The 57,671-nt window shown below is 43.1% G+C and carries 46 protein-coding genes, 1 tRNA gene, 1 pseudogene and 1 riboswitch (1 of these 49 running past the window's edge); of the genes and pseudogenes, 20 read left to right on the top strand and 28 right to left on the bottom strand.

Going from position 1 to position 57,671, the window contains the following annotated elements:
• The 3 genes from QL898_RS10240 to QL898_RS10230 form a co-directional block, all read right to left on the bottom strand.
• Positions 1–1,973, bottom strand: partial view of a bifunctional TVP38/TMEM64 family protein/FAD-dependent oxidoreductase gene (locus tag QL898_RS10240; RefSeq protein ID WP_290176716.1) — the 5' portion only. It extends 76 nt beyond the left edge of the window; the window shows 1,973 of its 2,049 coding nt (coding positions 1–1,973); it begins with the start codon at positions 1,971–1,973; the stop codon falls past the left edge of the window.
• A gap of 334 nt (positions 1,974–2,307) precedes the next feature.
• The gene (locus QL898_RS10235) at positions 2,308–2,712 is read right to left on the bottom strand and encodes a hypothetical protein (RefSeq protein ID WP_290176715.1); all 405 of its coding nucleotides are present in this window, start codon (positions 2,710–2,712) and stop codon (positions 2,308–2,310) included.
• A 455-nt stretch (positions 2,713–3,167) separates the two neighbouring features.
• Positions 3,168–3,701 (bottom strand): DUF2058 domain-containing protein, encoded by a 534-nt coding sequence (locus tag QL898_RS10230; protein WP_290176714.1) that lies wholly within the window; start codon positions 3,699–3,701, stop codon positions 3,168–3,170.
• 377 nt (positions 3,702–4,078) lie between these two features.
• Here QL898_RS10230 and QL898_RS10225 point away from each other — a divergent pair, with 377 nt between their 5' ends.
• Complete coding sequence (locus tag QL898_RS10225; protein WP_290176713.1) at positions 4,079–4,942, top strand: universal stress protein; 864 nt, start codon at positions 4,079–4,081, stop codon at positions 4,940–4,942.
• Between the two features lie 92 nt (positions 4,943–5,034).
• A complete protein-coding gene (locus QL898_RS10220) occupies positions 5,035–5,718 on the top strand; it encodes a cupin domain-containing protein (RefSeq protein ID WP_290176712.1) in 684 nt (227 codons plus the stop codon).
• Positions 5,719–5,873: 155 nt separating this feature from the next.
• Here the strand turns inward: QL898_RS10220 and QL898_RS10215 are convergent, their stop codons facing one another.
• The 6 genes from QL898_RS10215 to QL898_RS10190 all read right to left on the bottom strand — a co-directional run bounded on the left by QL898_RS10215 (position 5,874) and on the right by QL898_RS10190 (position 11,059).
• Positions 5,874–6,842: an acyltransferase gene (locus QL898_RS10215; protein ID WP_290176711.1), complete on the bottom strand. Its 969-nt coding sequence runs from the start codon at positions 6,840–6,842 to the stop codon at positions 5,874–5,876.
• A gap of 531 nt (positions 6,843–7,373) precedes the next feature.
• On the bottom strand, positions 7,374–7,916 hold the full coding sequence (locus QL898_RS10210; RefSeq protein ID WP_290176710.1) for a redoxin domain-containing protein: 543 nt from the start codon (positions 7,914–7,916) through the stop codon (positions 7,374–7,376).
• A 183-nt stretch (positions 7,917–8,099) separates the two neighbouring features.
• Positions 8,100–8,987, bottom strand: a complete 888-nt coding sequence (yghU, locus tag QL898_RS10205; RefSeq protein ID WP_290176709.1) for a glutathione-dependent disulfide-bond oxidoreductase — start codon at positions 8,985–8,987, stop codon at positions 8,100–8,102.
• A 70-nt stretch (positions 8,988–9,057) separates the two neighbouring features.
• On the bottom strand, positions 9,058–9,711 hold the full coding sequence (locus QL898_RS10200; RefSeq protein ID WP_290176708.1) for a DsbA family oxidoreductase: 654 nt from the start codon (positions 9,709–9,711) through the stop codon (positions 9,058–9,060).
• Between the two features lie 110 nt (positions 9,712–9,821).
• Positions 9,822–10,376: a carboxymuconolactone decarboxylase family protein gene (locus QL898_RS10195; protein WP_201548648.1), complete on the bottom strand. Its 555-nt coding sequence runs from the start codon at positions 10,374–10,376 to the stop codon at positions 9,822–9,824.
• Between the two features lie 392 nt (positions 10,377–10,768).
• Positions 10,769–11,059, bottom strand: a complete 291-nt coding sequence (locus QL898_RS10190) for a putative quinol monooxygenase (RefSeq protein ID WP_290176707.1) — start codon at positions 11,057–11,059, stop codon at positions 10,769–10,771.
• Between the two features lie 287 nt (positions 11,060–11,346).
• On the opposite strand from QL898_RS10190, the gene QL898_RS10185 reads away from it, so the two are divergent.
• The gene (locus tag QL898_RS10185) at positions 11,347–12,027 is read left to right on the top strand and encodes a glutathione S-transferase family protein (protein WP_290176706.1); all 681 of its coding nucleotides are present in this window, start codon (positions 11,347–11,349) and stop codon (positions 12,025–12,027) included.
• Positions 12,028–12,149: 122 nt separating this feature from the next.
• Positions 12,150–12,734, top strand: a complete 585-nt coding sequence (locus tag QL898_RS10180) for a TetR/AcrR family transcriptional regulator (protein WP_290176705.1) — start codon at positions 12,150–12,152, stop codon at positions 12,732–12,734.
• Between the two features lie 126 nt (positions 12,735–12,860).
• Here the strand turns inward: QL898_RS10180 and QL898_RS10175 are convergent, their stop codons facing one another.
• On the bottom strand, positions 12,861–13,778 hold the full coding sequence (locus QL898_RS10175) for a haloalkane dehalogenase (RefSeq protein ID WP_290176704.1): 918 nt from the start codon (positions 13,776–13,778) through the stop codon (positions 12,861–12,863).
• A 262-nt stretch (positions 13,779–14,040) separates the two neighbouring features.
• Complete coding sequence (locus QL898_RS10170; protein ID WP_290176703.1) at positions 14,041–15,384, bottom strand: SIP domain-containing protein; 1,344 nt, start codon at positions 15,382–15,384, stop codon at positions 14,041–14,043.
• A gap of 193 nt (positions 15,385–15,577) precedes the next feature.
• Here QL898_RS10170 and QL898_RS10165 point away from each other — a divergent pair, with 193 nt between their 5' ends.
• The 7 genes and pseudogenes from QL898_RS10165 (at position 15,578) to QL898_RS10130 (ending at position 25,000) form a co-directional block, all read left to right on the top strand.
• Positions 15,578–16,342: an ABC transporter ATP-binding protein gene (locus tag QL898_RS10165; RefSeq protein WP_201579874.1), complete on the top strand. Its 765-nt coding sequence runs from the start codon at positions 15,578–15,580 to the stop codon at positions 16,340–16,342.
• 50 nt (positions 16,343–16,392) lie between these two features.
• Complete coding sequence (locus tag QL898_RS10160) at positions 16,393–17,367, top strand: ABC transporter substrate-binding protein (RefSeq protein ID WP_290176702.1); 975 nt, start codon at positions 16,393–16,395, stop codon at positions 17,365–17,367.
• Complete coding sequence (gene fhuB / locus QL898_RS10155; RefSeq protein WP_290176701.1) at positions 17,364–19,571, top strand: Fe(3+)-hydroxamate ABC transporter permease FhuB; 2,208 nt, start codon at positions 17,364–17,366, stop codon at positions 19,569–19,571. Before QL898_RS10160 ends, fhuB begins: the two co-directional genes overlap by 4 nt.
• Before the next feature lie 201 nt (positions 19,572–19,772).
• Positions 19,773–21,026, top strand: a pseudogene (locus QL898_RS13840) (MFS transporter).
• Between the two features lie 173 nt (positions 21,027–21,199).
• On the top strand, positions 21,200–21,349 hold the full coding sequence (locus QL898_RS10140) for a hypothetical protein (protein ID WP_201548634.1): 150 nt from the start codon (positions 21,200–21,202) through the stop codon (positions 21,347–21,349).
• A gap of 317 nt (positions 21,350–21,666) precedes the next feature.
• Positions 21,667–24,057, top strand: a complete 2,391-nt coding sequence (locus tag QL898_RS10135; protein WP_201548632.1) for a TonB-dependent receptor — start codon at positions 21,667–21,669, stop codon at positions 24,055–24,057.
• A gap of 192 nt (positions 24,058–24,249) precedes the next feature.
• A riboswitch (yybP-ykoY riboswitch) is annotated at positions 24,250–24,417 on the top strand.
• A gap of 7 nt (positions 24,418–24,424) precedes the next feature.
• Positions 24,425–25,000 (top strand): manganese efflux pump MntP family protein, encoded by a 576-nt coding sequence (locus tag QL898_RS10130; protein WP_290176698.1) that lies wholly within the window; start codon positions 24,425–24,427, stop codon positions 24,998–25,000.
• A gap of 340 nt (positions 25,001–25,340) precedes the next feature.
• On the opposite strand, the gene QL898_RS10125 is transcribed toward QL898_RS10130, so the two are convergent.
• From QL898_RS10125 to QL898_RS10095, 7 genes are all read right to left on the bottom strand, one after another.
• Positions 25,341–25,417, bottom strand: a tRNA-Ile gene (locus tag QL898_RS10125).
• Positions 25,418–25,512: 95 nt separating this feature from the next.
• A complete protein-coding gene (locus QL898_RS10120; protein ID WP_290176697.1) occupies positions 25,513–26,325 on the bottom strand; it encodes a pteridine reductase in 813 nt (270 codons plus the stop codon).
• 37 nt (positions 26,326–26,362) lie between these two features.
• On the bottom strand, positions 26,363–27,544 hold the full coding sequence (locus QL898_RS10115) for a tRNA nucleotidyltransferase (RefSeq protein WP_201548630.1): 1,182 nt from the start codon (positions 27,542–27,544) through the stop codon (positions 26,363–26,365).
• A gap of 278 nt (positions 27,545–27,822) precedes the next feature.
• On the bottom strand, positions 27,823–30,141 hold the full coding sequence (locus tag QL898_RS10110; RefSeq protein WP_290176696.1) for an NADP-dependent malic enzyme: 2,319 nt from the start codon (positions 30,139–30,141) through the stop codon (positions 27,823–27,825).
• Between the two features lie 366 nt (positions 30,142–30,507).
• Positions 30,508–31,974, bottom strand: a complete 1,467-nt coding sequence (locus QL898_RS10105) for a protein adenylyltransferase SelO family protein (RefSeq protein ID WP_290176695.1) — start codon at positions 31,972–31,974, stop codon at positions 30,508–30,510.
• A 335-nt stretch (positions 31,975–32,309) separates the two neighbouring features.
• Positions 32,310–33,488, bottom strand: coding sequence for a fatty acid desaturase (locus QL898_RS10100; protein WP_290176738.1), 1,179 nt, complete (start codon positions 33,486–33,488; stop codon positions 32,310–32,312).
• Between the two features lie 471 nt (positions 33,489–33,959).
• The gene (locus QL898_RS10095) at positions 33,960–34,688 is read right to left on the bottom strand and encodes a glycerophosphodiester phosphodiesterase (protein WP_290176694.1); all 729 of its coding nucleotides are present in this window, start codon (positions 34,686–34,688) and stop codon (positions 33,960–33,962) included.
• Between the two features lie 330 nt (positions 34,689–35,018).
• Between QL898_RS10095 and QL898_RS10090 the strand changes: the two genes are divergently transcribed.
• Positions 35,019–35,957, top strand: coding sequence for a hypothetical protein (locus QL898_RS10090; RefSeq protein ID WP_290176693.1), 939 nt, complete (start codon positions 35,019–35,021; stop codon positions 35,955–35,957).
• A 131-nt stretch (positions 35,958–36,088) separates the two neighbouring features.
• Here QL898_RS10090 and QL898_RS10085 read toward each other — a convergent pair whose 3' ends face one another.
• Entirely contained in the window at positions 36,089–36,685 is a 597-nt protein-coding gene (locus QL898_RS10085) for a cob(I)yrinic acid a,c-diamide adenosyltransferase (RefSeq protein ID WP_102091468.1), read from the bottom strand.
• Positions 36,686–36,916: 231 nt separating this feature from the next.
• Here QL898_RS10085 and cysS point away from each other — a divergent pair, with 231 nt between their 5' ends.
• The 5 genes from cysS to pdxH all read left to right on the top strand — a co-directional run bounded on the left by cysS (position 36,917) and on the right by pdxH (position 44,621).
• Positions 36,917–38,377 carry a cysteine--tRNA ligase gene (gene cysS, locus QL898_RS10080; protein ID WP_290176737.1) on the top strand — a complete coding sequence of 487 codons (1,461 nt, stop codon included), beginning with the start codon at positions 36,917–36,919 and terminating at the stop codon, positions 38,375–38,377.
• A 153-nt stretch (positions 38,378–38,530) separates the two neighbouring features.
• Positions 38,531–40,516, top strand: coding sequence for a mechanosensitive ion channel family protein (locus QL898_RS10075; RefSeq protein ID WP_290176692.1), 1,986 nt, complete (start codon positions 38,531–38,533; stop codon positions 40,514–40,516).
• A 277-nt stretch (positions 40,517–40,793) separates the two neighbouring features.
• Entirely contained in the window at positions 40,794–42,266 is a 1,473-nt protein-coding gene (gene guaB / locus QL898_RS10070) for an IMP dehydrogenase (RefSeq protein ID WP_102094506.1), read from the top strand.
• 210 nt (positions 42,267–42,476) lie between these two features.
• Complete coding sequence (glmM, locus tag QL898_RS10065) at positions 42,477–43,844, top strand: phosphoglucosamine mutase (protein ID WP_290176691.1); 1,368 nt, start codon at positions 42,477–42,479, stop codon at positions 43,842–43,844.
• A 105-nt stretch (positions 43,845–43,949) separates the two neighbouring features.
• On the top strand, positions 43,950–44,621 hold the full coding sequence (pdxH, locus tag QL898_RS10060; protein WP_290176736.1) for a pyridoxamine 5'-phosphate oxidase: 672 nt from the start codon (positions 43,950–43,952) through the stop codon (positions 44,619–44,621).
• Between the two features lie 142 nt (positions 44,622–44,763).
• On the opposite strand, the gene QL898_RS10055 is transcribed toward pdxH, so the two are convergent.
• From QL898_RS10055 to QL898_RS10025, 7 genes are all read right to left on the bottom strand, one after another.
• Positions 44,764–46,026, bottom strand: a complete 1,263-nt coding sequence (locus QL898_RS10055) for an HlyD family secretion protein (protein ID WP_290176690.1) — start codon at positions 46,024–46,026, stop codon at positions 44,764–44,766.
• Positions 46,027–46,111: 85 nt separating this feature from the next.
• Entirely contained in the window at positions 46,112–47,800 is a 1,689-nt protein-coding gene (locus QL898_RS10050; protein ID WP_290176689.1) for an MFS transporter, read from the bottom strand.
• A 402-nt stretch (positions 47,801–48,202) separates the two neighbouring features.
• A complete protein-coding gene (locus tag QL898_RS10045; protein ID WP_160021176.1) occupies positions 48,203–48,832 on the bottom strand; it encodes a glutathione S-transferase in 630 nt (209 codons plus the stop codon).
• 30 nt (positions 48,833–48,862) lie between these two features.
• On the bottom strand, positions 48,863–49,540 hold the full coding sequence (locus QL898_RS10040) for a type 1 glutamine amidotransferase domain-containing protein (protein ID WP_290176688.1): 678 nt from the start codon (positions 49,538–49,540) through the stop codon (positions 48,863–48,865).
• A 239-nt stretch (positions 49,541–49,779) separates the two neighbouring features.
• Positions 49,780–50,829 (bottom strand): NADP-dependent oxidoreductase, encoded by a 1,050-nt coding sequence (locus QL898_RS10035; protein ID WP_290176687.1) that lies wholly within the window; start codon positions 50,827–50,829, stop codon positions 49,780–49,782.
• 164 nt (positions 50,830–50,993) lie between these two features.
• On the bottom strand, positions 50,994–52,208 hold the full coding sequence (locus QL898_RS10030; RefSeq protein WP_290176686.1) for an iron-containing alcohol dehydrogenase: 1,215 nt from the start codon (positions 52,206–52,208) through the stop codon (positions 50,994–50,996).
• 367 nt (positions 52,209–52,575) lie between these two features.
• Complete coding sequence (locus QL898_RS10025) at positions 52,576–53,175, bottom strand: TetR/AcrR family transcriptional regulator (RefSeq protein ID WP_057760518.1); 600 nt, start codon at positions 53,173–53,175, stop codon at positions 52,576–52,578.
• Between the two features lie 428 nt (positions 53,176–53,603).
• Between QL898_RS10025 and QL898_RS10020 the strand changes: the two genes are divergently transcribed.
• Positions 53,604–55,082 (top strand): aldehyde dehydrogenase family protein, encoded by a 1,479-nt coding sequence (locus QL898_RS10020; RefSeq protein WP_290176685.1) that lies wholly within the window; start codon positions 53,604–53,606, stop codon positions 55,080–55,082.
• A gap of 114 nt (positions 55,083–55,196) precedes the next feature.
• Here QL898_RS10020 and QL898_RS10015 read toward each other — a convergent pair whose 3' ends face one another.
• Complete coding sequence (locus QL898_RS10015) at positions 55,197–55,445, bottom strand: hypothetical protein (protein WP_057760515.1); 249 nt, start codon at positions 55,443–55,445, stop codon at positions 55,197–55,199.
• 198 nt (positions 55,446–55,643) lie between these two features.
• Here QL898_RS10015 and QL898_RS10010 point away from each other — a divergent pair, with 198 nt between their 5' ends.
• Together QL898_RS10010 and QL898_RS10005 are read left to right on the top strand one after the other, a co-directional pair.
• Entirely contained in the window at positions 55,644–57,026 is a 1,383-nt protein-coding gene (locus QL898_RS10010) for a DASH family cryptochrome (RefSeq protein ID WP_290176684.1), read from the top strand.
• A 69-nt stretch (positions 57,027–57,095) separates the two neighbouring features.
• Positions 57,096–57,533, top strand: a complete 438-nt coding sequence (locus tag QL898_RS10005; protein ID WP_290176683.1) for a DUF3429 domain-containing protein — start codon at positions 57,096–57,098, stop codon at positions 57,531–57,533.
• Positions 57,534–57,556: 23 nt separating this feature from the next.
• Here the strand turns inward: QL898_RS10005 and QL898_RS10000 are convergent.
• Positions 57,557–57,671: transposase (locus tag QL898_RS10000; protein ID WP_201547709.1), on the bottom strand; the 115-nt coding region annotated here is incomplete at its 5' end.

The following is a 57,671-nucleotide window of genomic DNA, read 5'->3' as shown; positions in this document are numbered from 1 at the left end:
CCAGCGGCGTATTTGTTGCCTTCAGCCCAAGTAGGGTAGCTATGAATGGTGCCCAATATTTTATTGAGACCCAGACCGTGTTTCATTGCTAATACAAACTCAGCGATTAGGTCGCCTGCATGTTCAGACACTACCGTAACACCCAATATTTTGTCCTTACCTTTTGGCGTAATGACTTTGATAAAGCCTTTAGCTGCGCTATCTGTAATGGCACGATCCAGCTCTTCAAACTCAAAACGAGTAATCTCGTAATCGATGCCTTTATCAATGGCTTCTTGCTCGTTAATACCGATACGAGCGACTTCTGGGTCGATAAACGTCACCCAAGGAATGACACGATAATCTACTTTAAACTTCTTCAGGTTGCCAAATAAACCATTCACTGCGGCGTACCAACCCTGATGGGCAGCGACATGAGTAAACTGGTATGGACCAACGATATCGCCTGCAGCAAAAATATTGGGATATAACGTCTCTAAATATTCGTTGGTTACGATCGTACGATTGGTTTCGATACCCAGCGCCTCTAAACCATAACCTTCAAGGCGTGCGCTACGACCAACGGCACAAAGAAGCTCATCATACTCGATATCGATTTCTGTTTCATTGTGTTTGACGATAATGTATTTTTTACCATCACGCATCTCGCAGCGCATTGCTTGATGTGAGGTCAAGATATTGACACCGCTATCAGTGAGCGACTGGTGAGCAAAGGTAGACACTTCGAGGTCTTCTTTACCCATAATGCGATCGCTCATCTCAATTTGCGTCACATTAGAACCCAGTCGAGCAAAGCTTTGCGCAAGCTCGCTACCGATTGGTCCACCGCCCAGTACTACTAGCTTTTTCGGGGCTTCTTCTAGCTCAGCAAACTTCGTCCATAGCGTGTCACTGGTTACGTAGCCTGTTTCTTCTATACCTGGCAGAGATGGTACAAATGGACGAGCGCCCGTGGCAATGACGATGGTGTGCGCTGTTAGGGTCTGCATGCCGCCGTCATTTAGCTGAATTTCTACTGTCCACGGGTCAACTAATTTGGCATAGCCTTTGACCACATCGACGCCCAGATTGGTATAACGTTCAACGCTGTCGTGCGGTGCGATATCAGCCACTACTTGCTGTACGCGTGCCATGACTTTTTTGAACGAAAACTGCGGTACGGTGTTCTCTAGACCGTAGTTCTCCCCATGACGAATTTGGTCAGCGATTTTTGCGCTCTTAATGATGGCTTTACTTGGTACGCAGCCATAATTTAGACAATCGCCGCCCATTTCACCTGCTTCAATTAGTGTGACTTTTGCTTTGACTGCGGCGGCAATGTAGCTTGTGACCAATCCGCCTGCGCCTGCGCCAATCACAATCATATTGCGATCGAACTTTTTAGGTTTGGTGTGGTTTTTATAAACACGGCGTTTTTTAAACATGTTCAACACTCCTTTTGCTATTAATGGGAAGAAACCTAATAACGCAAACGAGACAATTAAGTTGAAAGATAAAATACCCGATAAGCTGTCTATCTGTGCCAGCTGTGTCCCTGCATTGACGAAGACAAACGTTCCAGCCAGCATACCGATTTGACTGACCCAGTAGTAAGTCCATGTTTTAATAGACGTCACACCCATCAATAGGTTAATCAAAAAGAATGGAAATATGGGTACCAGACGTAAGGTAAATAAATAAAATCCACCTTCTTTTTCGACGCCTGCATCAATAGCTGCCAACCGCTCAGGAAAGCGTTGTTTGATAGTGTCACGCAGTAGATATCGCGATGCCAAGAAGGCAATGGTAGCACCAATACTCGATGCAAATGAGGCAACGAGTAAGCCCTGAACCAATCCAAATAGTGCACCCGCGGCTAGCGTCAAAATCGCAGCGCCTGGTAAGGAGAGGGCAGTGACGACGACATATAGTAAGAAAAACCCACCGATAATCAACAGCGGTGACTGCGCTTTGTATTCATTAAATTGCGCCATCGACCCTTTTAAGCCATCAAGCGTCAATAATTGATTTAGGTCAAAATGAAAAAAGCTTGCCGCTAATATCAATATTAATAGTATTAAAAATATTCTTTTAATCATGAAAAATCCGGCCAAATAAGGGAGCGAAGGCTAAAATCGTAGTTATTGCTTAAACTGTAGAATACTCATCCCTGAGCAATCCTGTTTAAGTAATGGTGGCGATCAAATCGAATTGTCTGAATCGCTTAACTACGATAAAAAAATGCAGTCGGCAGTCTTGATAGTATATACATTATGTCTTGCTGTCTGATGTTTATACTACTGTAGCAATAAGCACTGCCGCTGGCATTTATACTGGAGACGTATTTTTACCCAATGTTAGGGTGTCATAGTCTCTCATTAAAAACAGCGCTAAACAGGCTGCCAGCATTGGCCATGCAGCAAAAAATAACAAGTTATCAAAAGGCGTTAAATAAAGACCAAAGGATGCAAACGTAGAGGCGGCGTGTAGTAATAAAATGATGCCATATGTCCATTTTTTGAATAAACCCATGACAAACGAGAAGATCAGTATGATTTGTAAGCTACCAATAACGTATACGATACTGGTGCCTAAGCCTTCTAATGCATAAAATTTAGAAAATACATTGGCGGTGTGGTCAGGATTGACAAATTTGTCGAGCGTCCAAAAGAAGAACACAATGAAAACACCAAGGCGAAGGAATAATAGTGAGAGTGGTAAATGTTTTGGCATAAATAATCTCTTGTTGAGAAAAACTGAAAGTGAATTGAAACAAGCTAAGCAAATAAAACGGGCACGATGGCACCGAACTATCAGGTAACAAACACAGGTAAAATATGAACAATGTTGAGTGATTACTCAAAAATAAACAAAGTATTACCACAAAATGTACTAAAAACGCATTGTAGTGGTTATTGAATAACTGTTCAAGTTGATTATATCCATGTTCTGGCAATTAGAGCGCTAGGTTACTTTCTTTAACCAAACCAGCAATGTTAGGTTAAAGAAGCCCGATTTGTGTACGTTTGATTGAATCTATCGACACATTTAACGTTTATTTTGCGCTATAAAAATTTGCCTAACTTGTATAAATGTAAAAAGCCCTTTATAGAACATAAATTCTATAAAGGGCTTTTGAGGGTATGCTTATAACACTATAGTAAAGGCAACAGCAGTAGAATAATTCCTTACCACATCAAGTCATCTGGAATCACATAAGCGGCATATGGATCGTCTTCTGCCAATGCTTCCTCAGCAGTATCATTTGACACAACCATAAAGCCTTCCATTTTTGAATCAATACGATCAGCTAATGGACGAGGCAATAGTGCGTAGCCTTCTTCCAAGCGTGCGATGACTACGTGACCGGCCACGATTTGATCGTAGAGTTTCTGAGTGATAGCGATTTTCTTTACCTTGGACTCATCGACAAACTGATAGCTGACCTCACCTTCTGTCTCAGTAATTTGATGCTGCTTAATCATTTGCACGATGTTGGCTTTTAACGCTTTCTCTTCCAAGACGCGCTGCTTTTCTTGATTAAGCTTTTGATCCTTTTCTAGCTTTTGGGCTTGCGCCTCTGCCAACGCTTTTTTTGCTTCGACGCTTTCTGAGTCACCAGTACGCTTGGCATGTTGCGTTTGCTTGCTGATCTTCTTGGCCTTTTTGCTATCAACCAATCCAGCCTTTAATAATTGAGCCTGTAGGGCATTTTTTGCCATAATCCAATCACCTAAATAACGATACCGAAATCATAAATGCTAAAAAATACATTGTAGCAAACTTTGCTAGCGCATGTGGTCAGACGATGATAAGACTTTATATATAGCTAGGTATCAGTCTGCGGTGAGCCATGCATGATGCTGTCAGTAACAAATTACAATTATTGCAAAAGGGTTGCACACATCGCTGGATGAAGCCGTGTAAATTGGTTATTATCAAATGAAGAGGTAAATTTACTTAATAAGATAATTTTTGAAAGCTAACTCTTATAGGGTAAATGAAACATACCCCAGTCAGAGTATATAAGCCAAAGAGCATAGCTTGGTCAGAACCAACAAGCTGTATAGGATTAAATAATTAAATTTAAGGACAGATTATGACAACATCACAGCACATTTTGGCCTGTATTGACGGCTCGGCAGTGACTGAATCGGTTTGTGACTATGCAGCGTGGTATGCCAGTAAACTAAACGTACCTGTTGGATTATTGCATGTCAGTGACATACCAGCATCGACCAGACGAGATTTATCAGGTGCTATAGGCATAAATAGTCGTCAGTTTTTGTTAGAAGAGTTGTCCCAGTTGGATGAGCAAAGAGCAAAAGTCGTCAACAGCTATAGTAATGCGTTGGTACAAGATGCAAAAAGCCACATTCAAAGCAGTTTCGCTGATGTCAATGTTCGCGTTTATCAACGCCACGGTAAGTTGCTTCCTAGTATTGAGCATTTTAAAGAAGAAAATCGTGCGATTGTGATGGGACGACGCGGAGAAGATCATAAGAACAGTCGGATCAATATTGGTAGTCAGATTGAGACGGTCGCTCGTGGCTCAGATATTCCTATATTGATTTGCTCGGAGAAATTTGAAGAGCCAAACTCTTATATGATTGCCTTTGATGGTAGTAAAACCTCTATTAAAGCAGCACGAATGGTGTCAAAAAGTCCACTATTAAAAGGTTTAAAAGGTCACATCGTGATGGTAGGCAATCATAACGATGCCGCCAAGCAAAGTATGAGCGCCGCCGCTGCACAGTTAGAAGATGCTGGGTTTGTCGTTGAAGCACATCATTTATCTGCTTCTGATGCGGTAGATGGGTTGTTAAAGTTTCAGGTAGAGAACAATGTCGACATTATGGTGGTGGGTGCGTACGGACATTCGAAATGGCAGCAATTGTTTCTCGGTAGTACAACGACAGAAATTATCGCTAGCACGTTATCGCCGGTCATTCTAGTGCGGTAATAACGTCATATATTTGTGTTTATCGTCTAGGGCGTGTCCTCAGTTTTATATTGTGGGTACGCCCTAATCATTTAATACCTTTGGAATATTTTATGCTTATCAATGCGGATTTTTCACAACGCGCTTCACTGACTCCTGAAGCACATCAATGGATTAAGTCACCACAAAACGGTGTAGAGCGTGTGATGCTTGATCGTGTGGGCGCGGAGAAGGCTCGTGCTACCAGTCTTGTACGTTACGCGCCAAACTCTTACTTTCCGCACCATCTGCATCCAGGCGGCGAAGAGATTTTAGTACTATCAGGCACTTTTTCTGCAGATGACACTCATTATCCAGCAGGTTGGTATCTACGTAATCCACCGTCTTCAGGTCATCGGCCTTATAGTGACGAAGGTGCTGTTATTTTCGTCAAGTTACGGCAAATGTCGTCTGACGAAACGCAGCACGTGGCTATCGACACTTATAATGATGCTAATTGGCAGCAACAAGGCAACCGTACTGTCTGCCCGCTTTTTTCCGATGGGGTAGAACACGTTAGTCTACAGCGTATCGATGCAGGCGAGTTGCTATTCACTAAGGCAGTCCATGACGGTGCAGAAATATTAGTTGTAGCAGGCGAGCTAATAGAGGGTGGACAGGTATATCAGCAAAATAGTTGGATACGCCTACCGATAGATACAAATGTACAAATAAAAGCAGGGATGGAGGGCGCAACAATATATCTAAAAACTGGCCATCTTAACCATGTCATCGGTTTAGACATTGAAGAGGCTTGAATGACTTCGTTATTAATAGCTAGTTATTAAAACATACATCATCAAAAACTTTGGCACGTCAACTTTTCAGTCATGAGGTGCCAAATTATCTGTATTAGAACTTACTACACTATGAGAAACTCTTATCTATATATGAGTATCTTTAGGTAAAAGTATCAAAGATCACTTGTTTTGATAGCATCTTTGTTCTCAAAGTCAGCCAACATTTCTGTGATAAGCTGATCCTTTTGATGCCATATTTGCTCTACCCAATCAAACATCTGTGCTTTTATCGCTTCATCTGTTTCATAGCCGCCGTTTTTGATCGCCGTAAACAGATCTTCGGGTATCTCAATATGTCGCACATCGACGCCTAGACGTTTGATGTTACCTTTCCATAGATCACTATAAGTAGGCACACCGTCAGGGTAGACAATCGTCATGTCCAAAATCCCATCGATCTCTTCCCCTAAGGCACTCATAGCCAGTGATAACCCGCCAGCGCGTGGCTTAAGTAAATGTGTATATGGGGATTCTTGCTTATCATGTTTGCTAGGAGTGAAGCGAGTCCCTTCTAGATAGTTCAATAGCGTAAAGGGCTTGTCCTTGAGCAATGCACATGCTCGTTTCGCTTCTTCGATATCCTTACCCTTTAGAGCAGGGTTTTTAGCGATGGCTTCTTTAGAATGACGACGCATCATAGGAAAGTCGAGAAAGTAGAAAGCTTGACCAATGACAGGGATGTATATGAGCTCAAACTTGGTAAAAAAACGCGTTAATGGCAAACGTTTTTCGCTGATATATTGCACGATACTGGTATCAACCCATGACTGATGATTGCTCACCAGTAGATACTTACCGTTGGTATGCACATCATCAGGTAAGTTAATGCGCCAGTCTTTGCGCGGTAATACGTTATCGATCAATGCATTGTTACTATTGATCCAATAGTTCGTCACATCGATAACGGCTTTGTCAGCGATGGCAGCACCGGTGATAGCCTTGGTAGCACCCATTACCCATACAGGTAGCCCAGCTAACATACTATTAAAAGTAATAACGCTGGTTGCCGTCGTCAGTGAGGCAGCTTTGCCCAGTTTTGGAGCGCGTTCATGTAGTTTTTGAACGATTGATTTCAATCGCATATCGAATCCTTTTACTCATGCCTATGATGAGATATTGATAATGTTGCTGCATGATTTTAGCAGAAATCAATCTCAGTGTACGAGTGTTAACAACAAATAATAAACAGCATTGGTGAATTAGAACGTACAATTATATCAAGATTTTGCCAAAGCGAAATACGAACCAGACCATAAACACAGTCTGTTTTATTTATAAAAACTAACCGATAAAAAATGAAATACAGATTAATTAAAAGGGTAAGTGTCTATGATGATATTTCGAGCTCAAATATAGCCCTTATATGCTGGCTAGTCTATGAGTTTCGTCTATAACCTCTTTTTATAGATTCACAGTGCTACTCACACATTAGTACTGAGCAAATACTAATGAAGTTAGATATGAAGCGACTGCGTTTGATAGCAATTAAGTTATCAATAAACAAAAAAAGGGTGTATCAAGAATTATCTCGATACGCCCTCTATAATTTAACCCGTTAGATATCGATCAGCTAAATAATCGAGTGAATCAACACTCTATATTTACTATATCAATTAGCCGTGCATACCACGGATAGGGTAGTTGTTTTCTGGGTTTCTAACAAAAGCCAAACCGTTTGCCAAGGCTTCAAGATCTGGTCTAGAGAACGGTGCGTTTGAGATATCAACGATATGTACTTTTCCTTCAGCATTGATAACGAACACAGCAGGCTCAGCGAAAGGATGATCAGTTTCTTTTTCTGAACGTGGGTCAGATATATATAGAGCTAGCGTGTTCATCTGCTCGATAGTCAGACCATAAGCCATAGGGAAACTGACATCTATCTGATCTAGATGGCCTTCTAACTGTTCTTTGCTGTTTGCAGATACTGCAATGATATCGACACCGACGTCATAGAAAGACTGTTTTACTGTCTCTAAGGTATTTAGATATTTTGTGCAGATTGGGCAATGCTTACCACGGTATACAACAACCAGTTTCCAGTCATGACCGTTTTCAGGTTTGCCTAATGAAGTCATTTCACCGTTTAATACTTGTACTTCCATTTCAGGAAACGTAGTACCGGCTTGAATTTTTTGAGCATAATCTGTTGACATAGTTCTTATCCTTTTTAATAGTATTTTTATGGTTGGTATTTAACAGCCTTACATTAGCAGTCTTAAGTGCAAAAGTATGGGATGTTTACAGTAGTCCCAAGTAGTAACAGGAAAAGTTAACATCACCTTTAAAATTGCTCAATAAGACTACTTAAGTAAGCTAGTAAGTCATAGACAAAGCGTCTATTTTTTCGCTTCTTCAGTTGTCTGAGCATCTAGTTTATCTTGAGTTTTTAGCTCGAAATCTGAGGCATCATGACGTTCGTGTAATTGCTCAGCAGGTTCACCCCAAGTACGGTTTACCTTACGACCACGTTGCACAGCAGGACGCTCTAAAATCTCAGTTGCCCAGCGGCGTACATTTGGATAGCTCTCAACTTGTAGGAATTCTCCCGCATTGTATGCTTCACCTAGTATTAGATTGCCATACCAAGGCCAAGTGGCGATATCTGCAATCGTATACTCATCGCCACCTAGATAGCGATTTTCTGCAAGCTCTCGTTCTAGTACATCTAATTGGCGTTTTACTTCCATCGTGAATCGATTGATAGGGTACTCAAATTTCTCTGGCGCATAAAAGTAGAAGTGTCCAAAACCGCCACCTAAGTAAGGGGCAGAGCCTTGTAACCAGAAGAGCCAATTCATCACTTCAGTACGTGCTGCTGCATCTTTAGGCAGTAGTTTTCCGAATTTTTCAGCAAGATAGAATAAAATAGCGCCACTCTCAAACACTCGGCTACCAGTCTCTGTATCCAAAAGTACAGGAATTTTTGAGTTTGGATTTAGCTTAACGAAACCTGATGAGAACTGTCCGCCTTCACCAATTTGAATCAGGTGCGCGTCGTACTCAGCTTCTGTTACACCTAACGCCAATAATTCTTCGACCATAATAGTGACTTTTTGACCATTAGGGGTGCCCATTGAGTAAATTTGCAAAGGGTGTTTGCCGCGAGGTAGTTCTGCTTCATGCGTTGGGCCAGCGATAGGGCGGTTGACACTTGCCCACTTGCCGCCGCTTTCTGCATCCCATGTCCAGACGCTGGGTGGCTCGTAATAATTAGAGTTTGACATAATGATGATACCTTTTTATATACTGTGCTCAGTAGGGTGTAGTTGGTAAATCAGGTCCAGTTTATTGTTTTTATTCTGGCATGTCTGCTAGTTGCTTTAAGATGTTTTTGTAGTTTTCTACACCTTGCGCGCCGCTCACCAGATGACGACCATTAAAGATAACGGATGGTACGCTTTGAACACCTTGCTGCTTTGAATGCTGTACGGCTTCACGTATCACATTGGCAAAGCGTTGATCTGCGATAACGGCGAGTGCTTTATTACGATCTAGTCCAATATCTGCTGCGACATCTGCCAGTACGGTACTGTCAGCCACGTTTTTATTATCAACAAAATGTGCAACGAATAATGCTTGTTTTAGGTCGTGCATACGTCCTTGCTGATCAGCCCAATGCAGCAACTGATGCGCATTAAAAGTATTGTAGGTACGGAAATCATCGGTAAACTGAAAGTTAAATCCAGTTTCTGCACCTGCTGCTGTCATTCTAGCTCGGCTCTCTTTAACGTCCTCAGCAGTCGTACCGTACTTCTCCATGATATGCTCACGATAGTTTCGTCCTTCGTGTGGCGTATTAGGATTTAATTCAAATGGGTGCCAGTGAATCTCGTGCGGCGTGTTGGTTTGTTTTAATGCCTCGGCCAATTGGCTATAACCGATAGCGCACCAAGGGCATACAACGTCTGACACAATGTCTATTTGTAAGGGTTTTTTTACCTGTTCCATAGGATCTCTCATTAGCGATAAATTAAAATGAAAAACTGCTGCCCGAAGATGTTTCGAACAACAGTATGAAAACATCAAATGGACTGTGTCAGCGTTAGCTGAAAAACGTATTAGTCAGCTTTGTGCCATTCAAATTTCTGGAATGGCTTGTCGACTGGTGTGTTAGCTAGGTGGTTCGTATAGTTACTCATGACTTTTTGAGCTGCACCAAGAATAACTTCAAGAATCTGACGCTTAGTGTAGCCAGCATCTAAAAATGCTTGAACCGCGCTGTCATCAACGTTACCACGACCACGTACGACAGAAAGTGTAAAGTCACGTAGCGCTTCTAGACGTGCAGTTGGTAGCGGCGTCTCATCACGTAATGCATCCGTGATAGCGTCATCTACTTTCATGCTCTTAGCTATACCAGTATGCGCAGGCACACAGTAATGGCAAGCATGTTCAACGTTGATAGTTTGCCATACCACAGTAGTCTCTTCATCATCAAAACTGCTGTCTAAAAACAGTTGATGTAGCTTTTGGTAGCCTTCTAGCAAGCCAGGCGCTTCAGCCATCACGGCATGTAGGTTAGGTACCATGCCAAATGCTTTGATAGAAGAATCAAGTAGGTCTTTGCTTTCTGCTGGGGCTGTGTCTTTATCGTGTAGAGTAAACTCGGTCATAATATAATTCCTAATAATAGGTTTGAGATTTAGTGTGTTTTAGAGTTTTCATGCCCGCTTCAAAGCAATCGCTGATTTACATTTAATTATTAGCTTGAGTAGTTACTCAAAATTAGCAACTTTGCTTAGTAAGCGAGTCAATAGAGACTGCTATAAATGATATTGAGCAATCGCTCAATAATTATTTGAGTAATCGTTCAATTAAATTGTAATGGCTCAATTACATTCCTCTGCTTAATTCATATTATTCTATTAATATCAGCATCTTAAGAAGGTAACACCGTGTAAGTAATAAGAGAAAATAACGGTAAACAAGTGATTGTTAGCGTTAATAACGTTATTTTCTCTAGTATTACGGGCAAAGCTTATTGAAAGGATTGAGTGAATCGAGATTAATTAACTTCAGTCATCTCATGTAGAACAAATGATTCAACCGCGCCGTCTGTTGCGGCAGAGAAGTCTTTTAAGTGTTGATTTTCCATATGGGTTTGCCATAGCTCGCGCGTAGCCCAGCTTTCATGAAACATAAAGTGAGAGGGTTTTTCATTATCTTGGAACAAATCATAACGAATACAGCCTTCTTCGCTGCGAGTAGCTGGTATGAGTCTTTCGAGTTCAGCTTTTACGAGATCGATGCTATCGTCCTTTGCTGTTATGTGAGCGATGACGGTTAATGTAGTCATTTCTAATCCTTTGAATTGGTGTGATGGTTAGGTGAGTTTTGAGGATGTCTGTTGGTAAAAGAGTCTATATGCGAACAGAGTTATATCGACACTGTGTTTATTATATCAATATATAACATTACTTGAACGACCGTTCATTTGTGGTTATAGTGTATATCAGACAATAAAAATGTGCTTCAAATTTCGACGTCTATTTTTGTTATCTCATTACAGCTTTTATAGTCATTAGTATAGTCACTAGATTTGATAGTCATCAAACGACTGTCTTCATATAATAGGATAAAGTTATGCTTAAATTTTATTTTCATCAAACGCCAAACCCAATGAAAGTAGCATTGTTTCTTGAAGAAACTGGGCTGCCTTATGAGCTTGTAGCAGTGGATACGCTAAAAGGCGAGCAGCATACGCCTGAGTACCGTGCTATCAACCCAAACGGCAAAACACCTGCGCTAGAAGATGATGGCAAACGCGTGTTTGATTCTACAGCTATCTTGATGTATCTTTCTGAAAAAACAGGCAAGCTGGCAGGACAGCCAGAAGATCGTAGCGAGATGCTGTCATGGCTAATGTTTGTAGCATCTGGATTGGGCCCTTTTTCTGGTCAGTCTGTTCACTTTAGGCATAAAGCGCCAGAGAAAATCCCATATGCCATTAACCGCTATCTTCGTGAAGCTGAGCGTCATTATAAAGTGCTAGATACGCATCTAGAAGGCCGTGAATATATGGTTGGTGATAGTTACTCAATCGCTGATATTTCTACTTGGGGCTGGATTGATAAGGCGACTGTCGTGCTAGGCGAAGGCGGTTTGGATAATTATCCGAATCTAAAGCGCTGGTTTGATAGTATCAATGCCCGCCCAGCGGTACAAAAAGCCCGTGACATTCCTAAAGGTATTGATTTTAAAACTGAGTTTGATGATGTTGCTGCACGCGCGCTTTATCCGCAAAACTTTGATAAAAACAGTTAATCGAAGCAAAGAGACTTAATAAGTTTTATAATATAAAAAGTGATTAAAACCAGTAACTAAGGTTGATTCTACAAACTTTGCCTTAAAATAGATTTTAAGGCAGAGATATTAAGGTGAAAATTATGAGTGCTCCGATAAAGTTCAATCGTGAGGATGTGATCGAAAAAGCAAAAAATCTCTATTGGGAAAAAGGCTATCACGCGACATCAATGCGCAATTTGCAAGATGTGGTGAATATGCACCCAGGTAGTATTTATGCAGCTTTTGGTAGTAAAGATAAGCTATTTACAGAGTCGCTGAATCGCTATGCTGCAGATGGTGCCAAGAGATTGGCCGACTGTATTGAGCAAAAAGACACAGTGCTGGATGGCTTAAAACATTTTATCCATACGGTGATTGTCTGTAATAGCTCTACTGCGCCTAGTGGTATGTGCATGATCGTCAAGACAGTCGCTGAGCTTACTCAAAACGATAGTCCAGATTTGCTCGCACATGCAACAAATATATTGGAAGGTATAGAGGCGTCGTTTGCCGTGCTCTTTGGACAAGCCATTGATAGCGGTGAGATTAGCGCAGAAAAAGACCCAGTTGAGCTGGCGCGTTATTTTCAAATTCAAATTATAGGTCTTAGAACTTATGCGCAGGTCACTAACGACAATGATGCAGTAGAGAAGTATATTGATGATATTTTTAAAAATATCGTGTAGTAAGGTTGTATAGAGAGTAGGTTTTTTAGTTATGACAGCTCGCGCCTTTTGTCGTTGACCAATCATTATAGTATTACTAAAAACCCTGATTGCTAGTACATTAGCAATCAGGGTTTTTATTATTTATTACTGTGCTTTCGGATTGTCATTGATGAACTTCAGTAGAAGCTCAGCCAACGTTTCGCCTTGGTCTTCTTGCAGGAAATGACCGCCATTAGTGATAGTCGTATGATTTTGACCTTTGCTACCCGGAATTAGCTTTTGCATGATGCGATCGCCGCCACCAGTTACGGGGTCGGAATCACTAAACAATGTGATAAATGGCTTGCTCCATTTGCTCAGCACGACCCAAGCTGCACGGTTGTTTTCTGAAGCAGGATCATCTGGTGTCGTGGGCACTAGGATAGGAAACTGTCTGGCGCCTTCTTTATAGGACTCATCAGGGAAGGGCGCATCATAAGCATCCAGTACGGCTTGAGATAATGTCGTTGTAGTACCGCTTTTAATGGTGCCTGCTACATTAAATTGCGGCGTCTCCTGAGAGAACTTCTGCCACTTGCGAAAACCTTCGCCCGGATCATGATCTCCAGTCGGTAGCATTGTGTTGCCTGCTGCAACGCGATCGAATTTATCAGGATGTGCTGCTACTAAGCGTAGGCCGATTAAACCGCCCCAATCTTGACAAAACAGGGTGATATTTTTTAAATCTAATTGATCAAGCACCGATTGCATCCAATCGACATGGCGCTGATAAGTGTAGTCAATACGCGATGCAGGTTTGTCTGAACGTCCAAACCCAGGAAGGTCTGGCGCAATAACGCGGTGTCCTGCTGCTGTTAGTATGGGAATGACTTTACGATACAGATAAGACCAAGAAGGCTCACCATGTAATAACAAGATGGGGTCGGCGTCGCTTGGACCTTCATCAAGGTAGTGTACTCGCAGCTCGCCACCTTCTGTATCATCGACCATCAAATAGTTCGGTTCAAAATCGTAATCTTGCAAGTTAGCAAAATACGAATCAGGTGTCCTAAGTTTTTTCATATATCATCCTTGGGTTAGAAAAATAACAGTGCATTCTGGCACAGGTGTTAGACAGTCTATTAGAAGTGAGTCTCTGGGTGCTACTCGACTATCACTGGTAATCCTAGCGATAAGGTTATCTAACTATAGGCTATATTGATTAAACGTTCAAAATGAAAACTATACCCTACAAACATTCGATGCTGCAAACATTAATAGTGGATTCGCCAGTAGCATCCACTATATATAGGATAGGTTTTGAGTTTCATTTTATAAGGCTAAACTAATCGTGACGCCAGTAGACCTTTACCACGACATCAGTACGACTTAGTCCAAGTCGGTCTTTCAGCAACGGACGCAATGCTTTGGCAGTATTTGCTTCTAGTGCTCCCCAAATTTTATCCATTTGTAAAGGGTTATTAATCAAGTAATCGCCGAATTTACTGTCGATTAGCGTGGCTAACTCTGCCCCTGAGTTAACCTGATTGGTTACTATAGGCAATACGGTAAAATGATCATCCTTGCGGCTTTCAGTATCGCAATCATTATTAGTGTCACTGTCAGTATTGCTGTTGTCATTACCAATGTTATCAATGCCACTGCGCATTTTTACAGTATCAAAATAGCTTTGATCGTCTGCATCTTGCGTCACACAAATGACCAATGGTGGCGTAGGGTTGTTCCATAGCTCCAGCAGTCGTGCTGCCGTTGGCATTGATGTCTCATCGACAATCAGTACCGCTTGACCGTTTCGTAAGTGCTCTACCTTTTCTGGAAACTCTCGCTTTGTAACGACGGTCTCGCCCGCTTGTAGTGCTGCTGCCCAGTTGCCACCTGGTGTATCTCCATGCAAAAAAACATCAACCCATGCTCGTATTCCATCATCAGCTTGCCATGCTTTTCTCAAAGTGTAATAACAGTGAGGACGAGCAGGGCGTACGTTCTCCTTATCGCTACCATTAGTTTTATAGTCACCAGCTTTATTGCCATCAGTGCTGTCAGTCATCAATGCATTGGTCATTGCATTGTGCTCTAAATCAAACAAGTATGCGTAACCTGCTTCATTGGTAGGTACTGACGTCGAGCTTGTGACGCCCTTAGTATTATTTAACTGAGCGGTATTATTTAATTGCGTATCACTATTTAATGACGGCATGCTCAATTCAAGGCGCAGCATATTTTTGCTGACTCTATAACTGTTTTGTACCTCAAATACTTGTTTGGTCAGTTTGATTGTTTTTTTGCCTAGCTTTTTATCTGCTCTTTGTTTTAGCAAGATATATTGGGCTTGCAAGTCATCAAGCTGGGAGATGGGGGCAGCAAAAGCGATAAAGAAGGTCTGGTCATGAAGCGAGTTATTTTGAGCATCAGTTGGTTGATTCTCTAGGCTTTTTGGACAAGTCTGTATAGCAATACCTTCAGCATAAATATCAGTTATCTGCGCATCGACCAGATCCAATTCGGCGGTAGATAATGAAGTGAATGCATTCAAGAATCCAAGCAGTTCGTCAAGGTGCTCTTCATTAATATGAGCGACCACACTTGCTATTTCAGGGTCGTTTAGAGAGGTGTATTGGCTGTTTTGGTTATCATTGTTTTCTGTAGAAGCTAAAAGAAGGTTGGTCATATAAATACTCGCAATCAACAGAGCGTTGAAATTAAAGTGAATGAGTTTATAGTTAATGATAATTGTTTTTGTTATCATTTACGAGTAAAATCAATTTTTATTGTGGTTTGATCATCAAAAATCGGTCTATAACCGATGGCCGATAAACCATAATTTTTATGACATATTATTTTTATCAACAATGAGTGCTTATATGCTACGTGCAAACCAGCTGACTATCAGCCGTCAAGGAAATACTCTATTAGACAACGTGACTTGTGAGATTGACACCAATCAGTTGGTGGCTCTGGTTGGGCATAATGGGTCTGGCAAGTCGACCTTGATCAAAGCGCTAGCAGGTGAGATGGCAAGTAGTAGCGGCAATGTCACTTTAGATGAGCACAGTATCAATGACTACGGCAGTAAGGAGTTAGCGCGGCAAATGGCATATCTGCCGCAGCAATTGCCAGAAGCTGCTGGATTTACTGTGCGCGAGCTGGTCATGCTAGGGCGCTATCCCCATCAAAAATGGCTGCAAAAGCCAACTCAAACAGATAAAGACAAAGTTGCGCAAGCATTAAAAGTGACTCAAACCGAAGCGTTTGCTGATCGAATTACTGCCACACTATCAGGTGGTGAGCGTGCTCGTGCGTGGCTCGCGATGTGTCTGGCACAGGATACCCGTTACTTATTGCTCGATGAGCCACTTGCTGCACTTGATATGCACTATCAAATCGAAGTCATTCAGCTTATTCGTCGTTTGGTGGATGAGCAAGGCTTAAGCGTGGTAATTATTATTCATGATATTAATTTGGCCGCGCAATATGCTGATCGAGTCATCGCGCTGAAAAATGGTCAAATATGTCATAACGGCGATATCGCCAGTACCATGCAACCTACCGTGCTACACGATATCTTTAATGTCGATATGCAGCTACTCAGTCATCCTATTACTGGACAGCCTGTCGCAGTCGCTTAACGTTTGGTTTCTGCTCCTTCTTTTTAATTCGCCTACAAAGATACGCTTCTATGCCTCCCGTCTTTTATACAGATAAATTATCGAAACGTCCAATAGTGACGTCAGTATCAGTAATGACAACACTGAAATGGTTCGCCCTCGCATGGTGCTTGGTATTGACCGCCTGTAATAGTCAAACATCCACTACCTCAGAAGTAGAAAACAGTCATAGCGATAGGATGAATATCGTGTCTCCCGACTGGGGTAATGCAGCGACTTTGACAGCGATGGGGCACGCACCAATTGCGACAGGTGATGTCAGGGTTTGGGACAGATGGGTGGGAAGCCCCAAACTACCAACATCGATAACAGACTTAGGCATCCGTTATCAGCCCAACGCTGAGCTAATCGCCCAACTGCCTGTCGATATGGTCATAGATAATTATTTTTATGAGCATGCACGCAATTTATACGGCGATGTTCCTGCGAAGTCTGTGATGTTTGCTGCCAAAGGAGAGACGGCAACGTGGGCTGACTATACGGAACCGACGCGAGAGCTTGGCGTACTAATCGATAACCCGAAGATGGCTGAAGACTATATTGTACAAAGCCAGAAAGACATACAGCTGGCCAGTCAGCAATTCCAGCAGCGTTATCCAAAAGCCAAGAAATTTGCAGTGGTACAGTTTGCGGATGCTAATAACATGCGTATGTATGTGGCAAATAGCTTATTTCAGCCTGCGCTAGAGCAGATGGATAGAGAGCTTGTGGTATTGGGCAAGGGCAATCAGTGGGGGTTTGTGCCAATACGAATGGGAGATTTGGCACAATTAGATGATGAGACCTGTCTATTAATTATCGACCCGCTGAGCCCAATCACTAGAGCTGAAATTGATGACAGCTTGATTTGGCAGCGCCTTGGTTATGGTAATACCCGCTGTGTGGGCGAGCTACCACCAGTATGGATTTATGGTGGGATGTCGTCATTGGTCAGCTTAGCAAATAACTTGTCAGAAGTTTCATTAAAAGGCGGGGAAGTACTATGAGCGCCAATGTAGATACTAACAACAAAAACAATAATATCAATAACCACGCCGACAGTTCTCATAACGACAGTGCTCATATGATGACATTAGCCTCTCAAGTAGCAACGGTTTCGGATTCATCTCTATCGTCATCCTCATCAACGTTATCATCGTCGCAATCGTCCAAACAGTCATCACCACTGAATCAGCCACCCAATCAACCCGATTCTCAAACTTCCTTGTTTACCAATTTGTCTTGGCGACTCTGGGCCATGCTCATCGGATTAGCGGCTTTGTCATTATGGAGTAGCTGGGCGTTGCTAGATCAGCAATGGACGCGCCCACTGAGCGACTTGCTTATACCTAGCTCGCAATTGGATATTGCCAGTATGGCGATACAGCTACATATAGTGGCAACCAGCGTAGTGGCGTTGTTGGCTGGCGGGCTATTAGGCGTGGTCAGTATTTTACTACAGCAATTGGTAAAAAACCCACTAGCATCAGATACAACGTTAGGGGTCGGCGTGGGTGCACAGTTGGCCATGCTTATTGTCACGTTATTTTTGCCTAGCTTGGCTATTTATGGTGGTATTTATGTGGCCTTTGTCGGGGCTATCATCAGTATGGGTCTGGTCTTTGCCTTATCAGCACCCAGTCGATTTAATCCATTGATTTTGATACTGGCCGGTTTGGTGGTCAATATTTTGCTGGCGGCCGTAGCCAATGTACTAGTGCTATTTTTTGCTGAGCGTAGCAATGGCATGCTGTCGTGGGCCGCTGGGTTTTTGGCACAAAATAGCTGGCATACCAGTATCGCGCTAGTCATCACTGCTATTTTGATGGCGGTCGTATGTCTGCCATTACTAAAACCATTAACGCTGATGAGTCTAGATGATACGCAGGCCAAACGTTTGGGCGTGCCTATTAATGGGATTCGCGCACTTATTGTATTGGTGGTCGCCGTTGTGACGGCTTTAGTGATTAGTGAAGTTGGCTTGATTGGTTTTATTGGTCTTGGTGCGGCAAGTTTAGTCAATGCGCTGGGCATCTCTGCTATTGGTAAGCGTTTAGCGACTGCCTTTGGGTTAGGGGCGCTGCTGTTATTATTGACTAGCAATGTCGCGTTATTGCTTGAGCCAATACTTGATATGCAGATTCCAGCTGGTGCCATGACAGGTATCTTGGGTGCACCGCTGATTATTTGGCTGATTTTGCGTCAGCGTCGCGAGCGGATAGAGACAGTGACTCCGATGCTTGCGGGTAAGCATACATCTATTGCCTTTTGGCGATGGGGCGTTAGTGTACTCGCTATCATTATGCTGGCTTGTCTTTTTGTACAAGACATCAATGGTTGGGGGCTCAGTACGGACTGGGCACTCACTCAGCAGTACCGCTTACCTCGCAGTTTGAGTGCTGCAGCGACAGGCTTGATGTTAGCAGTCGCCGGTGTGCTACTGCAAACCTTAACGCGTAACCCTATGGCTAGTCCTGAGGTATTGGGTGTCAGTTCAGGCGCGGCACTTGGGGTTATTTTAGGGTTTTTATTACTGCCAAGTTTAGGACTATCTGCGGGAGCAGGGACGTTACTGGTTTCAGGGTTGTCAGGGGCGATGGCCGTGCTGCTATTGATTATTTGGCTGGCACGCAGGGTCAGCTCAGGTTATTTATTGTTAGTAGGCATAGGTATTGCCGCCATGATGGATGGGGTGATGCATATGGTCAAGCTCTCAGGAGACCCGCGTCTAGAAGCGATGCTTAGCTGGTTATCAGGGACAACTTATAGCGCTCAGCCCAGTACAGTATGGTATCTCATTGGCATTGCCGCTATCTTATTTATACTCAGCCTACTGCTGATTAAGCCTTTGCGAGTTCTTGGACTAGGTACAGGTGTGGCGCGTAATTTAGGTGTGGCAGTTACGCCAGTGACTTTGTCATTATTGGCATTAGTAGCAGCACTTAGTACGGCCAGCACGCTTGCCGTTGGACCATTGAGCTTTATTGGTTTAATGGTGCCTCACTTAGCTACCTCACTGGGAGCTGTGAAGCTTGAACGACAATTGCCACTAGCTGCACTTTTAGGGGCAGGGGTGATGGTGATAGCAGATTGGATTGGCCGTTATGTTATTTTCCCTTATGAGCTGCCAGCGGGCACGATTGCAGCGATTATCGGTGGTGGCTACTTCTTATGGCTCATTCGTAAGGTACCAGCCTCAGTAAATAGATAGCTCATGTCTTCAAGCATTGAATAGCCGACAATTTTGACTTTATTCAGCAGAGGCCTATCGAACCTTATTTGATCAGCAGTTTGATACGAATAACGATGCCAAGTTTCAGCGAGATTGGATGACGTGCTCGGCAGGCTAGCAAAATAATAACTAGGAGCAAGTCATGCCGACCGTTACCCAATTTTATGGTGCCACTGCTTAATGAGCAACGCCTCTATAAATAAAGCCCCTATAAACAAGGTATCTACAAATGAGTCTCCTATAAACGAAGCCTCTCAAAGTAGTAGTAATAGCTTGACCGACAAACAAGTACAGCAGATATTACTGACATTACTACTCGGCGGTACGGTGGTCAGCTTTAGCAATAGTGCGCTTAATCCAGCGATTCCTGTCTTCATGTCGGTGTTTGATGTCGACATTGTGATGGGCGGCTGGGTGTTAAATGCTTATGTCTTGGCCATGAGTGTGGGGCTGATGCTTAGTGGCTACTTAAACAAAAAGTTTCTTTTTAAGCATGTTTATTTGGCGGCAATTTTTGGATTTATGCTGGGCTCAGTCATTGGTATGCTGGCGTCTAGTATGAGTTTTGTCATTATTGCTAGGGCTATACAAGGGCTGAGTGGCGGTCTGATAATTCCACTGTCTATTGGTATGCTGTACCAGATTTATCCGCAGACACAGCACGGCAGAGTAATGGCGTTATGGGGCATTGTCATTATGATGTCATTGGCGTTTGGCCCTTTGGTCGGTGCTTACTTGGTTGAGCAGTTTGCGTGGTGGACACTGTTTGCCATTACCTTGCCACTCAGTGTGGCAGTCATGGCGATGGTATAGCGATTAATACCTGACATACGCTCACATGATAAAAAAAGCCCTTTCGATACCATTGGGTTTGTCAGTTTGCTTATGATGCTGTGCCTCTTGTTATTGCCCGTGTTGATACAAGACGTGATGGGCGAGAGTGCTTTATGGACAGGTGTTGTCCTGATGGTCGCGACGTTCGTGGCTAGTATCACCACGCATTACGCTGGCAAGATGGTAGATAAGCAAGGTGCCCGAGGGATTGGCATCGTAGGAATTGCGATTAGTGCGCTGTCTACCTTGATGCTGGCATGGTGCTTGTATCAGCCCACACTTTGGCTATTAATGCTAATTATGAGTGTGCGAGGTATTGGGGTAGGTTTGGCTTACCTACCAACCACAACGGTAGGGTTTAGCAGCTTACCCAAACACGCGGTCACTGAGGGAGCCGCCCTTAATAACATCAGTCGCCGCATCATCTCTACTATATTTATCACGCTGTCCACCCTTTATATAGACAGTCGAAGTGCGCAGTTATTAGCAGCAGGTAGTAGTGACGGCATGGCAAGCGCGATCCAAGAAATACTGGTGGTCATCGCGGTGATTTTATTATTCACAATTCCTTCAGCGTGCAAACTACCACGATCCCCATAAACAAATACCCCGTATCGGGGTTTACTTTAACTTATCAAGACGGAAATATTATTGATTTTTGGCATCAGACATTAATCGCCGCAGAGCAGTGGGCATCATTAATCAATTGTCCTTTTCACCCACTGGCTAAAAGTAAATTGAGTTTTCCTCTATTTGCGCAGGGTATCAGCGCTGTGACCACATTCAAGAGCACTCAAGCACAAGGCACGCTGGCGTCCGATATTGCCTATCGCTTCGGTGAGCAGGCAACGACGATTCGTTCAGGCGATATTGCCATTATGGATAGTGATGATGTATTTATATTATCTGTTGATGTAGCATAGCAGCTATTATCAGGTCGTCAAAATGAATATAGAGAGGATGAGATGGAACTCCAACGTTTCTTCAATGTCTATCGTAACAATGAGCTAGATAAATTATTCAATGACTAATGAAATTATCAAAGATTAAATAGCAAACTATACCTGTGAAAACAACACAAATAAACGCTGCTAACAAGATATTAATACATATGGAAATAAAAACGATTATCATTTACAATGCTCTTCACAAAGTTAGTACACACAGTATTATTAGCTAAATATTACTCATATCACTGTTTATTTATTCAACTAAGTAAAATAACCTAAGTGAAAAAATTATGAAAAGCCATCATCAAGTTGCTCTATCTGTTCTTACCCTTTGTATTAGTCAGCAATTATATGCACAAACCGACAATGCAGTAGACGTTTCATTAAATGCGCAGGTTTCAGCGGAACTGGCTTCAAGTACAGTGTCTAATGAGACGCCTAATGTGACTTTAGACACTATCAATGTTACTGCTAAAGCTAGAACGGGCACGGCACTGGCACAGAAAATTAGTGAGATGCCAGCAGTCACCCAAGTAATTACTGAAAATGAGATTCAGATGCAGGCAACGGGTGACCGTACCACTGGTGATATCTTGGCACAATTGATACCGAGTCTGGGTGCCAGTAGTGGCTCAACCAGTAACTATGGTACGACCATGCACGGTCGCCCTGTACAGTTCTTGTTGAATGGTGTGCCTTTAAGCAGCTCGCGTAGTCTTTCACGCGAGCTCAATAGTATCGATCCTGCGCAGCTTGAGCGGGTAGAGGTGCTTTCAGGTGCTACCAGTATCTACGGTGCTGGTGCAGCAGGTGGCCTAATTAACCTTGTGACCAAATCTTTAGTAGGGTATGGCCCTATCAGACAAACTAGAGTCGGTGTCAGTAGCAGTCGTAATTTTGAGTCAGACTCATTGGGTTATCACGTAGGGCAAACATTAGGATATGGCGGCGAGCAAGTGTATGGTCGTCTAGATGTTGATTATGATAATAAAGGCGGCAAGTTTGATAGCAAAGGCAATCGAATCAGCCCAGATGTCAACCAAACGGACCAACAAGATACCGAATCGCTAAGTGTGAATGGTAGCTTGGGTGTAGAGCTCACTGACAGCCAGCGTCTTGATCTTGCAGTGACTTACTACAAAGATGAGCAAGACACCGACTATGGCCCAGATTATGGTGATGGTTTGGCAGTGTTATTTGGCGCAAAACCTTCTTTGAAGGCCATTGATGGTGCCAACGTAGAAAATGAGCCATATACCGAAAAAAGCTCAGTAAATTTGAGCTATAACGACGATGATTTTGTAGGCTCAGGGTCTAGCCTAAGCTTGACGGGTTACTACCGAGATGAGAAAGGCCGTTTTTACCCTTCTGGTAAAACTGCAGGAGACCAAGCGACTGAAGTATGGCAAAACAATGGCCTAACTGATACAGCCACACTGAAGAAACTGGCAAGTGCTGCAACATTTGTCACTCAATCAGAAGCTGATATCGAAGTAATGGGCTTACGTGCCGCCATGCAAACCGAGACGGAAGTCGCAGGCAAAAAGACACTGTTTAGCTACGGTGCTGATTTCGAGCGCGAAAACAGTGAGCAAACTTACTACGGTCAAGATCTAAATACGTTTCTTGCTAGTAATGGCTTAAGTGCCCAAACAAATGGGCTTACTTATAATGGTGGACCAGATACTACCATCGATAAATGGGGCGCTTTTGTCAATGCAGATGTAGATATAACTGACAAGTGGCATACCAGTGCTGGTGTGCGTTACCAAAAGCTAAAATCTGAGACTGATACCTTTACGCCCATCTATGAGCAACTGCTTGAAGAGTATTTTAATAGTTCTGCTATCAGTGGAACAAGTGCAGCTTACGGCATTGACTATCAAGCTGGCAACGTAGAAAAAGGTAGCACAGATCACGACAAAACCTTGTTTAATCTCGGTACTAGCTATCAGATAACACCGAATGATCAAGTTTTTGCTAATTTTTCACAAGGGTTTACGACAGCCGATATTCAACGGGCGCTACGTGATGTACGTGCCGGTTTCGTGGTTAATTCAGACAATGTACAACCGATTACAACCAATAACTACGAGTTTGGTTGGCAAGGCAAGCACGGTGATACAGCGGCACGCTTGAGTGGTTTTTATAACGAATCAGATAAGGTGGTGCGCCTTACTGATACCGTAGAAGTCATCGATACTGATGAGCGTGTCTATGGGGTGGAAGGCTCGCTTAGTCACGATATTAATGATAAGTGGCAAGTGGGCGGTAGTGTAGCTTATACCCGTGGTCAATATGACTATAATGGTGATTGGTTGGAGCTGGATGCTGTACGCCTAACACCACTAAAAGGCACCGCATTTGCCCAGTACCAATTTGATGAAGGCAGCAACATACGTCTGCAAGCATTGGCCATCGGCGGTGATGATAGAGCTTTTAAAGATCAACAACAAGACCCTAATTCTAGGGAATTTGTACAGCCAGTTACAGGCTACATGACTCTCGATGTATTGGGCCAAGTGAACATGCCAGTCGGCCGAGTAGGTTACGGGGTTTATAACTTGCTTAATAAAGACTATCTAACGGTCTATCATCAAACCACGTTTACGTCTAATGACTTGAACCGATTACCTGCATCAGGCACGACTTATGGCTTAAGCTATACCGTTGATTACTAAAAAGCGCCACGCATTAAAAAACCCTTCAGGCTATGAAAATTTAGCGTGAAGGGTTTTTTTTATGCTCATAATTCTCTAAATCATTTATCTGCTCCAAGAGTATTTGCTAGCGTTTCCAACTTTACGCTTTATCAGATGCAAAAATTATTTTTTGGCATTTTATGATTGACTTATAGCGTATCAATGCTAATCTAACCTCTCTTTGGGGAGTAGCCTGCTTTCGTACTGCGAAAGCGTTCGTATCAACATACTTGGCCACATGCCATGGTGCGAACACCTCTCGGTTGGCGAGACCATCGATATATCTACACTGCAGGTCGGGGGTGTGGCTATGTCGTGGACTCTATACTCGACCAGAGAAAATCACATGAATCCTATCGCACTTCTATTACTTGCTTTTTCTATGTCCACGGATGCCTTTTCCGTGGCAATCAGTAAAGGCGCAAGTCTCAAAAACCCTCGTTTTACCGAAGCTTTCAGAATGGGTGTTATTTTTGGCACCATTGAAGCGATCACGCCTATTATTGGTTGGTTAATTGGTCATTCTGCCACCTCTTTTGTAGACGCAGCGTTCATTGAAGCATGGGATCACTGGGTCGCATTTGTCATTCTTGCTGCTCTCGGTATGCATATGCTGTATGAGGGCTTCAAGCCAAGTAACGAATCAGTAGAAGCACCGCGTAGACATTCGTTCTTTAAACTTGCCATAACTGCGTTTGGTACTAGTATTGATGCAATGGCTGTCGGTGTAAGCTTGGCATTTATAGAAGTCAACATTTTATTAGCAGCAGGTCTGATAGGCTTGGCCACTACGGTAATGGTCACGCTAGGCGTGATGCTAGGAAAGGTGTTAGGCTCATTAGTCGGTCATAGAGCTGAAATATTTGGTGGTGTGATGCTAATTGCCATCGGTGCATGGATTTTATTAAGCCATCTTCAATGATTATATAAAAGCTGTCTACTACGAACAGATAGTCATTACGTGTATAAATTTATTACTGACTTGTAAGGGCAAAGCACTTGTTTACCTAAGAAAAGCCTATCTATATTAATAGTTAGGCTTTTTGGGTCTAAAACTAGCACATTACGCTGTAGCGGCTCGCAAGAGGTCTGAAAAAAATCAGCACTACAAAACCATCAATAATTATCCGTTGTCAGCGAAGAGGCTTGAATAAAGTGCCTATATCTATGCTTACACACATAGTTGTTATTTACTAAAAAAACAGTAGACAATAAAAAAGACCTCCAATCTCTTGAAGGTCTTTTTTATTAATACTTAAATTTGGTGGGCCCAGTAGGACTTGAACCTACGACCAAAGGATTATGAGTCCTCTGCTCTAACCAACTGAGCTATGGGCCCTAACGTTAGACGCACAATGATACCTGATTTTTTTAATTTTTCAAGTAAAAGATAGGCAGTAATCAAGATATTTTTTATTGAGCAGTATTTTCGTATTACAGGTGACCACCAGCTATAGTTAGACTACGGCCTCCATCCACGGTGATAATCTCTCCTGTGACATAATTTGCCTGCACAAGATACAGTACGCTATGAGCAATCTCATCAGGTTGCCCTATTCGCCGCATAGGGATAGCATCGATGATACTTTGTTGTTGCTCATTATCAATAGCTTGGTCACTAGTAGGGTCAGGTAAAATGTTGACCCCAGGAGCAACCCCGTTGACCCGTACTTCTGGCGCCATCTCTAACGCTAGCGACTGTACCATCATTCGATGCGCAGCCTTGGCCATGTTATAGACAGTATAGTTGTTAAACGGTCTATCATGCGCGTGTATGTCCAATAAACTGACAATACAGCCTTGTTGTTGCTTTAGATAAGGTAGTAGGGCTTGGCTTAATAATAGAGGGGCCTTGGCGTTGGTCAAAAGCAACTCATCCCACTGTGCATGATTGATACTACCGAGTGGGCTAGGATAAAACCGCGAGGCATTATGCACCAGCACATCAAGCTGTCCAAATGCCTCTACGATATTTTTAACAAAGCGGTGTAAAGCCATCCCATCGTTGACTATCGTTAAATCAGCAACGATAACTTTTGCACTATTAGCACGGATGTTGTTCAGATAGTCAGCCAAGTCATTAGCGTCTTGTTCACTACGATGACAATGAATAATGACGCGGTAACCTTGCCTATGAGCCGCTTTAACAATAGCCGCCCCAATGCGCCTAGCACTACCTGTGACAAGCATCACTGGCGCTTGGTTATTTATATTTTCTGCTTGGTAGGCATTAAGTTCTTGGTCCATAGCAATACTACTTTTTTCTCTAGTGCGCTTGTCTATATCATTGTTGCGCTTGCAAGTGTTCAATCCTGCTTTGGCGTAAGGCTGTACCAATAGCGGGGCCTTTAAGGTCTGGCGCAATGTCAGTCATGCTGACAGCGTGAAAGCTATTTAGTGTTAGCATCATTTGGCGATGCTGTGTTGCTAGCTGTAACACATGACTGCACACTAGCAGTTGAGAGAGCTTATCAGGCTCCTTATGCGCACCGCAGGCTTGGATTAGGTCGATTTTTTCAGCCGAATTTAGACTTTTTATTGTGCTTAGTTTTTCAGCTTGCTGAGCGAATAAAGTCGCGAACTGAGTATGTGCTTTTGGGACTTTGGCTTTATTACCGATAGCGTTAATATTTTTTATGGCGGTTGATACGGTAGAGGTAGACTCAGAGTTTTCGCTATTAAATAATGATGAAGACAGGCTAGTCATTAGTAGCGCCCAACGCTGTGATAAATTTAAATGCATCTGTCCTGCAAAGTATAACGCTGTCTGCACTGCTTCTCTTATTTGGACATTGTCCCAAGCGTGATGCAAAGGCGCGAAATACTCTGTGAGTGCACCAATTTCAAACAGTTTTTGCCAATAGACTTGCGGTGATAGCTGCATAGTCGCACGGCTCGATTCTTGCCAAATACGTTCGGCGCTCAAGTGAGCCAGCTCTCCTGTATCAACCAATTGACGCATCAGCGTTAAAGTGTCATCCGCGATGGCAAATCCCAAATCGTAGTAACGGCTATAGAAGCGCACCGTTCGAAGCACACGTAATGGGTCTTCACTAAAAGCACTGGACACATGACGCAATGTCTTACTTTTTAAGTCTTGCAGTCCGCCATAGTAGTCGATGACTTGTCCATTAATCGGGGTATCATCGGTTAAGCTGGTAACTTCGATTGCCATCGCGTTGATGGTTAAATCACGACGGCGCAAATCATCCTCTAGACTAATATCAGGGCTGGCATGTACGCTAAAACCTTTGTAGCCTGAGCCTTGCTTGCGCTCTGTACGTGCCAACGCATACTCTTCATGACTGGTCGGATGCAAAAACACAGGAAAGTCAGCGCCCACTTGTTGAAACCCAGCATCAATCATCTCTGTAACAGTAGCGCCAACGACGACAAAGTCCTTGTCCTTGATAGGACGCTTAAGCAGTCGATCGCGTACAGCGCCGCCCACAAGGTAAATTTGCATAAAAGCCTCTTATTATTATTGAGCTTTATATCACTAGCCCAATTTCTATAAATCAAAAAAACAGCCAATGCTTTATAAGTTGCATTGACTGGTTTTAGTATAGCAGAAGGGCTCTGTCAATGGATGACAGAGCCCTTCTTAATATGGTCAATCCTTTATAAATTGGGTAGGGTGTCAGCCTCGCTCAGTCTACTATTTGTAGTACTTTCACTCGGCTTCCTTGCATCCAAATTAACTTGAACCGACTACAGTGCATTCATACTGGGTATGATATATGACTATTTTTCGTTTTCTAGGTCTTGCGCTTCAGTGACGGTCAATGCAGTCATATTGACGATACCACGTGCTGTCGCTGATGGCGTCAAAATGTGTACCGGCTTATTAGTACCTAATAGGATAGGGCCAATAGAAGCACTGCCAGTCGCTGTTTTAAGCAGGTTGAAAGCGATGTTTGAGGCATCAAGGGTTGGCAAGATAAGCAGGTTCGCTGCACCTTTCAATGGGCTTGATGGCATATCGTTTAGACGAATATTTTCGTTAAGCGCGGCATCACCTTGCATTTCGCCTTCAAACTCAAAGTCGACGTTCATATTGGTCAATAGCTCATGAACCTTACGCATTTTGACAGCGCTGGCACGATCTGAAGCACCAAAATTAGAATGAGACACTAGCGCGACGCGTGGCGTGATACCAAAGCGACGTAACTGATCCGTTGCCAGGACAGTCATTTCAGCCAATTGTTCAGCCGTTGGGTCTTCATGGACATAGGTATCGGCGATAAAGATATTACGATCTTGCATGAGTACCGCATTCATTGCATAGAAGTCGTTCATACCTTGTTTTTTGCCAATGACGCTTTCAACGTATTTTAGATGCAATTGGTAATGGCCAAAGGTACCACATACCATGCCATCTGCTGCACCGTTTTCGACCAGCAAAGAACCAATCAAAGTCGTCTTACGGCGAACATCACGACGCGCAAGCTCAATGCTTACACCGCGGCGTTTGTTCTTCTCGTAGTAGCCCTGCCAGTAGTCTTTGTAGCGAGGATCGTCATCAACGTTGACGATGGTAATATTCTCACCAGCTTTTAGACGTAGGCCGAGCTTTTTGATATTGGCTTCGATAACTGAAGGGCGACCAACCAAGATAGGTTGTGCTAGCTTCTCATCAACGACGACTTGCACAGCAAGCAAGATGTTGTTGTCTTCACCTTCACAGTACACAATACGTTTTGGATCGGCTTTAGCACGAGCAAAGATTGGCTTCATCACAAACGCAGAGTTATAAACAAACTCAGACAGACGCTGACGATAGGCTTGCATGTCATCGATAGGTAGCGTGGCAACGCCCGAATCCATCGCTGCTTTGGCCACAGCAGATGCGATTTCAATGATTAGATTTGGCTCTAGAGGGCCTGGGATCAAATAATCACGGCCAAAGCTCTGCATCTTTTCGATGTTTCTAGCGCTGGTAGTTGGAGTGGCTTCAACGTGTGCCATCGCAGCGATTGCTTTTACGCAAGCGACTTTCATCTCTTCGTTAACAGTGGTCGCACCAACATCCAATGCACCGCGGAAGATATACGGGAAACATAGCGCGTTGTTTACTTGGTTTGGATAGTCTGAACGACCAGTTGCCATGATGACGTCTGGACGTACCGCATGGGCCAATTCTGGCATGATTTCAGGTGTTGGGTTGGCAAGTGCAAAGACGATAGGGTCTTTTGCCATACGGCGAACCATATCTTCTGATAGTGTACCTGGCATTGATAAGCCTAGGAACATATCGACATCGTCCATGACTTCTTCGATAGAAGTAGCTGTAATATCACGAGCATAACGCTGTTTGGTTTCGTCAAGGTTTTCACGGCTAGTACTGATGATACCGCGTGAGTCTGAAACAATAATGTTGTTCTTATTGACGCCAAGCGCGCAAATGATATCTAGGCAAGAAATGGCTGCTGCGCCTGCACCTGAACAAACAATTTTAATCTCTTCGATTTTTTTGCCAGTAATCAACAAAGCATTTAGCATGGCTGCGGCAACGATGATTGACGTACCATGTTGATCATCATGGAACACAGGAATGTTCATGCGCTCACGTAGTACGCGCTCAATTTTGAAACATTCTGGTGCTTTGATGTCTTCTAGGTTGATACCACCAAAGGTAGGCTCAAGCGAGGCAACCGCTTCGATGAATTTGTCTGGATCATTTTGAGCAATTTCAATATCAAAAACGTCGATACCTGCGAACTTCTTAAATAGAACGCCTTTACCTTCCATGACTGGCTTCGATGCCAATGGACCGATGTTACCCAGACCCAATACAGCAGTACCGTTAGTGATAACACCAACTAGGTTATTACGTGCCGTGTATTTAGACGCAAGTTTTGGATCTCTTTGGATCTCAAGACAAGGTACAGCAACGCCTGGAGAGTAGGCGAGTGCTAAATCACGTTGGTTGGCTAGCTGCTTAGTAGGGGTTACCGAAATTTTACCTGGGCGTGGAAACTCATGGTAATGTAAGGCAGCTTGTTCAAACTGCTCTTTTTCTGTATTGAGGTTATCCGTATTCGAAGTGGTATCGTCATTCATAATAATTGCCATGGTTGGAATAAATTGGAATAAATTAAATGGTGATAAAAAACAACGTCTAACCCTCCAAAGATCATTGAATGATAATAATTGAAAGGTACAAAGACGTTAAACGACTCACGACCATCAGAATCATGGTCGGCGATCAAAGATCAGGTCAAAAAAGCAAACTAGCTAAAATATTCATTCTAGCATTATTGCCAATTCACTGCCTAGTCAACAACAATGAATTATGCGAATAATATAATAAAATGATATTCGTTATTTATCTCGTTGATAATGCCAAAAAATGCAGCTAGATATCAACCTTAATTTCATAATATTTCAAAATATTACAGAATTGAAAGATGTTAAGACGGGCAGCTACTAAGACGAGCAACTAATAGGCATCTGCAGTGTATCAGGTGCAGGCGCAATAGTATCTAAATCACTAGCAATATCTTGCACGCTATAAGGACTGGCTAATAAGCGAAACACCCGATCAACTTCTTCGAACTGACCTTGCTCTGCGGCAGTAATCGCACGCTGCGCCATGCTATTACGAAGGACATAAACAGGATTGTTGGTTGTCATGTCATCAACTGCCTGCTCAAGGGGCAGCTGCTCGATGCTTGCAAGATAACGTGCTGACCAGTCTTGCCATACTTGCTGCGCGTCACTGCTTAATTCAGAGGTCATAGTAGCCAGTATTTTTTGTTCATAAGGATGATCTTCTGGTGCGACCAAACCGAGTAGGGCGCGGAAGCTATTGGTATAGTCGAGCAAATTGTCTTCTAATAGTGTCAACCATTCAAAAGCCAAGCTGAGACTCTCTCTTTGATGCGGTAGGCCAAGCTTACGGCACAGACCTTGCTGATAGTGCTGCATAAAGGTTGCTTCATAAGGTGCTAAGCAATCAGCAAGCGTCTCACGAGTAACGCCTTCTAGGCGCATAAAGTGTGGCAGCCAAACATTTAGATTCCAGTGCCCGATAGCAGGTTGGTTCTGATAAGCGTAGCGACCCGTATGGTCAGAGTGATTATTAATCCATGCAGGATTGAAGCGCTCCATAAAGCCAAACGGCCCGAAGTCCAAAGTACTGCCTGTGATAGATAAGTTATCTGTATTCATGACACCGTGAGCAAAGCCAATCAATTGCCAATCAGCAATCATACGGGCCGTACGCTCAACCACTGCGGTCAAGAAAGCTAAGACAGGCGTTTCTCTATCGCGGCACTCTGGATAATAAGTGTCAATCATATAGTCGGTGAACTCACCCAGTACATCAGGGGCAAAGCTGGCAATCCATTCGACATGACCGAGACGAATATGACTGTCTGCCACACGCATTAGTGCTGCACCTGCTTCGATACGCTCACGGCGCACTCTCGTATCAGATACCACAAACCCCAATGCGTTAGACGAGGGAATGCCAAGCTGGGTCAATGCATGACCGCACAGGTATTCGCGAATAGTACTACGTAAGACTGCGCGTCCATCACCCATACGTGAATAGGGCGTCAAGCCAGCACCTTTAAGATGCAAGTCTTGTGGCTGTCCATCAACATCGAGTACCTGCGCCATCAATAAACCGCGTCCGTCGCCCAATTGCCCAGCCCACTGTCCAAACTGGTGACCAGCATACGCCATTGATAATGGTTTAAAGTCAGCTGGCACGTATTGACCGCCCAATATCTCAACCCAATTGGTCATCAAGTCCTCGTCGTTTGTCCAGCCTAACTGCTTAGCAACTTGAGTGTTGAAGTGACCGACACGAGGATTGTCTAGTGGCGTCGGTGGCTGCTCATGATAAAGGCGCGTGTCTAGGTTGACGTAAGTGTTTTGATAACGCATACAGGCCGTTTCCATTAAAATATAAAAGTGAGAATGTCACTATAGCATAGCTCTCATATGGCATCGTTGCACTCTGTCCGTCTCTTGTAATATCTGACCGGAAAATGAACTTTTCGGTCTTTACTTAACTGAATGTGATGAACGAGATTTTTATTGTTTTTAGATTACAGGTCGTCACAGTTTAGCCGATGTATTTGACCATTTATTATGATAATAAAATTATTAGAAGTAGCTGGAATGACATAAGCGATAAACTATAAGCAAAAAAATCCCCCTATCTAGGACGGATAGGGGGATGGAGAAGCTTCAAAATTATAAAACAAATCAGAGATTAATTAAGCAGCTTTTTCGTTCGCGCCGATAGAGCGGAAAGCGGTTTTTAGATTGCTATTATGCTCAAGGATTTTTTGTTCAATTTTGGCATAATCGTGCTTTAACTTATCATCAACTTCATGCAAACGATCCGCAAACTCTGTCTTCTTAAGCTCGATAGTTTTTGCTTTTAGCGCTTGCCATTCTTCAACAGTCTGCGTAAAGGCATCATATTCGAACTTAATACGGTCTTGGAAACTCTTCATCGCATGAGGAAGATCAATGCCGCTGACTGCCGCTGTATCGATTTGCTGCTGAGCCTTCTTAAACTGCATTTGTACTTCTGCATGTTTGATGGTCGTATCATCAACAGTACGTAGCTCAGAGGTTAAACCAAGTTTTGATAAACCAGCGATTAACCATTTGGTTGGGTCATATTGCCACCATTTCACGCCATTACGATAGTCGTATTGGAAGAAGTGATGGTAGTTATGATAACCCTCACCCCACGTAAAGATAGCCAAGAAGAAGTTATCACGAGCACTGTTGGTATCCGTATAAGGACGTGTACCAAACATATGACAGAACGAGTTGATAAAGAACGTAAAGTGATGCGTCAATACCAAACGTAGTAGGCCTGCGATAACCAACGTACCCCAAACATCCCCAAGCAACCAACCGATAGCGGCAACCATACCAATGTTCATGGCAACTACCCATAGACCGTAGTATTTATGCTGAATCTGTAAGACTCTATCTTTAGTCAAATCAGGAATGTTTTTATAATCAAATTTGCCGCTAGGGTAGTTACGTAGCATCCAGCCAATATGACTGAACCAGAACCCACGCTGTGCTGAATACGGGTCATCTAAACGATCATCTACATGACGATGGTGAGTACGGTGACCAGAAACCCAATCAAACGCAGAACCCTGTACCGCTAAGGTAGAACCAAGCAATAAAAAGTTTCTAACAATTGGATGCGCTTTATAAGCACGATGCGCCATTAGACGATGGTAACCTGCCGTAATACTGATACCAGTCCATACCATAAAGGCACCAAATACACCCCAAACAGGTGCGCTCACTTGATGAGTGAACAAGTACCATGGCGTAATGATAGCAGCAGCAATCGGCGTCGCTACCAAAATAGTCGCCGGAATCCAATTGATCGGTGCTTTGGTAAATTCAAACTCGCGCATATCAATGCTTTGCTCTTGCGCAGAAAGATCCGCTTGCTCAGAAGCTTTAGCATAATTGCGTTTGGCAACAGGCTGCTCATCAAGCGCCATTTGCGCTTTTTTCTCATCAAAACGAGTCTTAAAACGCGTTACTTGAGTGCTGGCGGTCTTTACAAGCGTGTCACCAGATTTGATAGCGAAACGTAAGCCTTTAAGCGGTAAGCCAAGTGCTTTTTTTGCAATCATATAATATCCCTAACGGTATTAATTTAAGCCACCATAGTACCTTAAAAAGCGTGTAAAGTGAACACTTATACACTATAAAAATATTGCTAAATAACAATAACTTGTATGGATTATAGAATGTATTGGTCAAAAATATGAGTGACTTATCAGACATGAAGGAGAAGTGTAACAAGGAGGGTAGATATGTAGGAAAGAATGCGTTTAACGAAAAACTGATTAAATATCAAAAAAGTACGGATAAGTCAGTTAAGGCAACAGCAAATGACTTGGAAAATCCGTAATGATGACATCGGTCTGCCATTTTATGAGCTGTTCAATGGTGGGAATATCATTAACCGTCCAAGCACTTACTGGCAATCCATAACGGTGGCTATGCTTGATGACAGCTTGGGTCAAAAGCGGATAATGAATGCCCAGTTGAATACAGCCGAGTTGCAATGCGGTATTAGTCGCGCTTGCCAACGCTTCTGGCGTACGAATAAGCAGGCCGCGAGGCATATGAGATAATAGTCTGTGACGTTGCAAACGGTTGTGTAACTCGACATCGAAGCTCGTCAACACAACTGGTAAGCTGGCAAGAGGTGTATTAATAAATGCCTGCCGAAGCGCTGCAATCAATACTGCATAGTTGGTACGGCTATGCGTTTTAATTTCAAGCTCAATAACGTTAAATCCACTAAGTGCAGGCGCTATGCTTGCCAATGTCATAATGGGTTGGCCAAACTGCAACTGGCATTGAATCTCTGTGAGCTTTAACTGATCAATACGTGATTGCCGACCGCACATACGCTCTAAATCATCATCGTGGAATACGATTAAGTGACCATCAGCGTTTAGTTGTATATCAAACTCTACGCCTGCTAAACCTCTTGACTTAAGATTTTGAGAGTATTGAAAGCCTGAAAAGGTATTTTCTAACGCTTCACCGCGTGCGCCTCGATGACCTAGTAATAACGTATCTCTAAAATTTATCATATGCACCAATTATCGATGATTTTTATGCCCAATCATATAGCGTCATATCAACGACGTCTAACAAAAACTGCGATGCAATCCGTACTTTTTTGAATATGAATTTTTAGGGACCAAATCTGCGAATGTTTGTTATGTTTTTGCAACCAAACGCAGGTTTTTCCCATAATAAGGGGCACTATTTGTATATCCATGGGCTACACTAATGACCATTTGATTTAAACACCGTATAATAATGTGGTTTTCATATCTGTAGCAGCTAGCGTTGCATTTGAATGTTGAACACTGTCAGTCAGTGGCGGTACGAACCTGTAAATTGGGAGTAAAGTTAGTATGAGCGTAGCAAATATAAGTTTGAGCAAGTGGCATAAAGTTGCTGGGATTGGATTGGTATGTGGTTTGGCGCTTGCAGGCTGTGATCGCTCAGATAAAGAAGACACTACTGAGCAGGCAGAGCTAACAGAACAAGAGACGGTCGATGCTGAAAATAGCGTTGCGCCTGCGATCAGCTGTGATGATCCAATGGTGCAAGATCGCCTTAAGTCAGCTCTGAAAAATACGCTCAATCAACAAGCACAGTCATTGGCTGCCAATTATGCAAATGATGCTGAAATCAGTTTAGCAAATGGTGTGGTTAGCGAAAAAACCAATGGCGTTGTCATTGATGTCCAAAACGCTGCCATCTTGCAACAAGTCAATGAAAACGGTATGACCACTTGCCAAGCAAGTGTCAGCATGACGCTACCAAGTGAAGACTTGTATCAAGCCAGTCAGGTACAAGCGGCCAATAATCAGCCAAGTCTACAATCGCGTTTAGCGCAAGACAATATCCGTATCAATAACAATATGCTCGTTGATGACGCTTTCACTTACATCGTCGGTACTCAAGGCGGTCAAGTGCGTACGCGTATTGCAGGTCAGCCTGCTTTGATTACTGTTGTTGCAGATGTGATGGCAGGTTCTGTCTTTAAAACTGCAATGGATGAGCAACGTGCCCAACGTGCTGCTGAGCGCCGTGCAACACAGAACAACGATACGACTCAAACAGCCCCAATCCGTCAGCCACGAACTGTAACGCCAGTTGAGCCAATTCGCCCAACTGAACCAACGCCGCCGCCAACCATCAATAAGCCTGCTGAAAGTCAGAGCAGTTCGACTGCAAACACTCAAGCAGCAGCTGCTGAGCCTAGTAAGCCCGCCACACCAAAAGCCGTACCTAAAGATGAAACCATCGATATGGTCATCATTGAAGACAACAGCGCGACTTACTAATTGGTCATTGTAGTAAGAGATAGCGATTTCTAGTAAGCCGAATTGCTATCGCTCAATAATAAAAACCCCGCAACAATCATGTCGCGGGGTTTTTTGTGTTTAAATATTTATTGCTAAATACTTAGTTTGTATTATTGACTGTCAGTGAACGTTTTCAATGCTTGACTGTCCCACAACACCTCAGAGACTTTTTCTGGGTCTGTACAGAAGCGTGCAGCGACAAATAACCAATCAGATAAGCGATTGATAAAGCTGACGGCAGTAAGACGAATCGCTTGTGGACGCTGCTGCTGCAATATCACAGCTTGACGTTCAGCACGGCGACATACACTACGCGCCACGTGTAATTGACTCACCAATATAGAACCTGTCGGCAAAATAAAGTCTTTTAGCGGTGGCAATGTGGCATTCATCATATCTATTTGCTGCTCTAACCATTCAATATGAGTGGCATTAACCCCTTCATACTCTGGCATAGCAAGCTCGCCGCCTATATTGAACAACAAGTGCTGAATGATGACCAAAGCCTCAGAGAACTCTTTCTCTATAGATTGCCCTTTATTGTGTTTTAGTTGCGCACGTACCAAGCCAATATGCGAGTTGAGCTCGTCGATGTCACCCATGACGCTAAATAGATCGTCCGCTTTACTAAGGCGGCTGCCATCAGCCATACCAGTGCTGCCGTCATCTCCAGTACGTGTGTATATTTTGCTTAAGCGATTGCCCATCTTTACATCCTTAACGGTTTTTATGATTGAATAGCGTTAGTTGCACGCTCATTGTAGTATTTTACGCCTGTTTTCGCTAAGATAATGGGTTACGTTTTATATCACGACGTTTTTTGGTCTGAATTTTTATTTTTTTGATTTATAGTCATGGTCGTTGGTATGGCTTATTCATACATGACGGCTGAGATTTTCCATTTCTCTATTTTATTTACGTTACAAGGCTTTTTTACTATGACCACACCACTTGCAGATGCGATGTCCCAACTTGCCATTTACGATTCATTGACTGGCAGCAAGCGTCAGTTTGTACCACTCAAAGCAGGGCAGGTTGGCATGTATGTGTGCGGCATGACCGTTTATGACTATTGTCATATTGGTCATGCGCGAGTGATGGTCGGTTTTGATATGGCCGTTCGTTGGTTGGCGCGCTTGGGTTACGACGTGAATTACGTACGTAATATCACTGATATCGATGATAAAATCATTGCTCGTGCTGCTGAAAACGGTGAAGAGATTGGTACATTGACGCAGCGTTTTATTAAAGCGATGCATGAAGACGCAACAGCCCTTGGTTGCGAGATGCCAAATGCTGAGCCACGTGCGACCGATCATATCGATGATATGCAGGATATGATTGAGACGTTGGTCACTGGCAACTATGCGTATGCAGGCGTCAACGGTGACGTCTACTATGCTGTTGATAGCTTTGACGGTTATGGTAAATTATCTAAGCGCAATCTGGACGATATGCAGGCAGGTTCGCGAGTCGAAGTTGAGAATGATAAGCGCAATCCATTTGACTTTGTACTATGGAAAGCTGCGAAACCTGACGAGCCGCAGTGGGCGTCACCATGGGGTCAAGGGCGTCCAGGCTGGCATATTGAATGTTCAGCGATGTCGACTAAGTGCTTAGGTAGCACCTTTGATATTCATGGCGGTGGTCATGACTTACAGTTCCCGCATCACGAAAACGAAATCGCCCAGTCTGAGGCAGCGACTGGTTGTGAGTATGCACGCAACTGGATGCATGTTGGTTTTATCAATGTCGATGGCGAAAAAATGTCTAAATCATTGGGCAACTTTTTTACCATTCGTGATGTCATGGCAAAATACCTACCTGAGACGGTGCGTTTTTTCTTATTATCGAGCCATTATCGCAGCCAAGTTAACTTCTCTGATAGTGCTTTAGATGAAGCGCATAATAGCCTAAGCAGGCTGTATAATGCACTAAAATTGGCTGAGCAACAAAAAGGACAGTCAATCGTAATCAATGAAGACTTAATGGCTGAAGCTTACAATAGCACGATTGGTCAAAACTTCATCAAGGCGATGAATGACGACTTCAATAGCTCAACCGCCATCAGCGTCTTATTCGGATTGGCTCGTGATATCAATAAAGCTATCAAGGCGGAAGACGTCGATACGGCATGGCAATTAGCCCAGCAACTAAAAGCATTGGCTCAGGTATTGAATATTTTACAGCAGCCAGTGCAGCAGTTTTTGCAAGCAGTGACTGGTGATCAGGCAGAAGATGGTCTAACGGATGCGGTTATTGATAACTTAATTATCGAACGTGCAGGGTCTAAAGCCAACAAAAACTTTGCCCGTGCTGATGAGATACGTGAGCAACTAAAAGAGGCGGGTATTGAGCTCGAAGATAGCCGTGCTGGCACGACATGGCGCCGCGCTTAAAACAACTCTTGCCGTTTATAGGGTAAATAGCTACAAATCTCGTAATAAATCAAGTCAGCTTTAGGCTGGCTTTTTTTTGCTTACTGAATTAAGTTAAAGCAGCACCGATATATTTTTTATACTTTCCTTTTGTAGACTGATGGCTTTGAAAACATGAATACACTTAAAGACAATCCTATGAACCATCATTGTGCCGTTTTGCGCTCAGATGATAATCATCAAGTAGATGTAGAGAAAAGTCGTTTTAAAAGCCATATGCTGCAAATATTGTTGGGCTTTTTGATTGTCGCTATAAGTGTCATCTATGTGCCTGTTTATGCAGCAAATAGTGAGAGCGGGCAGAGTACAAGCGAGCCAGAAAAACAAACACCTAGTAAACCTGATAGTTTTACTGAATATGCAGCTCAGCAAGTCAATGCGCTTAAAGATGAGAGTGTTAGTATTTCTGGTATTACTGAAGAGATCTTCGATCCTACTGAGCGTAACGCAGTGGAGCAGGCAGGCAGGCTACAAGGTGATACGGCACTGACCGGAGAATACAGTGAGAGCTACTATATACTCGATAAATTAAATGCTGGGTTGCCGCCGTTATCTGAGCCAGCTAACTTAGAAACACCGCTTGCAGCTTTAGAGTTTTTTCAATCAGCGTTAATGAAACAGCAGTATGATTTGGCCGCTTACGCGCTAAACATGAATTTGATTGATGAGAAAAGCCAACGGAGCCGTGCGCTTGATCTCACAAAACGACTGGATTTCTTATTGTCTGAAAAAGAGCTCTATGTATTCGACGATATGCCAGATCGTCCCGATGGCTTAATTGAACCACCGCTTGGTAATAATAGCAGTGTCATGGGTATTGCCAGACGTTCTATTCAGCTTGGCTATGTTGATTATCGCGAGCGCCGTGTTCCTATTTATTTGCAGCGAGTGCGAGTAGGGGATAAAGCCCCTGTTTGGGTGTTTTCGGCGCAGACAGTAGGCAATATTGATAATCTCTATGAGCAGTATCATCCAGCCGAGTTCGAACGTTATTTGCCTACTTGGTTAAAGCTAAAGTTTTTTGGGATTGCGCTATGGGAATTCTCAGCGCTGATATTGTTCTTTTTATTAACCATGGGTATGGGTTGGCTACTGAGTAAAGGTACTGCAAAAATCATCAATCATTATATTGATGAAGAAAAATACAGCATGTATGTTGGCAGTACCAACGGCGTCGCCGATTTGGTTAGCAAGCTAACAGTACCATTAACCTTTACCATCAGTTTTTCACTCGTTTTCACCTTAGTTTCTGGTGGTTTTCCTTATTTAGATGCAGTTGCCTCATCTACGCGTCCACTCATTTGGATTGGACTGGTATTTAGTACCATGTGGTTGGGTATTCGTATCATTAACTTTTTTGCCAATCGTTATCAAGATATGCAGATTGAAAATTTGGCTGCAGAGCATTTTGATAAAGAACGTCGTCGCCGTACCTATGTATCGATATTCCGTCGTGTGTTTATTTTCGCGATGATTTTGGGAAGTTTCTGGATAGGTCTTAGTGAATTTGCCAATATGGAAGGCCTTGGCAAGACGTTACTGACTTCAGCGGGTATTGCAGGTGTGGTTATCGGTATTGCAGCACAGCCAATATTAGGGAATATCATCGCTGGTGTGCAGGTAGCAGTGACGCAGCCAGTACGGATTGGCGATAGTGTGATAATGGATGGTAATTTTAGTACGGTTGAAGACCTGCGTTACACGTATGCCGTGCTAAAAACATGGGATGAGCGACGATTGATCGTGCCGATGCGTGAGCTAATCACTGAACGGGTAGAAAACTGGTCGCATACAGAAGTTCATCAGACCTGTCCTGTGTTTTTGTATATCGATTATGGCGCAGATATCGACGCTATCCGAGAGGCGTTTATATCGATGGTCAAGGACAATAAACTTTGGGATGATAAAACAGAACCTGAAATGTATGTGGTTGATGTGACTGAGAATACCATTCAGCTGCGCGGCGCTGTTTCATCAGTAGGGCCTATAGAAGCATGGACGCTTGCCTGTGAGATACGGGAGCAAATGCTTGGTTATTTGCATGCACAGCAAAACAAATATCTACCCACAGAGCGCTTTACGTTAACAAAAAGCGAATAGGATTCAGGAGTAACAATGGACTTTGTGAGCTTAATTAGCTTTAAAAGCGAGTTATTAATGGTTTAAGACATGACTGACGTAGATAAAGACGCACTTGTGTAAAATAATCTGACAAATATAGTGTGTCAGCGAGGCGCTTATTTGTTATAATGTGGCGTTATTTTTATAGGATAACTGAGTGGTTAGCCATGAGTCGGCACTGTGTATGCAGCTGCAATGATTGATACGCTTAACCCTGAGCTCCTACCCATCAAAATAACCACCACTAGGGGTCTGTATGTTGCGAATTGTCGATGAAGCCTTAACCTTTGATGACGTTTTATTATTACCAGCCTATTCTGAAGTTCTGCCAAAAACTGCTGATCTGTCTACTCGTTTGACCAAAAACATCACACTTAATCTTCCGCTAATCTCTGCGGCGATGGATACTGTGACTGAGTCTGAAATGGCTATCACTATGGCACAGCTTGGTGGCATGGGTATTTTGCATAAGAGCATGGACATCGAAAAGCAGGCCACACAAGTACGCCGTGTCAAAAAATTTGAAGCGGGTACCGTCGTTGATCCTATCACTGTGCATCCAGAGATGACGATCGGTGAATTGCTGCGTTTGACTCAAGATAATAATATCTCAGGTGTGCCAGTAGTCGAAAGAGGCACAGATAACGTTGTGGGTATTGTTACCCATAGAGATTGGCGTTTTGAGACCAATTTGTCATTGCCAGTTAGCCAGATCATGACGCCTAAAGAGCAGCTAGTAACTGTACATGAAGGTGAAAGCAACGAGAATATCAAAAGATTGTTGCATGAGCACCGCATCGAAAAAGTCATCGTCATTGATGATAACTTCCGCCTGCGTGGTTTAATTACTGTTAATGATTTTGCCAAAGCTGAAAACAATCCAAATGCGTGTAAAGACGAGCAAGGTCGCCTACGTGTTGGCGCAGCTGTTGGTACTGGTGCTGATACGCAAGCACGCGTTGAAGCATTAATCGCTGCTGACGTTGACGTTATCGTCGTTGATACTGCGCACGGTCACTCAAAAGGCGTGATCGATAAAGTCTCTTGGATCAAGAAAAACTACCCGCATGTACAAGTAATCGGTGGCAACATCGCAACAGGTGAAGCTGCAATCGCTTTACGTGACGCAGGTGCTGATGCAGTAAAAGTAGGTATCGGTCCTGGTTCTATCTGTACCACGCGTATTATCGCAGGTATCGGTGTGCCACAAATATCAGCCATTGATAACGTTGCCAGTGCTTTAAAAGACAGCATTCCATTGATTGCTGACGGTGGTATCCGCTACTCAGGCGATATGGCAAAAGCAATCGCTGCAGGTGCATCATGCATCATGGTTGGTTCACTCATGGCTGGTACTGAAGAAGCACCAGGTGAAGTTGAGCTGTTCCAAGGTCGCTACTATAAAGCGTATCGCGGTATGGGTAGTTTGGGTGCAATGTCAGGATCAAACGGTTCTTCAGATCGCTACTTCCAAGATGCAAAAGACGGCGTAGAGAAGCTAGTGCCAGAAGGTATTGAAGGCCGTGTTCCTTATAAAGGACCAGTTGCGGGTATCGTTAACCAGTTGGTTGGTGGCCTACGTTCATCAATGGGTTATACGGGTTCTGCCACGATTGAAGATATGCGTACCAATCCGCAGTTTATCAAAGTAACCTCAGCGGGTATGAAAGAGTCGCATGTGCATGATGTGCAAATCACTAAAGAAGCACCGAACTATCGAGTAAACTAGATCGTTCCGTAAAATGCTTCTCTTTTATAGTTTTAAATCGTATTGATGTTAGCTGAGACGTAAGGCTGCAGCGAGCTTAAGATACAAACAGCCAACAATGCTCTGTTATTGTTGGCTATTTTTTTGTAAAATACAGAAACAGATTATTACAACAATAGTATTGCCTGCGTATACGTTTGGCCTTTTATTTTTTGACTTGAGGAACACATAATGAGCTATTTTGGCACTGATGGAATTCGCGGAAAATTTGGTGAATTACCAATTACACCAGACTTTATTTTAAAACTAGGCTATGTCACTGGGCTTGTTCTCATAGAAAAAAATGAAAATCCTACGCGTAAGCCAAGTGTGGTAATTGGTAAAGATACGCGCCTGTCAGGCTATGTGATAGAGGGGGCATTACAAGCAGGTTTTAATGCGGCTGGTGTTGATGTTTATATGCTTGGTCCATTGCCAACCCCAGCGATTGCACATTTAACCCGTAGTTTTAATGCAGATGCTGGCGTAGTTATCTCAGCCTCGCACAACCCTTATTATGATAATGGTATTAAGTTTTTCTCAGGTGATGGCAAAAAACTTACTGATGAGATGCAAACTGCAATCAATGATAAATTGACGGCAATTATGAACGACGTTGGTAATGACGTTGCTATGATGCCTATTCTTGATCCTGCAAATTTAGGTAAGAACAATCGTATTGATGATGCTAAAGGTCGCTATATTGAATTTTGCAAAGGCAGCTTCCCTTATCAATATGATCTCAGTCATCTGACGGTAGTAGTAGATTGTGCCAATGGCGCAGGCTATAGCGTAGCACCTAGAGTCATGCGCGAGTTGGGGGCCAACGTGATTGCCATCAATAATACGCCAGACGGTATCAATATCAATGCTGAATGTGGTTCTACCCATCCTGAAAGCTTACAAAAGGCTGTGCTTGATCATGAAGCAGATGTTGGTATTGCACTAGACGGTGATGGCGACCGTATCGTAATGGTTGATGAGACTGGCAAGCTGATCGATGGTGATGGTATCTTATATGTGCTTGCTACCCAAGGTAAAACCAAAGCTGAAGGTGTTGTCGGCACGCTTATGAGTAACATGGGGTTAGAGCTAGCACTAAAAGATGCAGATATCCAATTTACTCGCGCAAAGGTGGGTGATCGCTATGTGATGCAGGATTTAGAAGCTAATGGCTGGATATTGGGCGGTGAGCCATCTGGTCATATCTTATGCTTAGATAAAAGTCGCACAGGGGATGCTATCATTGCTGGCTTGCAAGTACTGGCAGTGATGCAAGCTAGAGAGCGTGCGCTAAGTGAACTTGTTGAAGGTTTTGAGGTGTTACCGCAAAAGCTAGTCAATGTACGTTTGTCTCAAATGCAAGACCCATTCAAACATGATGAGTTGGTTGCTGCTTTTGATAAAGCACAGGCAACGCTAGAGGGTCGTGGTCGTCTTCTGATACGTCAGTCAGGTACAGAGCCTATGATTCGCGTGATGGTAGAGTCAGATGATGAGATAGAGTGTGATGTAATGGCTAACGACTTAGCTGATCTTATAAAATCGGTACTAGGCTAATAGCATTCTAGGCAATAAGTGGTATTCAAGATGATGATTGATATCTAAATGATTGGAATTTAAGACAACAACATTATAGTTTTCAAATAAGGAATTGCCATGAGCATGGACTTTACCGACCAACGCCTCTCATACGAGAAAGGTGAGCTTGACCAACAGTCAGTACCAACGTCACCATTCGAGCTTTTTAAAGCTTGGATGAATGAGGCGCTAGCGCAAAAGGTGCAAGAGCCTTATGCAATGAGTTTGGCGACATGTGGCGCAGACAATAGGCCTAGCGTCCGTATTGTGTTATTACGCGAAATTACTGAGACAGGTATTGTTTTTTATACCAATTATGAAAGCGCGAAGGGGCAGGATATCGCAGAAAACCCTAATGCCGAAGCGTTATTCTTTTGGCATGAGCTGGAGCGTCAAGTCCGTGTCAGCGGTAGTATCGCCAAAATTGCTGCTGATAAATCGGCTGCTTACTTTCAAAAGCGTCCACATGATAGCCAAGTAGGCGCTTGGGTCAGTCAACCGCAAAGTGGTGAAGTGGCCAATCGTGAAATCATGGAGCAAACGTTTGAACAGCTGCAGGCTACACATCCTGACAATACTACTGTACCAACGCCAGAGTTCTGGGGTGGGTATGAGATTACGATTGAAAGTATTGAGTTTTGGCAAGGTCGAGCCAATCGGATGCATGACCGAATTGTGTATACGCAGAGTAGCGGCGATGACAGTGAAGGCAATGAAGGTCAGATAAATTGGACAACCAAACGCTTATTACCATAGTTGTTATAGTTTGAAGCTATAGATTATACAAAACTAAAAAAGCCACTCTAAATCCAGTTTTTCTGGTGTCTAGAGTGGCTTTTTTACGTTAGCTATTGACCTTAGTTGGCATTATTTTTTATTTAACTTTTTATTCAACCTTTCATTTAATATTGGTATCGACATCCACTGAGACTGACATGCCAGGGCGTAAGCGTGCAAGCTCAGGCTGGTTCTGATCTAGGTCGATGCGTACAGGAATACGTTGAGCAATTTTTATGTAGTTACCTGTCGCAGGGTTGGCTGCAGCAGCACTAAACTCGCTACCAGTGGCTGGTGAGATGTTGCTCACATGACCTGTGAATTTGGCACCGCCAAGTGCATCAACATGAATGGTCGCAGGCTCGCCGATTGCCATGTTGGCTATTTGAGTTTCCTTAAAGTTTGCAATAATCCAAATGCCTTTTGGCACGATATACATAAGCTGCGTACCAGCGCTAACGTATTGACCTTCTTTGACACTGACTTGGCTTAGCTGGCCAGATTCAGGCGCAGTGATGATAGTATTGTCTAGATTGATTTGCGCTTGCTTGACGCCTGCCTCAGCATTTTTGATATTTGCGTCCAGCGATGAGCGACTGCCACTGGTCTTTTCACGATTTTCTTGGGCGGCTTGTAAATTGGCTTCTGCCTGTTGTACACCTGCCTGTGCTTGAGCCAACTGCGCCTTGATATGAGCAACTTCTGCTTTCGATACTGCACCAATAGCATCTAAACCTTGATAACGGTTTACATCTTCACGCGCGCTTTCTACATTGATTTTGGCACTATACAAATCGGCTCTACGTGCTTCGATTTGTGCTTGGCTGGTTTGCGTATCCTGGTCATTGGTAGAGCGGTTAGTAAGGGCTACTTCGGTATTTGCCTGTGCTTGTTCGAGCTGCTGCTGAAAGGTTCGATCGTCAATCTTTATGAGTAAGTCGCCAGCTTTTACGTTAGCGAAGTCTTGCACGGCTACCTTGGTGACATAGCCAGAAACTTGCGGACTAATAATAGTCGTCTGACCTTTGACAAAAGCATTATTGGTTTGCTGTACCGTTGGGGTAAACGGCGGGAGCTTCCATGCATACAAAATCAATGCCACGCCAATGACAATCAATAAAATTAATAAGCCTAAGTTTAGATAGGATTTTTTCTTGGGTGACCAACCAGTAGTATCGGGTATTGGCTCTTTTGGCGGCATCGGTGGTTCATTGCTGTCTGAATTGCTTTCTACATCACCTTCTGCTGTCTTAGTTGCTGATAGCGAAGAAGTTGCAGCAGCCTCTTCTTTACTTATATCGGACGCTATAGGTGTGTCTGTTGCTGGAGCGCCAGTGGACGTCTGAGGTATTTGATTAAGCTCATTTGGTTTTTCTTGGCTCATGACGTGCTCCTAAATTTTTAATAAATATTGAAATGGACTGGCTATAAATGAATGGGGTGAAACATTATTAATAGAATAAACTGAGTTATTTTGACTCACGCATTTTTGCAATAACGGCAAGCTCTTTAGCCAATGGGTTGCGCTTGTGGTAACGGTTATAAAAATAATTGATCAATAAAATGGCTGTAACGAAAGTAGCAAAACTGGCCATTAAAAAGAACAGGTCGCTATAAGCGGAGACAGTTGCTTGGCGTTGAATCCCTTGCAAAACTTGGCTCATCGCGGCCACATTCGCTTGCGCTGTATCCGTCGTTTGATTTGATAATACACTGCGAGTACCAGCAATTTGAGCGCTAAACGTAGGATCACCCAAATTCAGTGAGCTGACCATATCTGCATAATGGACCTGTGTACGAATGGTCGTAAATGCCTGAATAGCCGCTGCACCTGCCAATCCGCCAACCGTTTGGGAAATACCAAAGATAACCGAAAAACTAATGATATAAGCAGGGCCACTAGCAATAGCTCGCAAGAATCCTTCGAAAACCAAAGGTCCCATGAAATATACCGCGGCAAATGCAATCAAAAACTGGCTAATATAAAACATATAGGGAGCGGAGTTGATAGAGACCCCAACGTCCATCCAAGAGCCCAAGGCAATCAATGCCACTGCAAAAATAACAGGACGGCGCAAGTCCATCGGATTGGTACTAAAAATACTAATCACCAAAGCCAACACACTGGCAGCCATTATGACAGCATAAAAAGTAACTAACTGATCGTTACCATAACCCAAATTAGCAAGTAGGCCTGCAGCACCGACATTTTGCTCAGATAGCAAAATTCGCATGACCGCGCCGGTAATCATAAAAGCAATAATATTGCGGCTACGCATCCAGCGCACTTGTAGCATCGGGTTTTTGCGATGTGTCTCAATCCATAGAGCGACGCCAATTCCAACGATAGCAATCATCAGTGGATAGACGAGCCAAGGTGTCGTCCACCATAAAATCCTACCTTGTACCAAAATAACAGCCAATGCCGCCAGCCCGCTCGCAAAAAAAGCAAAGCTTAAAAAATCGAGTTTCTCAAATACTTTTTCTGTATTGCCTGGTGGTAGCTCCAATATATTAATCAGTCCAAAACAAATCAGTGCCAAACCAAATTGAAATAAAAATAAATTCTCAAGCTGACCATCGATGGCGAGATAGGGCGAGATGATTCGTGATAATGGAATACCAAACTGTACCAAGCCAAAACCCAATATTAAGCCACTAGTACGCTTGACGGTTGGCATACCTTGCAGACAGTAGAATAACCCCAAGATGGTCATGCCACTTGCGACCATACCACTAAGTCCTCTGGCGACAATTTCTAGGTAATAAGGCTCAATTCCAATATTAGGCGTATCTAGCAAATGACTACTGATTAGCCACTGTAGACTCGTGGCGGCTAACAAAAAGAACAGAGTGATTTTACTAAAAAGTGACATACCAAACTGCTGGCGAATCTTGTACAGCAGAACGGTAATACAGGCATTGGTCATATTATAGCTAACAGATATCCAACCGCCTTCAGCTGGTGTCAAGCCCAGTTGACCTTGAATTTGAGTAAGATTTGCGACGAGCAGACCGTTTTGGAAACTGGCAGTGAGACCAACGAAAATTCCAATCAGTAAGTAAAACAATTTGCGGCGTGCAGGATGATCAGGGTTGGCAGGAGAGCCCACCATTATCGGTTGTTCGTGGGGCTTAAACTGATATTCGTTACTCATGGACGTACCATAATATGTATAAGGAAATAGAATGGCATAGAACAGATTCCAGACGCAAAATCAGGTCAGTACGATGAATGTTTATAGCTTAAAACGCAGTGAGGCTACTGATATAAATGCTGGTCAAACTGGAAAGACAACCCAAGAAATGCAGGATATATTTTATCATAACTTCTACAACGCTTTTGTCATCACCGCGTAACTCATCAGCGCTGCTGAATAAAGATATACCAGTATTTCGTGCAATTTAACGAACATTAAAACAAACGATGCAACAAGTAAAAAATGCTATAGGCATAAAAAACAGCTCTATACAGAGCTGTTTTTGTGTATCGAAAAATTAGGTGGTCAATTACTACGTAGCATTTTGACTAACACCATAGTATCAATTAATACCAAATACTAAATCGATTCATCATATTTTGCTTCTAGCTGCATCGCACGCTGATAGCTATCAAGACCGGCCAGCTTTTCAGCATACTGTTTGATATGCGGATAAGCATCAAGTTTCTGACGCTTAGCAAGAATAATCAAATCGAATGACAGCATAAAGTCGGCACCACTTAGCTTGTCACCCACGATAAACGACTTACCTTCAACCGAAGTATCCAGATATTTAAATAGTCTGGTTTTCTCTGTTTCGATATAGCCATTTAAAAACTCATTGTCATTAATGCCCGCTTTGTTAGTAAATAATTCAAGCATTAATGGCAACATGAGCGAGCTTTCTGCAAAATCAATCCACTGTAGATAGTAGCCGTAGTCTGAGCTTCCTGTAGCAGGGCGCAGACGCTCTGGCGCAAACCGTTCAATTAACAGCTCAGTGATAGCACCTGACTCAGCATAAATCTGTCCATCCATTTCGATAACCGGAGACTTACCGAGTGGATGTACAGCTTTTAGAGAATCTGGTGCTAAATGAGTTTTGGCATCGCGCTGATGACTAACGACTTCATAAGGAACGCCTAGCTCTTCTAAAAGCCATAGCGTACGTAATGAGCGTGATTGATTGAGATGATGTAAGCGAATCATGGTATCGACCTTATTGCGTAGTGAATTTGACTAACCTTGCAGCTTCGCCATTAGACGCTTAGCAGCTTCTTCTGATGATGCAGGGTTTTGACCTGTGATTAGCAGACCATCTTCAACAACAAATGATTCCCAATCAGCCGCTTTTTCGTAGTTACCGCCATTGGCTTTCAATGCGTCTTCTACTAAGAACGGTACTACGTCTGTTAAGCCAACTGCGTCTTCTTCAGAGTTAGTGAAACCAGTCACTGTTTTGCCTTTTACTAAGTACTCGCCATCGACTTTAACGTTTTTAAGTGCTGCAGGAGAATGACAAACAAAAGCAACAGGCTTGTCTTGCTTAACAAAAGTCTCGATCAGATTGATAGAGTTTTTATCTACTGCCAAATCCCACAACGGGCCATGACCACCAGGGTAGAATACTGAATCAAAGTCTTCAGCGTTCATATCAGCAAGTTTTTTGGTATTAGCCAAATGCTCTTGAGCGTCTTTATCCTCTTTAAAACGAGTGGTGTCTTTGGTTTGCGTGTCTTCTGTGTCACTACTAGGATCTAGTGGTGGTTGACCGCCAGCTGGAGAGGCTAGAGTTACATTTACGCCAGCGTCAAGAAATGCGTAGTAAGGCGCAGCAAATTCTTCTAGCCAAAAGCCAGTTTTCTTGCCAGTATCGCCTAAACGGTCATGAGAAGTTAGTACCATTAAAATGTTCATAATTATCCTTGTTTATTATTTATGTGTTAGTAACGATATAGCCAACAGTCATAAGTTTTCCGTTGCATCACTAGCTGTTTTTACTTAATTAGCCTAAATGCAAATAATGACTGTTAGCATTATTCCTGCTTTGTAATCAATTTTCAGTAGTGATATTAGCAATTTATGTTGTTAAGTAGTTATTCACAACGATTGCTAACTGTCAGTAGCTACTTAACTAGCGAATGTTTAACCAGTAACTATTTGACGTCAGATACTTTGATTACAGTCTTACCAAAGTTATCACCGTTTAACATACTGACAAATGCATCTGGGGCATTATCTAGACCGTCAATAATGTGCTCTTTGGTTTTTACTTCGCCTGACTCCACCCATTTGCTCATGGTTTCTAAGAACTCTGGGAAGTGATCGCCGTACTCTTCAAAGATAATGAAGCCTCTGACAGTTAGGCGTTGGCTTAAGATAAGACCCATTAACATACCTAGGCGATCTTTGCCATCCGGTAAATCAGTTGCGTTGTACTGTGATACCAGACCACATACTGGAATACGTGCGTGGTCGTTAAGTAATGGCATTACCGCATCAAATACTTTACCGCCAACGTTTTCATAGTAGATGTCGATACCATCTGGACATGCTGCTTTTAATTGCTCAGCGAAGTCGTCGGCTTTGTGATCGATACAGATATCAAAGCCAAGCTCATTGACCGCAAAGTCGCATTTCTCTTTACCGCCTGCCACACCGACAGTGCGCAGACCATATTGATTACCCACTTGACCGACAGTGGCACCGACCGGTCCAGTTGCTGCTGCCACAACTAAAGTCTCGCCTTTCTGTGGTTTGCCGATATCAGTCAGACCCATGTAACCGGTGAACCCTGGCATACCTAACACGCCTAAACCATAAGAAGGGTTTGACATGTTTTTGTCCAGTTTCAGGACGCCTTCGCCATCACTGACACTGTAGTCTTGCCAGCCTGAGTTTGATACGACTAAGTCGCCTACCGAGAAGTTGTCAATATTTGACTCGACCACTTGCGCTACGGTACCACCCATGATGACGTCACCGACTTCTAATGGGTCTGCATAGCTTTTTGCATCGCTCATACGTCCACGCATATATGGATCTAGTGACAGATATACCGTGCGTAGTAGCATCTCGTTATCTTTTGGCGTAGGAATGTCGCTAGTCGCCATGTCAAAGTTGTCAGCAGTTGGCTCGCCATTAGGACGGCTAGCCAATTTGATTTGACGGTTTGTTTGTTGATTCTGTTGTTTGTCGAAGCTCATTGTAGGACTCCTTTATATTTATTAATTGTCATTATTATAGTGGTGTTAAGTGTAGCAGCTACTCAGCATGGAATAGCTACTACTATAAATAGCATAACGATATGTACTTATTATTACTGTCGCGATTTTTCTTATAATTGTTCTGACAGTTCTTACTAGAGCGCTTATGAAGACGCTTTGCTAGTTACAGCGCGCTGCAAGATACGACGTGATACTTCTAAATCGTTGTTACCATGTTCACCAAGCTTAACCATGTTATGCACTTCAAGCTGCTTGATGATTGGATCAATCGCTGATTCCGTCAAGTCAACGTCTTCTAGGCTAACTGGCAAGCCAAGCTCGCGGAAGAAGTTTTCAGTGTAGACAATAGCCGTTTCGATGATGGCATCGTCGTCTAGGTCAGTATCGGTAATGTTCCATACGTTACGTGCATACTGAAGCAGTTTTTCTTTTTTGCTTTCTTTGAGCTCACGCATGACTGATGGCAATACGATGGTTAGCGTACGTGCATGATCGATAGCGTGTAGTGACGTCAGCTCATGACCGACCATATGGGTTGTCCAGTCTTGTGGCACACCAGTACCGATCAGACCGTTCAATGCCATGGTCGCTGTCCACATAATGTTCTTACGTGTTTCTAGGTTTTCTGGATCTTGCTTAACAACTAGACCTTCATCAATAAGGATTTTAAGCAAGCTTTCAGCAAAGGCATCTTGTACTTTAGCGTTTACTGGGTAAGTCAGATATTGTTCCATTACATGAACAAATGCATCAGCAACACCATTCATAACCTGACGTTCAGGCAGGGTAAGTGTTTTGATTGGATCTAGAATCGAGAATTTAGGGAAGGCAAGTGGGTTACCAAACGGTAGTTTTGCTTGACGTTCACTATAGTTGATCACGCCGCCTGAGTTCATCTCAGAACCTGTTGCTGGAATAGTCAATACCGCGCCCAAGTCGACAGCAGAATCAATGTTTTTGCAATAACCAGTTAAGGCATCCCAAGCTTGGTCACGTGAGACAGTGCCGTCCTCTTCAGTCAATGAAGATACTAGTGCCACAAATTTGCTGCCGTCAATCACAGAACCACCGCCAACTGCTAATAAGAAGTCGATGTTGTGCTCATTAACCATATCAGCGGCTTTAAGTAGTGTGGTGAATTCTGGGTTGGCTTCAATGCCACCAAATTCAAATACCGTACGGTTACCGCTTGCCGCTAGTGCAGTCTTTACTTCATCTAAAGTACCAGTACGCTGTGCTGAACCACCACCGTACGTAATGAGGACACGCGCATCAGTAGGGACTAGATCGGATAATTGCTCGATTTGACCTTCACCAAAAACGATACGGACTGGGTTGTAGTATTGGAAGTTATTCATAAGATTCCTAATTAGTAATAAAAAGTGATTAGTAAAAACGGTTCAATTAAATGGTTTTGACATGGGATATTGTCTGATATCAATGAATGAATGATAAGCAATGCTCGTATAGACATTCATTCTTAATATTTGCGCATTGTACACCAATTAGACCAGTCGTCTAGTTATATTTACAAAACTCTCGTATAACTGTCTAAGCCGTATTCAAATGTCTTTAAGAAATTCGTTTAAAAAAGAGAAGGCAATGAAGCACACTGAATAATCAAGCATAGTACTGACAGCTACTATCTATGAGCGTTATGAATATTCAATGTGCCTTAATGGTTACGTTAGAAGTGCAGTCGCTAGAAATCCGAACAGTTGACGATTAGCGTCCCATTTGGGTCGTGGTCATCTGCCAAATTTCTGCTAAAGGGGTATTGGTTTGGCTAATCTTTGCAATCAAGCTTGCGCCAAGCCATGCAAAATACCAACGCTTGGCCATACTCTCAGCCGAGATGTTATCGTGACGAGGGACGGACTCATCGAGCCAGCCAGCTTTGATCTGCTTAGCGAGCCACATGGTCGTCTGCTGATAGCCAGTATCGAGTGCCTTACGCATGGTTTCTGACATATCGGCTACCTCTGCGCTGAGCTTCACTACCAAGCATTTCTCATGGTCACAGCCATTCTGCTGGGTGTCATACCAGTTTTGAAAATAATCATATAGCTTTTGCTGTGCACTGACATCTTGTGCATCGATGACATCCAACCGAGTCTTATATAAGCTAAAGTAATGATTAATAATGGCTTCACCAAAGGCTTCTTTAGAAGCGAAATAATGGTAAAAAGAACCCTTTGGCACACCTGCTGTATCTAAAATTTGCTTTAAACCAACAGCGGTAAAACCTTTTTTGGCGATTAATTGGTAGCCAGTGGCAAGTAAATGAGCTTTAGTATCTGGTGTCGTTGCGTCTGTATTAGACATAAACAGGATTATCTCCCTTAGTAGTTGCTTGTATTAGCGTATGCATTAGATAGTCAGTTAAAACAGTTAGCGTTCATTTGAACGTCACGTTGATGGCGTATTGTAATAGGATATAGTTATATGTGTTACGTTTTATCAACAATATTCACTGACAAAATAGTCTTGTTTTATTAGTAGCTATGGTAGCATTAGACCAGTCGTCTAGCAAGGTAGGTTTTGTTGTTATCCGTTACCGTTAGTATTTATTGCTAAAGATCATTTTTCATTAGAGCTTTTTTTAATTGATGACTATTGATTGATAGCTTGGTAACGATTTCAGACTTACTACCTGCCAGATATTTTCTCATTAAGATATTGCCGACTTAACAATTTTATTTTAATAATCGAAAACCAATACTTAACATAACAAATTAAAAATAAGGATGATTATGTCAACCAATACTACGAGTGCATATAGTGACTTTCATTTACAGTTCATCGCTGGTGAATGGCAAACCGGTAAAGACGATAGCACCAACACCAATACCAACCCATATAACGGTGATACGCTTGTAGAGATCCAGCAAGCGACCAAAGATCAGTTGAACGAAGCCTACGATGCGGCGACCCAAGCTCAAGAAGCATGGGCCAAGCAGACACCAGCAGAGCGCGCCGCAGTGTTGTATAAAGTAGTCAACATACTCGATCAGCGCAAAGAGGAAATCGTTGATTGGCTAATCAAAGAGTCGGGCAGTACTCGTATCAAAGCCATGGTCGAGTTCGGTGCGACGCGCGCGATTACCCTTGAAGCAGCGACATTCCCTAATCGTGTTCATGGTGAGATTCGTCCATCAAATACCCCTGGTAAAGAAAACTTCATTTATCGTGAGCCAATCGGTGTGGTAGCTGTTATTAGCCCATGGAACTTCCCACTACATTTAACGCAGCGCTCTATCGCGCCTGCCTTAGCGCTTGGTAATGCCGTGGTACTCAAGCCTGCTAGCGATACGCCAGTGACAGGTGGTTTGCTATTGGCCAAAGTGTTTGAAGAGGCAGGTCTACCAAAAGGTCTATTAAACGTCGTGGTCGGCTCAGGTAGTGAGATAGGCGATGCAATCGTTGAACACAAAGCGCCAAGTCTAGTGTCGTTCACAGGTTCGACTTCAGTGGGCAAACATATTGGTGAGTTGGCCAATGGTGGTGAATACATCAAACAAGTGGCGCTTGAGCTAGGTGGCAACAGTCCATTTGTGGTACTAAAAGATGCTGATATTGAGCAAGCAGTAAAAGCGGCTGCCTTTGGTAAATTCTTGCATCAAGGTCAAATCTGTATCGCGATTAACAGAGTCATCGTAGAAGACGAGATATATGATGATTTCGTGGAGCGTTTCTTAGCGCACGTTAAAACACTAAACGTCGGTGATCCTAATAAGCAAGATACCGCTGTTGGCCCAATCATCAATGAAAAACAAGTTAAATCGCTCAAAGAAAAAATCGTTAAAGCGCAGGAAGAAGGCGCAAAAATGATACTCAGTGGCGAGATTGAAGGCCAAGTCGTACCGCCGCACATCTTTACCGAAGTGACTCGCGAAATGGATCTATCACGCAATGAAGTGTTTGGACCATTGGTTGGTATCATCCGTGCTAAAGACGAAGACGATGCGCTATCGATTGCCAATGATTCTATGTATGGTCTGTCTAGTGCCGTGTTCACTGCTGATATGCAAAAAGGTCTGCGTTTCGCTCGCGGTATCAGAGCTGGCATGACCCACATTAATGACATCTCAGTTAATGATGAAAGCAATACGCCGTTTGGTGGTGAGAAAAACTCAGGTATCGGTCGCTTCAACGGGGAGTGGGTACTAGAAGAGTTCACTAGAACACATTGGATCTCAATGCAAAATGAGCCACGTGAATATCCATTCTAATTGTCTTAAATCTAGCTAATAGCTAATAAAAAAGACCGCTTTGATAGCGGTCTTTTTTTTGTATGATATTTGGCAACTTACTGAAAGCGATACATCTGAAAGTCAGTCAATTATTTATCTAGCATGAAAGCCAAGCAACCCTTCAATCTCTTCCATCGTCATCCGTCTTACCAGTGCTTGCTCTTCTACTGACAGGCGATTGGTGTGTTCTTTTATCATCGTATGAATACTCCGCGATATCTCAGAGGTAGTCGCGTAATACATTTGAGGCTGTTCCTTTGTCAATCTCATCAAAAATCGATTGATAAGTTTACGCTTTTCATCTGATTTATTTTCTTCAGTCGTAGTATTATTTTGAGTCATGGTGTTCTCCTAGAGGTAAGCCATTTAAGCAGTCAGACACATGAGAGTCAGTGCTTATAAGTAGTTTCTGGGGCTGAGCGCATTGCCTTACAAGTATTAGGCTAGCATCATGGTTGGATGCTAAGGATTTTTTACACTGTATATGATATTTCAAGATTAAAAATAATAAATTATCGCTAAATAGCTAGAGGATAGGGTATGTCAAATCAAGCAGCGAACAACTCAGATAACAGAAATGTCACATTGGTGCTATTCCATAATGACTTGCGGGTAGCGGACAATGCCACTCTATTAAAAGCATCTGAAATTTCCACTGATGGAAAGCTGCTATTGGTTTATGCCTCATCGTTGACAGATATATTAGACGATAAAGACCATTACGACGCCTATTGTTATGAGGCTATGGGTCAAGCTCGTCAGCAGTTTTTGCATGAGAGCCTAGCTGATTTAAATACGTCATTGATGCAGCGGGGTAATAGGTTGCTGTATTTACAGAAAGGCGATAAAGCATTGGACGTCTTTACTCAGTTGAGTGATCTAATAGCGCAGCAACGAGTGACAGATATTTGCATCAGCCAGACGGCAGATTATAATCAAAACAAAGTATATGAGCTTCTACAGGCGAAATATCCAAAGATACAGTGGCACATTCAAACAACAGCGACTTTGTTTGACGAGTTACCGCTAGAGAGCTTACCCAAAAGCTTTACGCAATTTCGTAAACAAATTGAGACTGATTATGATTTGCTGCATGCAGAAAAAGATATAGCCATTTCTCCAACGCCAGAATCACTTGCTCCATTGCCTGAAAGTGTGCAGAGTAGGGACGAGTACTTTTTTGAATCGCAGTTGTCTGATCATGCAGGGCTTGATAAGCCATCACAGCAGCTATCCAGTTTTACAGGTGGTGAGTTAAATGGCCTCAAGCACTTAGATAGCTATTTTGATTCCGATGCGCCGAGCACTTATAAAACAACCCGAAACGCGCTTGATGACTGGACACATTCTACGAAGCTTTCCGCTTGGCTGGCAAACGGCTCACTGTCTGTAAACACAGTATTGAATCGTCTGCGTCGCTATGAGCGCGATATTATCGCAAATGACTCTACCTACTGGATATGGTTCGAGCTGCTGTGGCGTGAGTATTTTTATTGGTATGCTGTCACCCATCGGCAAAAGTTGTTTTGGTTTAAAGGCATCGCTCAGCACGCGCCTTCAACTCAATTGGACGAAAATCTGTTAGCGCAATGGAAGAGTGGTACAACACAATATCCTATCGTCAACGCATGCATGAACCAATTGCGCACGACAGGTTATATGTCGAATCGCGGACGACAACTGGTTGCCAGTTGCTTTATCCATGAGCTAGGCCTTGATTGGCGGTATGGTGCAGCTTACTTTGAGCAACATCTTGTTGATTATGATGTCGGCAGCAATTGGGGCAATTGGCAATATCTGGCAGGCGTCGGCGCTGACCCAAGAGGATGCAGACAGTTTAATCTCGACAAGCAAACCCAGCAATACGATCCAAACGGTGATTTTATTCGTCAGTGGCAAGGCAACACTCAAAAGAGTGATTAATGTATGTTGAAAACTTCCACTCAACAGGTGACAACTATTATTAGACTAATCATAAGATAGGTTTAAACGATGAAAAAGCCCAGTCCTTATCTCACTTTTGCAGGTACTATTCCCTTTATAGCCTGTGCATTTTTATTGATGGTAGACGTTGTTACCGTGGCTATACTTGGCTCAGTAGCCAATATATTGAGTGCTTATGGCCTAGTGATTGCATCGTTTATGGCAGGTGCGCATTGGGGTAATCATTTGAGCTTGGCTGATGACAATAAGTGGGCAGTTAGGCTTCCACTGTATAGCAATGTCATTGCGCTTGGCCTTTGGCTTGGTTTTTTAATCTTATCAGCCATTAGTTTTATTTGGCTATTAGTGATCGGGTTTATAAGTCTGTTGGTTATCGATTATAGTCTGCATCGAGTGCAGATTATCAGTCATGCTTATTTTAAAGTAAGGCAGTATGTCACGGCGATAGTGGTCATATCGTTAGTCATCGCGGCATTACAGTTGTAAGTGATATTAACTAGGGCGTGTCATCAATTAAGCCAAATGACACAAGAAACCAGATAAATAGCACTCAAGAAATGACGGGCTAACTTATCATAGCGAGTAGCAATCGCACGATACTGCTTAATCTTGGCAAAGAAGTTC

The sequence above is a fragment of the Psychrobacter sp. APC 3279 genome, from assembly GCF_030407795.1.
Taxonomy (GTDB): Bacteria; Pseudomonadota; Gammaproteobacteria; order Pseudomonadales; family Moraxellaceae; genus Psychrobacter.
This window is presented reverse-complemented; position numbering and strand designations above follow the sequence as displayed.

Bases quoted from the DNA above. Each gene is read 5' to 3' on its own strand.
- QL898_RS10095 (WP_290176694.1), bottom strand. From the start codon at position 34,688: ATGATAAATTTTAGAGATACGTTATTACTAGGTCATCGAGGCGCACGC.
- QL898_RS10040 (WP_290176688.1), bottom strand. From the start codon at position 49,540: ATGAACATTTTAATGGTACTAACTTCTCATGACCGTTTAGGCGATACT.
- QL898_RS10090 (WP_290176693.1), top strand. From the start codon at position 35,019: ATGAGCGTAGCAAATATAAGTTTGAGCAAGTGGCATAAAGTTGCTGGG.
- QL898_RS10025 (WP_057760518.1), bottom strand. From the start codon at position 53,175: ATGTCTAATACAGACGCAACGACACCAGATACTAAAGCTCATTTACTT.
- QL898_RS10120 (WP_290176697.1), bottom strand. From the start codon at position 26,325: ATGGACCAAGAACTTAATGCCTACCAAGCAGAAAATATAAATAACCAA.
- QL898_RS10035 (WP_290176687.1), bottom strand. From the start codon at position 50,829: ATGAGCTTCGACAAACAACAGAATCAACAAACAAACCGTCAAATCAAA.
- QL898_RS10015 (WP_057760515.1), bottom strand. From the start codon at position 55,445: ATGACTCAAAATAATACTACGACTGAAGAAAATAAATCAGATGAAAAG.
- QL898_RS10215 (WP_290176711.1), bottom strand. From the start codon at position 6,842: ATGCGATTGAAATCAATCGTTCAAAAACTACATGAACGCGCTCCAAAA.
- QL898_RS10195 (WP_201548648.1), bottom strand. From the start codon at position 10,376: ATGACCGAGTTTACTCTACACGATAAAGACACAGCCCCAGCAGAAAGC.
- QL898_RS10115 (WP_201548630.1), bottom strand. From the start codon at position 27,544: ATGCAAATTTACCTTGTGGGCGGCGCTGTACGCGATCGACTGCTTAAG.
- QL898_RS10185 (WP_290176706.1), top strand. From the start codon at position 11,347: ATGCTTAAATTTTATTTTCATCAAACGCCAAACCCAATGAAAGTAGCA.
- QL898_RS10180 (WP_290176705.1), top strand. From the start codon at position 12,150: ATGAGTGCTCCGATAAAGTTCAATCGTGAGGATGTGATCGAAAAAGCA.
- QL898_RS10175 (WP_290176704.1), bottom strand. From the start codon at position 13,778: ATGAAAAAACTTAGGACACCTGATTCGTATTTTGCTAACTTGCAAGAT.
- QL898_RS10200 (WP_290176708.1), bottom strand. From the start codon at position 9,711: ATGGAACAGGTAAAAAAACCCTTACAAATAGACATTGTGTCAGACGTT.
- pdxH (WP_290176736.1), top strand. From the start codon at position 43,950: ATGGACTTTACCGACCAACGCCTCTCATACGAGAAAGGTGAGCTTGAC.
- QL898_RS10005 (WP_290176683.1), top strand. From the start codon at position 57,096: ATGAAAAAGCCCAGTCCTTATCTCACTTTTGCAGGTACTATTCCCTTT.
- guaB (WP_102094506.1), top strand. From the start codon at position 40,794: ATGTTGCGAATTGTCGATGAAGCCTTAACCTTTGATGACGTTTTATTA.
- QL898_RS10170 (WP_290176703.1), bottom strand. From the start codon at position 15,384: ATGACCAACCTTCTTTTAGCTTCTACAGAAAACAATGATAACCAAAAC.
- QL898_RS10020 (WP_290176685.1), top strand. From the start codon at position 53,604: ATGTCAACCAATACTACGAGTGCATATAGTGACTTTCATTTACAGTTC.
- yghU (WP_290176709.1), bottom strand. From the start codon at position 8,987: ATGTCAAACTCTAATTATTACGAGCCACCCAGCGTCTGGACATGGGAT.
- QL898_RS10135 (WP_201548632.1), top strand. From the start codon at position 21,667: ATGAAAAGCCATCATCAAGTTGCTCTATCTGTTCTTACCCTTTGTATT.
- glmM (WP_290176691.1), top strand. From the start codon at position 42,477: ATGAGCTATTTTGGCACTGATGGAATTCGCGGAAAATTTGGTGAATTA.
- QL898_RS10085 (WP_102091468.1), bottom strand. From the start codon at position 36,685: ATGGGCAATCGCTTAAGCAAAATATACACACGTACTGGAGATGACGGC.
- QL898_RS10050 (WP_290176689.1), bottom strand. From the start codon at position 47,800: ATGAGTAACGAATATCAGTTTAAGCCCCACGAACAACCGATAATGGTG.
- fhuB (WP_290176701.1), top strand. From the start codon at position 17,364: ATGAGCGCCAATGTAGATACTAACAACAAAAACAATAATATCAATAAC.
- QL898_RS10055 (WP_290176690.1), bottom strand. From the start codon at position 46,026: ATGAGCCAAGAAAAACCAAATGAGCTTAATCAAATACCTCAGACGTCC.
- QL898_RS10190 (WP_290176707.1), bottom strand. From the start codon at position 11,059: ATGACTACATTAACCGTCATCGCTCACATAACAGCAAAGGACGATAGC.
- QL898_RS10220 (WP_290176712.1), top strand. From the start codon at position 5,035: ATGCTTATCAATGCGGATTTTTCACAACGCGCTTCACTGACTCCTGAA.
- QL898_RS10110 (WP_290176696.1), bottom strand. From the start codon at position 30,141: ATGAATGACGATACCACTTCGAATACGGATAACCTCAATACAGAAAAA.
- QL898_RS10130 (WP_290176698.1), top strand. From the start codon at position 24,425: ATGAATCCTATCGCACTTCTATTACTTGCTTTTTCTATGTCCACGGAT.
- QL898_RS10100 (WP_290176738.1), bottom strand. From the start codon at position 33,488: ATGCGCGAGTTTGAATTTACCAAAGCACCGATCAATTGGATTCCGGCG.
- QL898_RS10105 (WP_290176695.1), bottom strand. From the start codon at position 31,974: ATGCGTTATCAAAACACTTACGTCAACCTAGACACGCGCCTTTATCAT.
- QL898_RS10075 (WP_290176692.1), top strand. From the start codon at position 38,531: ATGAATACACTTAAAGACAATCCTATGAACCATCATTGTGCCGTTTTG.
- QL898_RS10030 (WP_290176686.1), bottom strand. From the start codon at position 52,208: ATGAATAACTTCCAATACTACAACCCAGTCCGTATCGTTTTTGGTGAA.
- QL898_RS10225 (WP_290176713.1), top strand. From the start codon at position 4,079: ATGACAACATCACAGCACATTTTGGCCTGTATTGACGGCTCGGCAGTG.
- QL898_RS10165 (WP_201579874.1), top strand. From the start codon at position 15,578: ATGCTACGTGCAAACCAGCTGACTATCAGCCGTCAAGGAAATACTCTA.
- QL898_RS10045 (WP_160021176.1), bottom strand. From the start codon at position 48,832: ATGATTCGCTTACATCATCTCAATCAATCACGCTCATTACGTACGCTA.
- QL898_RS10010 (WP_290176684.1), top strand. From the start codon at position 55,644: ATGTCAAATCAAGCAGCGAACAACTCAGATAACAGAAATGTCACATTG.
- QL898_RS10210 (WP_290176710.1), bottom strand. From the start codon at position 7,916: ATGTCAACAGATTATGCTCAAAAAATTCAAGCCGGTACTACGTTTCCT.
- QL898_RS10230 (WP_290176714.1), bottom strand. From the start codon at position 3,701: ATGGCAAAAAATGCCCTACAGGCTCAATTATTAAAGGCTGGATTGGTT.
- cysS (WP_290176737.1), top strand. From the start codon at position 36,917: ATGACCACACCACTTGCAGATGCGATGTCCCAACTTGCCATTTACGAT.
- QL898_RS10160 (WP_290176702.1), top strand. From the start codon at position 16,393: ATGCCTCCCGTCTTTTATACAGATAAATTATCGAAACGTCCAATAGTG.
- QL898_RS10235 (WP_290176715.1), bottom strand. From the start codon at position 2,712: ATGCCAAAACATTTACCACTCTCACTATTATTCCTTCGCCTTGGTGTT.